Raw genomic sequence first — 57,671 nt, forward strand, 5'->3', positions numbered from 1 at the left:
ACGACCGAGCCGTCCATGTCGTCGGCGCCGTGCTGGAGCGCGAGCTGCGCGGTGTTCACCCCGTGCATCACCCAGAACACCTTGACGTGCGGCACGTTGTCGAACAGCAGCCGGGAGACCGCGAAGGTCTTCAGCGCCTCGGCACCGGTCGCCATCTGGGTGCGTGCCTGGAGGGTGTTGCGGACCTTGCCGTCCTTCATGTCGGTGAAGTCGTGCTGATAGCGCAGCGGGATGAAGACCTGGAAGCCGCCGGTCTCGTCCTGGAGCTCCCGCAGCCGCAGCACGTGGTCCACCCGGTGCCGGGGCTCCTCGATGTGCCCGTACAGCATCGTGCAGGGGGTCTTGAGCCCCTTTTGGTGCGCGAGGCGGTGGATGCGCGACCAGTCCTCCCAGTGGGTGTCGTGGTCGACGATGTGCTGACGGACATCCCAGTCGAAGATCTCCGCGCCGCCGCCGGTCAGCGACTCCAGGCCCGCGTCGATCAGCTCGTCCAGGATGTCGCTCGCGCTCATCCCGGAGATCTTCTCGAAGTGGTGGATCTCGGTCGCGGTGAACGCCTTGAGGGAGACCGACTCCGGCAGCGCCGCCTTCAGCTCGCGCAGCGAGCGCGGGTAGTAGCGCCAGGGCAGGTTGGGGTGGAGCCCGTTGACGATGTGCAGCTCGGTGAGGTTGTCCGCCTCCATCTCCTTCGCGAGCCGGACCGCCTCCTCGATGCGCATGGTGTACGCGTCCTTCTCGCCCGGCTTGCGCTGGAACGAGCAGTAGGCGCACGCGGCGGTGCACACGTTCGTCATGTTCAGATGGCGGTTGATGTTGAAGTGCGTGACGTCGCCGTTCTTGCGCGTCCGCACCTCGTGCGCGAGGCCGCCGAGCCAGGCGAGGTCGTCGCAGTCGTAGAGGTCGATGCCGTCCTGCCGGCTCAGCCGCTCACCGGAGCGGACCTTCGCCTCGATCTGGACGAGCCGCTCCCGCAATCCCGCGTCCATGCCTCGCGCCACCTGCCTCATCTGTCTGCTGCGTCTTCCCGGCGAGGGGCCCGATCCGACCGGCTCCGCGAGGTGGGAATCCGCGTTCCGAGTGCCGCGCACGAGCCTACGCCACCACTTTTCGCACCATTCGCCGGGCACGGGGCCTTCCAGCGCGGCGGCACGGCGCCCTCAGACCGGCGCCACGCCCTCAGCTCGGCGCCACGCCCTCAGACCGGCACCGCGCCCTCAAAGCGGCTCCTCGCCGGGGAGCTCCCCGACCCTGTTCTCCCACTTGGTGGACAGCACGATCGTGGTGCGGGTACGAGAGACGCCCTTGGTGCCCGAGAGGCGTCTGATGGTGCGCTCCAGGTCGTCCACGTCACCGGCCCGCACCTTGAGCATGTAGGAGTCGTCGCCGGCGATGAACCAGCAGTCCTCGACCTCGTGGAGGTCACGCAGCCTGGTGGCCACGTCCTCGTGGTCGGTGGCGTCCGAGAGCTGGATACCGATCAGCGCGGTCACCCCGAGGCCGAGGGAGGGGGCATCGACGGTGGCGCGGTATCCGGTGATCACCCCGGCCGCCTCCAGCCGGTTGATGCGGTCGGTGACGCTGGGGCCCGAGAGTCCGACGAGCCGGCCGAGTTCGGCGTAGGAGGCTCTCCCGTTCTCGCGCAGGGCCTGGATGAGCTGCCTGTCCACCGCGTCCATGGATGCCGCTGCCTCCCGTTCGTAGAAGTCCGGACCACGAATCTAAGGCATGGGGCCCGAACTCCCCCGACCAAGCTCCCCTTCCCAGCGGCGGTAGAGCTTGTGCGGCACCCCCACGGCGTCCAGCGCGCGGCCCGCCACGAAGTCCACGAGGTCCTGGATGTGCCGGGCGCCCGCGTAGAAGGCGGGCGAGGCCGGCAGCACCACGGCGCCCGCCTCGTCCAGGGTGACGAGGTGGCGCAGCGTCTGGCCGTTCAGCGGGGTCTCGCGCAGGGCCATCACCAGCGGGCGCCGTTCCTTGAGCGTCACGCTTGCCGCGCGCTGCAACAGGTCCTTCGACAGCCCCAGCGCCACCCCGGCCACGCACGCCGTGCTCGCCGGAACGACCAGCATCCCCTTGACCTGGTACGACCCGGACGACGGCCCGGCCGCCAGGTCCCCCGGCGGCCAGTGGCGCACCCGCGCGGGGTCGACGTCGAACGCGTCGGGCCGCCCGTCGGCACCGCGCGCCAGCCACCGGCGCAGGTCGCTCTCGGCGTGGGCGTCGCGGAAAGGGTGGCCGTTCTCGTCCAGGATCGTCAGCCGGGAGGCCCGGCTGACGACGAGGTCGATGTCCTCCCCCGCCTCCAGGAGCCCCCGGATGACCGCCGCCGCGTAGGGCGTCCCCGACGCCCCGGAAACCCCCACGACCCATGGCTGACGTCCGATACCGTTCACGCGCCGACCCTACTTCTTGCCCCCGCTCCACCCCTTCACCGTTTCCTTCGCGGGGGTCTCCCCGGCCGAACGCCGGGGGACGGGCGGGGGAAAGCCGCCGCCACGTACCCTCGACACATGCGTGTCACCCGAGTCCCCGCGCGCCTGACAGCCACGGCGGCAGCCGCCACCGCGCTGGCCGTCACCCTCGTCAGTTGCAGCACGGCGGAAAAGCTCACCACCGGCCTCAAGGTGAAGCACGCCTTCGAGAGGCTCGGCGAACAGCCGTCGGCCAGCGTGCTGGTCTCCGTGGACGGCACGGCGACCGACGCCGACGCCTTCTTGCGCGCGGCGGGCGCACCCCGGGGCGCGACGACGAAACAGGCGGCCAAGCTCCTCTCCCGCGGCGAGCTGACCTTCGCGGTGGGCTCGGACCGCGAGAGGACCCCGCTGAAGGACCTCAACCGCTCCGAGCGCCTCCGCTTCGCGACGGCCCTCAACTTCGGCACCACGGACGTCCTGTCCGCCAAGTCGGTCGAGGAGAAGCTCTACGTGCGGGTCCGCCTGCGCTCCTTGGTCGCGAGGCTGAGCGACTCGAAGTCCGACCGGGAGCGCGCCCGCAAGATCGTCGCGCTCGCCAAGGACCTCCCGACCACGCTCGGCTCGGCCAAGGACGCGCTCAGGGGCGAGTGGGTCGAGGCCGACCCCGAGTCCTTCGACGACTTCGCGCGCGCGGCGCAGGAGATCACGCGGGACGAGAAGAAGGGCGAGTTCGGCAAGAAGAGCAAGGCCGCCTCCAAGACGAACGACGAGACGAGCAAGCGCGTGGGCCGGGCCACCGCCGCGGGCCGTGCGCTGAACGGCGAATCGGAGCGGGAGTTCCTGGAGGGCCTGGAGAAGACCCTCGGCAGGCACGCGGAGTTCAAGAAGGCGGGCGAGTACGGCGGGGCCGAGCACGTCACCGTCTCGATGCCGGCGCGGAAGGCGGCGCCCGATCTGTCCCGCGCGCTGGCGGCGCTGGGCGCCCCGCTCGACCCGGCCACGGTGCCGGACCGGAAGGTCAACGCCGATCTTGAGATCCGGCGCGGCCAGCTCACCGGGCTGACGCTGGACCTGGAGCAGTTCCTGAGCGACGAGGCGCAGGCCAAGGGCGTGCACCTGCCGCTGCGGATGGCCTTCGGCGGCGGCGACGCCGTCCCCGTCCAGGCCCCCGACGGCGCGCGCGAGCTGAAGCCGCAGGACCTGCTGGCCGCCGTGATGTACGGAGCCCTGGGCACGGGCGGCATCTGAGGCCATCCTGGAGGACAACGGGGTTCGGCAGGACGGGAACCGACGGCACGCCGTGTGCCGTTGTACGTCCTGATGGTGGGAGCTCCTCACGAGGGAGGCGAGCATGGCGATCGGCTCGGGCGCCAAGGCCATGGCGGCGGGGAAGCTGATAGTGGGCTGGGTGGCACTGCTGTGGGTGCTGGAGGTGGTGGACCAGGCCTCGGGGAACGCGCTGGACACCTTCGGCGTCGAGCCGCGCCGTATGGGCGAGCTGGTGGATGTGGTCCCCAGCGCCTTCATGCACTTCGGATTCGGGCACCTCACGGCGAACACGCTGCCGCTGCTGGTCCTCGGCTTCCTGGCGGCCCTGCGCGGCACGGGACGCTTTCTGGCGACGTCGCTGATCATCATCGTGACCAGCGGCCTGGGAGTATGGCTCACCGCCCCCGAGAGCAGTAACACCGCGGGCGCCTCGGGCCTGATCTTCGGCCTCTTCGGCTATCTGCTCGCGCGCGGCTTCGTGGACCGCCGGATAACCGATCTCGCCGTCGGCTCGGTCGTGGCCGTCGTCTACGGCTCGACGTTCTTCTGGGGCGTGCTGCCCAGCAACTCCGGCGTCTCCTGGCAGGGCCATCTGTTCGGCCTGGTCGGCGGCATCCTGGCGGCCCGCCTGACGGCCGAGGCCCGCGCCGTCGGCGAGGACAAGCCCGCCTGGCACTGAGCCGCTCTACGGAGGCGAGCCCCGGAGGGCCCGAAGGGCCCCGAAGGGGCGCGGGGAACTGCGCGCCCAGCGCATAGGCACCCGCACTCTGCAAAGCACAGCCAGGGGCACCCCCTGCTCAGCACCCGCCGGCCGGCGCTAGTGCCCCTCCCGGCAAGCTTTGCCCCGTCGCGCCGCCCGGCACGCACGCTCGCGGCGTTGGCCAAAAGCCCTGGTAGCTCCGCTACAAGGGCTTCCGGCCGCCTTGCGATCGCACGCACCGGACGACGCTCCTTCCGGGCAAACATTGCCGGTCACGGCACTAGCCAACGAGGCCGCGTGCGAACAGATCGAGCAGCGCGCAGAGGAAGAACGCGATGCCGATGAAGCTGTTGACCTGGAAGAAGGCCCGGTTCAGCCGGGAAAGGTCGTGCGGGCGCACGATGGTGTGTTCGTAGCCGAAGGCGGCAGTGACGATCAGCAGCCCCAGCCAGTAGAAGACCCCCGCTTCCGTCAGCAGCCCGAAGGCCACCAGCAGCGCCACGGTGACCCCGTGCGCTGCCCGGGTGGCGTGGATGGCCGCCGCCGTGCCGAAGCGGGCGGGCACCGACTTCACGCCGTGGGCCCGGTCGGCCGCCACGTCCTGGCAGGCGTAGATCAGGTCGAAGCCGCCGATCCAGATGCCCACGGCCAGCCCGAGCACCGCGGCCTCCCACGACCAGCTGCCGGTGACCGCGAGCCAGGCGCCGACGGGCCCGATGGCCTGGGCCAGACCCAGGATGGCGTGCGGGAGATTGGTGAAGCGCTTCCCGTAGGGATAGACCACCATCGGGATCACGGCGACCGGCGCGAGCGCCAGGCACAGCGGGTTGAGCAGCGCACAGGCGCCCAGGAAGATCACCACGGCGACGGCGGCACCGGTCCAGGCCGTCCGCACGGACACCGCGCCGGTCACCAGCTCCCGGCCCGCGGTGCGCGGGTTACGGGCGTCGATCTCGCGGTCGATGATCCGGTTCGCGGCCATCGCGAAGGTCCGCATGCCGACCATGGCGACGGTCACCAGGAACAGCTCCCACCAGTGGACGCTGCGGCTGTCGCGGAACATCGCGGTGAGCGCCGCCGTGTAGGCGAACGGCAGCGCGAAGACCGAGTGCTCGATGACCACGAGCCGCAAGAACGCCCGCACCCGTCCGGCATCGGCCCCCGGTCCCGGCCCCGGTCCGACGACTCCTTCCGCCGTGCTGCTCACAGGCCGTACTCCGTCCACCGGCGGCTCACCAGATCGGCGACCCCGGGGTCGGACTCGACCATGTGCGGCCAGCCCCCGTCGCGGGTGTAGCCCTCCTCGGGCAGCTTGCGGGTCGCGTCGATGCCCGCCTTGCCACCCCAGAACTGCTGGTAGGAGGCGTGGTCGAGGTGGTCGACGGGACCCTCGACCACGGTGAGGTCCCGGGCGTAGTCGACGTTGCCGAGTGCCCGCCAGGACACCTCATGCATGTTCCGCACGTCGCAGTCCTTGTCCACGATCACGATCAGCTTGGTCAACGACATCATGTGCGCACCCCAGATGGCGTGCATCACCTTCTGCGCATGCTTGGGGTAACGCTTGTCGATGGCGACGATCGCGCAGTTGTGGAAGCCGCCGGACTCGGGCAGGTGGTAGTCCACGATGTCCGGGACGACGATCTTGAGCAGCGGCAGGAAGAAGCGCTCCGTGGCCCGCCCCAGCGGCCCGTCCTCGGTGGGCGGCCGGCCGACGACGATGGACTGGAGCAGCGGGCGCTTCCGCGTCGTCACACAGTCGATGCGCAGCGCGGGGAAGGGCTCTTGCGGGGTGTAGAACCCGGTGTGGTCGCCGAACGGGCCCTCCGGCAGCATCTCGCCGGGCTCCAGCCAGCCCTCCAGCACCACCTCGGCGGCGGCGGGCACCTGGAGCGGCACGGTCTTGCAGTCGACCATCTCGACGCGCTTGCCCTGGAGAAAGCCCGCGAGCAGGTACTCGTCGATGTCGCCGGGCAGCGGGGCCGTGGAGGCGTAGGTGACGGCGGGCGGTGCGCCGAACGCGATGGCGACGGGCAGCTTCTCGCCGCGCCGCGCCGCGACCTGGTAGTGGTTGCGGCTGTCCTTGTGGATCTGCCAGTGCATCCCGATGGTGCGCCGGTCGTGGCGCTGGAGCCGGTAGAGGCCCAGGTTGCGCACGCCGCTCTCGGGGTCCTTGGTGTGGGTGAGGCCGAGGTTGAAGAAGGAGCCGCCGTCCTCGGGCCAGGTGAACAGCGCGGGCAGCTTGTCGAGATCCACGCCGTCGGGGCCGTCGCCCTGGTACACGACTTCCTGGACGGGCGCGTCCTTGACCTTCCTGGGCGGCACGTGCGCCATCGCGCCGAGCTTCCCGAACGCCTCGCGGAATCCGACGAAGCCCTGCGGCAGCTCCGGCTTGAGCAGCCCGCCGATCTTGTCGGTGATCTCGTCGTACGAGGCCAGCCCCAGCGCCTTGAGGAGGCGGCGGTCGGTGCCGAAGACGTTCATCGCCAGCGGCATCGAGGAGCCCTTGACGTTCTCGAAGAGCAGCGCGGGCCCGCCGGCCTTGTTGACCCGGTCGACGATCTCCCCGACTTCCAGGTGCGGGTCCACCTCGGCCCTGACGCGCTTGAGGTCACGGTCTCGCTCCAGCGCCCGCAGGAACGAGCGGAGATCGTCGTATGCCATACGCCCCAGTATCCTCGCCGATGCCTGCGCCCTGAGCGCGGGGGCCATGGCGCGGCCCATTACGCTGGGCCTGTGGGCACCCGCGCACCGGGGGTCCGCACCGCACCGCACCAGTCCGGCGGCAACTCGCACCCAGGGGGCGTTCCGCGTGATCAGGTATCTGCCGTTCCTTCTGATCCTGGCCGTGTGGATCTACGCGTTCATCGACTGTCTCAACACGCCCGAGAACGAGGTGCGCAAGCTGCCCAAGGTGGTGTGGGTGATCGTCATCCTGCTGTTCGGGCAGGTGCTCCTCGGGCCCGTCGCCTGGTTCGCGGTCGGCCGCCCCCGCCGCAACGCGCCGTACGGCGCGACCCGTCCCCAGGAGCGGCGCTGGGTCGCCCCCGACGACAACCCCGACTTCCTGAAGTCGCTGGGCAAGGACGACCAGCCCCCGGCCTCCGGCGAGAGCGGCCCGCCGCCCGAGCCGGACCCGGCCCCCGAGAAGCCCGACACACCCGCTTCCGAGAACCCGGACGCCGCCCCCGAGCCCCCGCGCAGGGACCGCGACGAGGGCTGACGAGGGCCGCTGACGAGAGTCAGTGCCGCCGCTGACGAGGGTCAGTGCCAGGGCGCCTCGCGGCAGTGCTGTACGGATCGCGGCAGTGCTGTACGGACGGCAACCGGCCCATCCTGCGCGGCCCCCCGTGTCCGCCGCGCAGGATGAGCGAGTTGGCTGCCCCCCGCAGCCCCACGCTCATGGTGGTGGGCACCGCCCTCCCGGCGGTAGAACTTTCGGCGAGGCCCGAAGTGTCCCCTACTCGGTTTCCGGGCCGCGGTCGGCGTAGACCGCCCGGAGGGCCGTGACGCGAGCCGGGGCCCATGCCGTGCCGGAGGCCGGGGCGCCGTCGAGTTCTTCCCGGAGCAGTTCGAAGTGGTGGTGCCATCCGGCGAGGCGGTCCAGCAGGCGGGCGGCGTCGCCGGTGAAGTCGTTGCGGAAGCGGATCCGGGTACGGTCGTCGTCGGCCGCGCCCTTCAGGGTGAAGCCGAAGGAGCCGCGGGTCCCGACGGTGTACTCCGCGAGCCGCCGACGCGACCAGGCGGTGATCCGACCGGTGGCCGCCGGCCCGTCGGGCTCCGCGCCGTCTCCCCCGTCCAGCCAGCGCAGCGTCACCGCTCCGCCGGGGCCCGGCTCGAAGGGGTCGGCGGAGGCCAGCCAGCCCCGCAGGCCACCGGGGGTGGCGACCGCTTCCCACACGTTGTCCACCGGGCGTGGGAACGCCAGCTCGAAGCCGATCGTGTGCGCGTCGCCTCCAGGGCTGCTGCGTGCCGTGCCGTACGGGATGCCGTACGGCACCGTGGGGGCTGGGCTGTCGGTGTTCATAGCTCCACCTTCACCCCGCACGCACGGGTCTGCCGACTCAGATCCCCGCGTACGAGTGTTTGCCGTTGAAGAAGACGTTCACACCGTAGTAGTTGAAAAGGAAACAGGCGAAAGCGAGAAGTGCGAGATATGCCGCTTTCCGCCCCTTCCAGCCCGCCGTGGCACGCGCGTGCAGATAGCAGGCGTAGGCGACCCAGGTGATGAACGACCAGACCTCCTTGGGGTCCCAGCCCCAGTAGCGGCCCCAGGCGTCGCCCGCCCAGATGGCGCCCGCGACGATGGTGAAGGTCCAGAAGGGGAAGACCGCCGCGTTGATGCGGTAGGCGAACTTGTCGAGGGAGTCGGCGGAGGGCAGCCGCTCCATGATCGAGGTGCCCAGCTTTCCGGGCTTGCCGCCCCGCAGCAGCTTGGTCTCGTACGAATCCCGGAACAGGTAGAGCAGGGAGCCGACGAAGCCGAGGTAGAAGAGCGCGCCGCAGATGATGGCCAGCGAGACGTGGATCCACAGCCAGTAGGAGTGCAGCGCGGGCACGAGCTGGTCGCTGTCGGTGTAGAAGACCCTGACCGCCAGGCCCAGATCCAGCAGGACGGTGGTGACCAGCGGCAGCCCCATCCAGCGGATGTCCTTCTTGGCCAGCAGGAAGGCCAGGTACGCGCCGACGGCGACCATCGAGAAGGCCGTCGAGAACTCGTACATGTTGCCCCAGGGGGCGCGCTGCACCGACAGCGAGCGGGTCAGCACCCCGCCCGCGTGCAGCAGGAAGGACAGCACGGTGAGCGAGATCGCGATCCGCCCGTACATGTCGCCCTGCACGTCGCCGCCGGCGGCGCCGGGGCCGTCGGGCAGGTCGCCGCGCTTGCCCGCGCTGGAGCGGGTGACAATCTTGGGGCCGCCCGGCTTCGCCGCCGCCGACTTCTCCAGGACGGCCGTGCCGGCCTGCGACTTCACCTGGACGGAGACCCCGCTCTGTGCGGGGACGGCGGAGGCTTTCCCCTCGTCCTCGTCCCCCTCACCGGCGCGCGCGTCGCTGGTGAGCGCCGCCGCCGTGCGGGCGACCTTGCTGCGCCCGCCGAGCGTCCACTCGGCGATGTAGGCAAAGAAGGCCAGGACGTAGACGGCCATCGCCGAATAGATCAGATAGTTGCTGATCTGGGCGAGCTGCTCGTTGGGTTCGGCTGCGAGGAAGGTCACTTGCCTGCTCCTTCGGAGGCTTCAGCAGGATCGGCGGGTTCGTCGGGTTCGGCGGCGTCGTCAGGTTCCGCGGCGTCGTCGGTATCGACGGTGCCGGCGGAGTCGACGGCGGGTTCGTCGGCCGCGACGGGGGCCGCGCCTTGCATGTCGGTGGCGAGGGACGCGAGTTCCTCGGGCAGCTTGGCGGACTCGCTGCGTCCGAGCCCGGCCATCTCGACGACCGTACGCCCGTCCTCACCGGACGTCGCACGCACCCACACCCTGCGGCGCTGGATGAAGAGCGAGCCGGCCAGACCGGCGATGGCGGTGAGGGCGCCGCCGAGGGCCCAGCCGTTGCCGACCTGGTGGGTGACCTGGAAGTTGGCCCACTTCCTGACGCCCTCGAACTTGAGGCTGCCCGCGCCCTTCGGCAGCTTCATCGTCTGGCCGGGCATCAGCTTCTTGGCGAAGGGGCCGCCGTCCTTGTCCTTGAACTTCTTCATGTTCTTCGTGTCCAGCTGGTACACGTTCTGCGCCGGCCCGCCGTCGACGCCCAGGTTGCCGTGGTAGGCGGTCAGGAACATCGCCGGGTTCTTCAAGCTGGGCGACTGGGAGAACATCGTCCCGCTGCTGGGGGCGAAGTCGGGCACGAAGAAGCCCTGGAAGCCGAGCTGGTCCTTGCGGCCCTTGGCGTCGACGTAGTCGGTGACCTTCACCACGCCGCTGGAGGTCTGGTTGTTGTCCTGCTGGAGGAAGGGGACGGGGCCCTTGTAGGCGGTGCGGCCCTTGCCGTCCTTGACGCTGACGACCGGCGCGAAGCCGTTGGCCAGCAGGTAGACCTTCGAGTCCCCCAGCTCCAGGGGGTGGTTCACCTTGATGGTGGAGCTCTTCTCCTTGCCGTCCGCGCCCTGCCAGTAGCCGATGTCGGCGCGGAAGTCGGTCGCCGTGCCCTTGTTGGGGCCGCTCTCCTGGTAGGAGGCGTGGAAGTTCTTGAGCCGGAAGCCGAAGGGATCGAGCTGGTCGGACGTGAACAGCGAGCCCGACTTGAAGTCGTCGTACTGCGTAAGGGTGTTGGAGAAGCCGTCACCCTGCACGATCAGCTTGCCGCCCTCGGCCTTCCACAGCTGCCCGGCGGCGAAGGCCAGCAGCAGCACGATCAGCGCGATGTGGAAGAGCAGGTTGCCCGCCTCGCGCAGATAGCCCTTCTCGGAGGCGACCGCGTCGCCGTGCCGGTGCGTACGGAAGCGCCTGCCGCCCAGCAGCGACCCCGCGGCGTCCAGCACCTTCTCCGGCTCCGCCTCGGTGTGCCAGGTGGCGTAGACGGGCATCCGGTCCAGCCGGCGCGGGGCGCGCGGCGGACGGGCCCGCAGCTGGCCGACGAACTGCCAGGTGCGGGGCACGATGCAGCCGACGAGCGAGATGAACAGCAGGATGTAGATCGCCGAGAACCACACCGAGGTGTAGACGTCGAACAGCTGGAGCTTGTCGTAGAGCGGCGCCAAGGTGGTGTGCTGCTCGTGGAAGCGCTCGACCTTGGTGGCGTCCACGGGCGTCTGCGGGATCACCGAGCCGGGGACGGCGCCCATCGACAGCAGGAACAGCAAGATCAGCGCCACCCGCATCGAGGTGAGCTGCCGCCAGAACCAGCGCAGCCAGCCGAGCGGGCCCAGCGAGGGAACGTTCAGCCGCTCCTCGCTGGGGGCCGTGGACAGCTGGGCGGTGGCCGCCTGCTCGCGGGCCTCGCCCTCCGCGTCCGGCCCGCTGGTGTTCCCGGCATCCGTGCCGGGGGTCTTCCCGGCGTCCGTGCCGGTGCCGGTCGTGCTCATGGATCAGATCCCCACCGTGAAGTCGGACGACCAGACCGTGATCTCGTACACGATCCGGTCCCAGATGCCTGTGACGAGTAGGACGCCGACGGCGACGAGCATCCCGCCGCCGATCCGCATGACCCACACGTAATGCCGCTTCACCCAGCCGAAGGCCCCCAGCGCCCGGCGGAAGGCGAGGGCCGCCAGGACGAACGGCACGCCCAGGCCCAGGCAGTAGGCCACCGTCAGCAGCGCGCCGCGCTCCGCGCTCGCCTGGCTGGAGGAGAGCGTGAGCACGGCGGCGAGCGTCGGGCCGATGCAGGGCGTCCAGCCGATGCCGAAGAGGACCCCGAGCATCGGCGCGCCCGCCAGCCCTATGCCGGGGCGCTTGTGGATGCGGAACTCCCGCGAGGTGAAGCGCGAGAGCGGACCGAGCGCCCCCATGAACGCCAGCCCGAGCAGGATCGTCAGGCCGCCCATCACCTTGGAGATGACGGCCCGGTTGTCCTGGAGGACCGCGCCGAAGCCGCCGAACAGCGCCCCGCCGGAGACGAACACGGCGGTGAACCCGAGGACGAACAGCCCGGCCCCCGCGAACATCCGCCCGCGCCGCGCCTCGGCCAGATCGGTGCCGCTGACGCCTGTGACGTACGACAGATAACCGGGCACCAGCGGCAGCACGCAGGGCGAGAAGAAGGAGACCAGGCCGCCGAGCAGGGCGACGGGCAGGGCGAGCAGAAGAGCGCCGTTGAGTACGGTCTCGTTCATTCCTGCTGCCGCGAGAGAGGTCATGACGGGGTCACTTCGCCGCGAGCAGGGGGTCGAGGGCCGAGCGCAGTTCCTTCTCGCTCAGCTCCTTCAGCGCCCGCACGGCGACCTTCCCGTCCTTGTCGAGGATGAGGGTGGAGGGGATGGCCTGCGGGGAGAGCGTGTTGCGGGGGAACTTGAGGATGAGCTTGCCGCTGGGGTCGTAGAAGCTCGGGTAGTCGATCTCGTAGTTCCGCTCGAACGCCTTCGCGTTGGCCTTGTCCAGGTCGCGGGTGTTGATGCCGAGGAACTGGACGTCCTTGCCCTTGGTGGAGCGGGCGACCTTGGCCAGGTTGGGGGCCTCGGCACGGCAGGGGCTGCACCACGAGCCCCATACGTTCAGCACGACGACCTTGCCCTTGTAGTCGGACAGCTTCAGCTTCTTGCCGTCGACCGAGGGGCCCTTGAGGTCGGGAACGGAAGTGCGCTTGCCTCTGGCCACCTTGGTGATCTGGCCCGTACCCTGCACGAACTTGGTGTCACCCGAGGAGGATCCGGTCTCTTCACCGCCGCAGGCGGACAGCAGCAGCGCACCCACGGCGGCCCCTGCGGCCAGCAGCGTGAGGCGGCGGGAAGCGCGGATCTGGCTCATGTGAAAAGTTTCGCATGAGCATCTGTGGGATCTTCCGCACCCCCCTGCTCCCCCCTGCGGGCCGCCTTCGTCCCAGCTCAGGCGCCGAACCCCTTGCTCTGTCCCTTCTTGGGACGGCTGGCACCGGCACGCAGGTGCGGCGGCACCAGATCGCGGGCCGGCTCGCTGTACCCCACCGCGACGATCTTGTCGCCGAGGAAGGTGAAGCTGGTCAGCGAGGCGAGCGTGCACTGCCTGCGGCGCGGGTCGTGCCACAGCCTGCGGCGCTCGACGAAGCTGCGCAGCGTCCAGATCGGCAACTGGTGGCTGACGCACACGGCCTCGTGTCCGCGCGCCGCGTCCTTGGCGCTCTCCAGCGCCGCGCGCATCCGCACGACCTGGTCGATGTACGACTCGCCCCAGGAGGGCCGGAAGGGGTTGCGCAGATGGCGCCAGTTCTCCGGCCTGCGCAGCGCGCCGTCCCCGACGCCGAAGGTCTTGCCCTGGAAGACGTTGCCCGCCTCGATCAGCCGCTCGTCGGCGGCGACGTCCAGGCCGTGCGCCTTGGCGACGGGCGTGGCCGTCTCCTGCGCGCGCTCCAGCGGCGAGGCGACGACATGGGTGATGTCGCGCCCCTCCAGATGTTCGGCGGCGCAGTCGGCCATCCGGCGGCCGAGGTCGGACAGGTGGTAGCCGTCCAGCCGCCCGTAGAGGATGCCCTCCGGATTCTCGACCTCGCCGTGCCGCATCACATGGACGACGGTGACCGTCTTGTCGTGCTTGTCCCGTGCGCCCCTGCCCTCCACGCCTTCGGCGCTCACACCCTCGCCGCTCATGCAGCCACCGCCTCGGCGGCGGCGCGGGCGGCGGCGGGCAGCGCGTCGGCGATCCGCTGGAGCGCCGCGTCGTCGTGCGCCGCGGAGACGAACCAGGACTCGAATCCCGAGGGCGGCAGATACACGCCCTGAGCGAGCATCGAGTGGAAGAAGGCGGTGAAGCGGAACGACTCCTGCCGCCTGGCGTCCTCGTAGTTGGTGACCCCGGACTCGCCGAACTCGCCGAAGAAGACGGAGAACATGCTGCCCGCCGTCTGCACGGTGTGCGCGAGGCCCTCCTTGGTAAGCGCCTCGGCGGTGAGCTGCCGCACCTGGCGGGCCGCGGCGTCGACCTTGGCGTAGGCGGCGAAGTCGTCACGGGCCAGCACCCGCAGCTGGGCGAGGCCCGCGGCGGTGGCGACCGGGTTCCCCGACAGGGTGCCCGCCTGGTACACCGGCCCGGCCGGTGCGAGGCGCTCCATGACGTCCTTGCGCCCGCCGAACGCCGCGGCGGGGAAGCCGCCACCCATGACCTTGCCGAACGTCATCAGGTCGGGGACGACGCCGTCGATGCCGAACCAGCCGCGCTCGCCGACCCGGAAGCCGGTCATCACCTCGTCGGAGACGAACAGCGCGCCGTCCGCCGTACACAGGTCCTTCAGCGCCTGGTTGAAGCCGGGCAGCGGCGGGACGATGCCCATGTTGCCCGGCGACGCCTCGGTGATCACACAGGCGATCTCCCGGGGGTGCGCGGCGAACGCCTCCCGGACCGCGTCCAGATCGTTATACGGCAGCACGATCGTGTCGCCCGCCTGCGCCCCCGTCACGCCCGGGGTGTCCGGCAGGCCGAGCGTGGCGACCCCGGACCCGGCTGCGGCCAGCAGCGCGTCGACGTGCCCGTGGTAGCACCCGGCGAACTTGACGACCTTGGCCCGGCCGGTGAACCCGCGCGCCAGCCGGATCGCCGACATGGTCGCCTCGGTGCCGGAGGAGACGAGTCGTACCTGCTCAACGGGGTCGATCCGCTCGACGATCTCCTCGGCGAGCGCGACCTCGTCCTCGACAGGCGTACCGAAGGAGGTTCCGCGCGCCACGGCCTGCTGGACGGCCTCGGTCACCTCCGGGTGCGCGTGGCCGAGAATCATCGGCCCCCAGGAGCAGACGAGGTCGACATACTCCCTGCCGTCCGCGTCGGTGAGGTAGGGACCCTTGCCGGACACCATGAACCGGGGCGTACCACCCACACCACGGAAGGCGCGGACCGGAGAGTTCACGCCTCCCGGGGTCACGGCGGCGGCACGTTCGAAGAGCGACTGCGATACTGGGGCGCTGAACGAGTAAGTCACGAAAGCCATGGTGTCAGAGCCTTCCACGGCGGGGGCTGGGGGCGTTTCACAGTCCGTGAGACGGGGAGGTCTCTGACACGATGATCGGGTCGCACGATGTCGGCAGTGCGGCTCGAATGAGCAGTCGGGTGGTGACATGCATCGCGGTGGCGGACTGGGAGAGGGGACCGGCCCCTCGGAGACTGGCCCGGGGCGCGCCCCGGGGCGCCATCGGCGTGATGCGGCCGAGAGCGGGAGCACCGCGGAGCGCGACAGCCGCGCGGAGCGGATCAGCCCGGTCGAGCGGCTCAGCCCGGCGAGCAGCGGTGGCACGGCAGAGAGCACGAGCAGCAAGGGTGGCGGCCGGGTGGGGGTGACCTACAAGTACTTCGGGGCGCCGGACGGGGCCACGGCCGCACGCGTACCCATCTCGATGCGCCCGGAGGAGCTGGGCGGGGACGAGCTGGGACACGGCATGTTCACCAAGATCAAGCCGGAGACGATGGCGGCGATGGTACTGACGGGGATCGAGGGCATACCCCTCAACCGCGTCCCCCCGCTCGAACTCGTCGTACTGCACCCCGACTACGCCGTGGTGAAGCTGCCCATGACGGTCGTCGACCCGCTGCGCGGCATCGGCGAGGAGTCGGTGGGCGCGGCGGCCTTCATCTGGTCCACCGTCCCGGACCGCGCCGGTCCGCAGGACGCCTACAACGTCTACCAGCTCCTGCACCGCTGGCAGGACTTCTCCGACCGCCTCCACGAGGCCGGCCACCAGGCGTACTGCCTGGTGTGGCCGTGAGCCTTGGTGCTTTCCTGAGTTTGGCGCGGTTCTGAGCTTGGCGCGGTTCTGAGCTTGGCGCGGTCGTGAATTCCGATGTGGCCGGGAGCCTTGGTGCCTTTCTGAGTTCGGTGCGGCCGTGAATCCTGGTGTGGCCGTGAGCTTCCGCTGATTGCCGCTGTTCCCGTCCGGGGCCTCCCGGTGTCCCGCCCGCTACGCTGCCCGCCATGCTGCACCTGCGGATGATCAGCCCGCCCGACCGGACGCCGGAAGTCCTCGCCCTGCTGGAGTCGAACGTCGGCGCCACCCACCTCGCTGTACTGGAGGGCGCGGCGCGGGATCCGGCCGGCGATGTCCTCATGTGCGACGTGGCCCGGGAGGCCGGTGACGAACTGCTCGCCCGGCTGCGCGCGCTGGGCCTGGCCGAGCACGGTTCCATCTCCGTGGAGAACATCGACCTCTCGCTGTCCGAGCGCGCCGACCGTGCCGAGGACGAGGCACCGGGCGAGGGCGTCGACGCGGTGCTGTGGGAATCGCTGACCGAGGCCACGCACGAGGAATCGCGGCTGACGGTCACCTACCTCACCTTTCTGACCGTCGCCACGATGATCGCGGCCGGCGGTGTCATGACGGACAGCGCGATCCTGATCGTCGGCGCGATGGTCGTCGGCCCCGAGTTCGGGCCGCTGGCGGGCGTGTGCACCGGGCTGGTACGGCGCAGGGCGCGGCTGGTGGGCCGCTCGCTGGCGGCGCTGCTGGTGGGCTTCCCGTTCGCGATGCTGGCCACCGGGGCGTTCGGCCTGCTGATGGACGCGCTGGGGCTGTTCTCGCGGGCGGACTTCAACAAGCCGCATCCGATCAGCGAGTTCGTCTGGAAGCCCGACCCGCTCTCGTTCGTGGTGGCGCTGCTGGCGGGGGTGGCCGGAATCGTCTCGCTGACCTCGGCGAAGTCCGGTGCGCTGGTGGGCGTGGCGATCTCGGTGACCACGGTGCCGGCAGCCGCCAACGCGGCGCTGGCGCTGAGCTACGGCAGCATGTCGGAGACCTGGGGCTCCTTCGGCCAGCTGCTGGTGAACCTCGCGGGGATCATCCTGGCGGGGACGCTGACGCTGCTGGGCCAGAAGCTGTTCTGGGCGCGGAAGCGGCATGCGGGCGTCCCGTGACAGACGCACGGGCGTCCCGCCACCGTCTGAGCGGTGGCGGGACGCCCGTGCGGCACCCCGAGGGTGCCGGTGACATACCGGGCCGGTCCTGACCCCGGTCAGTCCCTACCCGGGGTCAGTCCTTACCCGAAACCCGGGGTCAGTCCTTACCCGAGTCGGTCGACGTGTTCTTCTCGCCGCCGTTGTTCCCGTTGCCGTCGTCCACGACCACGTCGGCCACGGCCTGGGCGACCTCCTGGTCCAGGACCTCGGCCTCCAGCTTCGGCGCGTCGGGGTCGACCGGGCCGATCTGGAACTCGAACTCACCGCCGTACTGCTCGTGGGCGGCGACGACCGCGCTGCCGACCGCCTCCTCGCCCCGCTCGGTGCGGATGATGAGCGGGTCGCGGCGCAGGTCCTTACTGAGCGCGATACACAGTCCGATCATCACGACAGTGAAGGGCACCGCCACCAGAATGGTGAGGTTCTTCAGCCCTTCCAGCGCCTCGTCACCACCGCCGCCGATCATCAGCATGATGGCGCCGACGGCACCGGTGAGCACACCCCAGATGATGACGACGCCCCGGCTGGGCTCCATCGTGCCCTTCTGCGAGAGCGTGCCCATCACGATCGAGGCCGCATCGGCGCCCGAGACGAAGAAGATGCCGACCAGGAGCATCACGATGAAGCCGGTGACGCTGGCGATCGGGTACTGGTCCAGCACGTTGAAGAGCTGCGCCTCTTGGGACGTCCCCAGCTTCGTGCCGTCGGACTGGAGCTTCATGGCGGTGCCGCCGAAGATCGAGAACCAGATGAGGCTCACGACGCTGGGGACCAGGATCACGCCGCCGACGAACTGGCGGATGGTACGGCCCCGGCTGATGCGGGCGATGAACATGCCCACGAACGGCGTCCAGGAGATCCACCACGCCCAGTAGAAGACCGTCCAGCCGGACAGCCAGTCCGCGACGCCCTTACCGCTGGAGGAGTCGGTGCGCCCGATCATCTGCGGTAGGTCACCGAGGAAGCTGCCGACCGAGGTCGGCACCATGTTGAGCATCAGGATCGTCGGACCAGCGACGAAGAGGAAGACCACCAGCAGCCCGGCCAGCACCATGTTGATGTTGGAGAGCCACTGGACACCCTTCTCGACGCCGGAGACGGCCGAGAAGACGAAGGCCACGGTCAGCACCGCGATGATGGTGACCAGCACGCCGGTGCCGACCTTGGTCGCCCAGCCCGCTTCCTCTATGCCGCTGCCGATCTGGAGCGCGCCCAGACCCAGCGAGGCCGCGGAGCCGAACAGCGTGGCGAAGATCGCCAGGATGTCGATGACCTTGCCGATGCCGCCGTTGGCCGCCTTCTCGCCGATGAGCGGGGTGAAGACCGCGCTGATCGTCTGCCGGCGCCCCCGCCGGAAGCAGCTGTAGGCGATGGCCAGACCCACGACCGCGTAGATCGCCCACGGGTGGAGCGTCCAGTGGAAGAGCGTGGTGGCCAGCGACGTCTCCATGCGGTCCGCGTCGTTGGCCGGGTTCGTGCCGGGCGGGGCGTCGGTGAAGTGGCTCAGCGGCTCGCTCACGCCGTAGAACATCAGTCCGATGCCCATGCCGGCGCTGAACATCATCGCGATCCACGACACCGTCTTGAACTCTGGCTCCTCACCCTCCTTGCCGAGGGTGATCTTGCCGTAGCGGCTGAACGCCAGCCACAGCGAGAAGATCACGAAGCCGGTGGCGGCGAGCACGAAGGCCCAGCCGCCGTTGTGCATCGTCCAGGTCAGCATCTCGGAGGACACGTCGCTCAGGGAGTCCGTCGCGACGGCGCCCCAGATGACGAAGATGAGCGTGAGCAGCGCTGTGACGCCGAACACGACGCGGTCCGTCTGCGGGCCCCGGGTCAGTCCCCCGCTGAAGGCCGGGGCCTCCTCTGTCTCAGGTTTCACGTTTGCCTATCGCCCTTCCTCCGGTGGACATTCCGGACCTTTCGCGCGTCGTGGCATTCCGTTGTGCATCGGACGCCGTCATGGATGCCAGTCATCGGTTCGGGGGGCCGCTACCCGGCTTTAATGAAAGTAATCCGGTCACATAGCGCGCCCAAAGCCAGACACTCGTCAGCCAACTTCCCTTGTCATCAGGGGCATTGACCTCCCATCAGATGTCATGGCCACGATCCTTGATCAGCAGAACTCGGTAAGCCTAGGGGCCTTGCCTGGCTGGGACGCCCATCCGGGCGTATACGGAAGGGGTCGTTGTAGATCCGGAACGTACGGGCGTTGCCACAGCCGGACAGTTCACGCGTTCCGGACCCTGTCCGGCGTATCTATCGACGGAATCACCCCGTCCGTAACTTCGGCACCATCGAACGGGCCGCAGCACCGGGAGCCGTCAAGGCCCCTGACGGTGCACTGATGGCGAACGGGCATGCCGTGAGGGCGAGGAAGAAACACACGAGAAACCGCACGAAGGGCCGCAAAACGCTCAGCTGGACCGCTGTCGCGCAGTGCTGGTGAGCGGGGTCGGCATGACGACGGCCGCCGGGGCGGCCGACCTGGACGGCCTGGGGACGGCGGGGGACAGCAGGGGGGTGCGGGGGTGTCGGCCGCCCCGCCGGACGGCACGTCGGGAGGGGCCTCGGCCGGGACGCCGGACGGGTGTGACGCGGCTGCCGGCTGACGGCTGACGAGGACAGCTGCCAGCCGCCGGACCGCCCCTACGTCGCGGGCGGCCGGAAGACCGTCGCCGAGTCGTCGCGGGCGGCCGGAAGAGCGTCGCCGAGTCGCTGAACGGCGGGCCCCTCGCCGGGCCCCTCGCGGACGGGGCGAACGGCGTCGCGGCGGGCCACCCGGCGCTGCCGTTCGACGAGCCGCTGATCACCAAGGGCAAGGAGGCCGCGGTCAAGGCCAGGTCGGCGTGCCTGGCGGGCACGCCGGCGCGCTTCCCGTTCGAGCGGATCGGGAACTTCCCCGATGAGGGCTACTCCCTGAAGGGGCCGCACAAGCCGCGCGGCACGGACGGCAGGACCTGGGGCGAGGTCCTGGACGCCCGGAAGCTCGGCGTGGGCGTCGGACCCGAGGGCTCCGGAGCCCGCCACGAGCTGGACTTCCCCGTCTTCCGGTACCGCGCCCTGCCGGGCGAGGTCCTCCCGACCGAGGCGGAGGACGCGCCCCGGAAGGCGTACCGCTCCGCGGGAATACCGACCGCGTGGAAGACCTACCCCGGCGACCATTCGACGACCGATCGGACGGCGGTGGGCGACACCGTCTCCCGGCTGCGCGACCGCTTCGCGGACAAGCCCGTAGCCGACAGCTGCTGAGCAGCGCCGCCCGGACCCCACGGATCCCGGGGCGCCATCCCGCTCAGCCATCTTCGGGTGGCGGAGGGGACGGCGCCTCGCCCGCGAGATAGGCCTGGACGGTGGGCGCGAGCCAGCGGACCACCTCCTCCGGGGGCAGCGCGACGACGGGCGGCAGCTCCAGCACATATCTGCACAGGGCCATCCCGAGGACCTGTGAGGCCACCAGCCCCGCCCGGGTCCTGGCCTCGTCGGGATCGGGACTCAGCGCCTCGGCCAGCGGCCCGAGCTGGTCGCGGAAGATGCCCCGCATCTTCTCGGCTCCCGCCGGGTTGGTCGCGCCCACGCGCAGCATGGCCTTCAGCGCCTCGTCCTCCTCCCACAGGCTCAGGAAGTGCCGCACCAGCACCGCGCCCGCGTGCTCGCGGGGGAGATAGGAGGCTTCGGGCAGGCGCAGATCGAACTCGACGGAGGCGGCGAAGAGCCCGGCCTTGTTGCCGTAGTAGCGCATCACCATCGCCGGATCGATGCCGGCCTCCCGGGCGATGAGGCGGATCGTGGCGCGCTCGTACCCTTCCGCGGCGAAGCTGTCGCGCGCGGCGCGGAGGATCGCGGCGCGGGTCGAGTCGGAGCGGCGGGCGGGCTCTGGAGCCTCGGTGCGGGTCTCGGTGCCATCCATGTCAACAACTGTAGGCCAACAAGTGTTGACGCGCCAGCCCGGCCTGGCTACGGTTGTGCCAACAGGTGTTGACCAGCGGGCGCCGAAGGGGCGCCCAGCCCGGGGAGGCAGTCATGGCACGCACCAGCACTACGCAGGAGACGCACGGAGCGGGGAAGCAGGAGGCGGAGGTCCTGGTCGTGGGGGCCGGCCCGACGGGCCTGCTGCTCGCGGGCGACCTCGCGGCCTCGGGCCGCCGGGTGACGCTGATCGAGCGCCGCGACGACACCGCCGGCAATCTCACGCGCGCCCTGGTCGTGCATGCCCGCACGCTGGAGCAGCTCGACGCCAGAGGACTGGCCGACGAGCTGGTCAAGGCCGGGCACCCGGTCGAGGGACTGCGCCTGTTCGGCACCGCCACCCTCGACCCCACCTCGCTGCCGACGCGCTTCCCCATCGTCCTCGTGGTGGGGCAGTACGAGGTGGAGAGGCTGCTGGAGCGCAGGGCCCGGGAGGCGGGCGTCGTCTTCCGGCACGGCGCGGAGCTGGCGGCGCTGCGCCAGGACGCCCACGGCGTGGAGGCCGACATCCGCGAGGGAGGCAAGGCGCGGACGCTGCGCGCCCGGTATCTCGTCGGCGCCGACGGGGTGCACAGCAAGGTCCGCGAGGAGCTGGGGCTGCCGTTCCCCGGCAAGTCGGTGCTCCGCTCGATAGTGCTGGCCGACGTGCGGCTGGCAGAGCCGCCGAAGGCCCCCTTCACGGTCAACGCCACGGAGCGCGCCTTCGCACTGGTCGCCACCTTCGGCGACGGCTGGTACCGCGTCATGGGATGGCGCCGGGGCCGCCAGCTCCCCGACAGCGCCCCGGCCGAGCTGGAGGAGGTGCGGGAGTTCACCCGTCTCGCGCTGGGCTCGGATTTCGGGATGCACGACGCCCGCTGGATCTCGCGGTTCCACAGCGACGAGCGGCAGGCGCCCGCCTACCGCGTCGGCCGGGTCTTCCTGGCGGGCGACGCCGCCCACGTCCACTCCCCCGCCGGCGGAATGGGGATGAACACCGGGCTCCAGGACGCCGCCAACTTGAGCTGGAAGCTCACCGCCGTCCTTGACGACACCTCGGCCTCCACCCTGCTGGATACCTACGAGGCGGAGCGGCACCCTGTCGGCAAGGTGGTGCTGCGGACAAGCGGGGCGATCATCCGGGTCGCACTGATGCACTTCCCCGGCAGCCACACGCTGCGCACTGTCGCGGGTTCCTTGGTCAACCGGATACGGCCGATGGCCAAGCGCGCGATCATGACGGTCTCCGGGATCGGCCTGTCCTATCCCGCGCGGCCCGGCTCTCACCGGCTGGCAGGCAGGCGCGCCCCTGACCTGGCTCTGGCCTCGGGCAGGTTGTACGAGACGCTGCGGGAGGGCCGGTTCGTGCTGGTGACCCCGCACGGGGCACCGAGCAGGGCGGAGGACCCGCGCTTTGTGCACGAGGAGTCGGCGGGCGCCGGGAGACACACCCTCCTGATCCGCCCGGACGGCTACATAGCCTGGGCCGGCGAGGGCCCGGCACCGGAAGGACTGGAGGCGGCGCTGACGGAGTGGACGGGCTGGCCCACATAGCCTGGCGCCCATGTTTGTCGCTCGCTCGACCCTGCTGTTCGTACTGGCCGCGCTCTTCGAGATCGGTGGGGCCTGGCTCGTCTGGCAGGGGGTGCGGGAGCACAAGGGCTGGGCATGGATCGGCGCCGGAGTCCTCGCGCTGGGGGTCTACGGCTTCGTGGCGACGCTCCAGCCCGACGCGCACTTCGGCCGGATCCTGGCGGCATACGGCGGGGTGTTCGTCGCCGGCTCGCTGGCCTGGGGAATGGTGATGGACGGCTTCCGTCCGGACCGCTGGGATGTGACAGGTGCGTTGGTCTGCCTGGCAGGCGTCGCGGTGATCATGTATGCGCCACGCGGCAGTTGAGCCGAGAATCCGCGCGTGCCCGGCTCGCTTCCGTGCCTACGATCGCCCGATGACAACCATTCGAACAGCACACCCGGAGGAACTCCCCGCCCTCGTCCAGCTCCAGGGCGGAGCGGGGGAGCGCGACAGCGGCACCCGGGCCTACCTCTCCGAGCTGCTGGAGCGCCGCTGCACTCGCCCCGAATGGTGCCTGGTGGCCTCGGAAGACGGTGCGGGGCCGGTCGGGAGCGCCGTGCTGTGGGCGCTCCCGGGGCACGAGGTCCCCGAGGCGGTCGTCCTGCTGGAGGCGCCCTGGGACGAGTCCGAACTCATCGTCGGAAGGAGGCTGCTGGAGGAGGCCGCCGCGCTCGCGCGGGGTGCGGGGGCCGAGGAGCTGCTGCATGTGGTGGACGGTCCGCCGCAGGCCCCGCAGTTCCAGGAACGGCCCGAGCGGCGCACGGAGTTGCTGGGATCCTGTGGGTTCGCGCGGGTGCGGGACGGGCGCCGATTCCGCCTGCCAGCCGGGAGCGCGCTGCCTACCGAGGATCCGCGGCTGGTCTTCCGGGATTTCACGGAGCTGGGCGGCCGGGAGCCGTTCGTCGGCCTGCTGGCCGAACTGCTGGGCGACACCGCCGACGCCTGGCTGGCAGCGGATGTCGAGCGGCTCGGGGCCAAGGGCGCGGCCGAGGAGCTGTTCGACGACGCGGCAGCTCTGGAGCACCGCCCGGAGTGGTTCGAGATCGGCTACACCCTCGACGGGGAGCCCGCAGTGGTGAGCCTCCCGGCGCTGTCTCCGTCGGCACCCGTGATCGGGTTCGTCGGGGTGGCTCCGGCCCACCGTGGGCACGGCTACGCCACCGCGGCGGTCGCCCGGGGCACGCACGTCCTGGCCAGGGGGACAGCGGGGTCTGAGGGGTCTGAGGGGCCTGACGAGTCTGGGGGGACAGCTGGGCTGGCGGGAGCAGGAAGAGACAGGGATGGGGACGGGGACGGGGGGCTCTTGGGAGTCGGAGCTGTCGAGATACGGGGAGACTGCGACGCGGGGAACGTCGCCATGATCAAGGGTTTCGAGAACTGCGGGTACGAGAGGTTCGCCTCACGCGAGGAGTACGTGCTGCGGCTCTGAGACGGGCGGGCGCCCGCCAGCCGGGCCCCGATCGGCCGCCGAGGACCAACCACCCTGGCGCGCAGCGCCGTTGGCAGGGTCTCGCGTGAGCCGGTCAGCAGTCCGCGCCCCTTGGACAGAGAGGACGCACAACACGAAACGGAAAAGACTGACTTTGCGCACCATAGACACCAGGTGACCGGACGGTTGGATGGCGCGTGCGATAGATATTGTGTTCCGTCGCCCCATCGGCGGAACGCGCTACCGTCCTGGACACCCCGGACGACGACCCGAGCGAGGAGGCCGACCGTGCCGCGGAGGGCAAGGACGTACGCCACATACAGGACGTACGCGACACATTCCGTGCTAGCCCTCGCACTGGCCGGAGCCCTCACCACGCTCACCGCCTGCACCGGTTCCTCCGGCTCCGACGGGGGGGACGACGCCAAGCCGGGCGACTCCTCCAGCTCCGCGTCGGCCGCACCGCCCGGGAAGTACCGCACGCTCCCCGAGCCCTGCGGCACCGTCAGCGTCAGCCAGCTCAAGGAGATGCTCCCCGGCGCCGCGGCCGAGAGCGACGAGAGCGGGGGCGACGACGAGTCGGGCAGCGTCGACCCCAGCCCCAGCCCCTTCAAGGGCGCGGCGACCGTGACGTACGACACCGACCGCCGCGTCGGCTGCCGCTGGAAGAACGCCACCACGCTCGGCACCCGCCATCTCAACGTCGACTTCGAGCGGGTCGTCTCCTACGACCCCGCGGTCAGCGACGACGAGCAGGCCGAGCGGCTCTACGACAAGAAGGCCAGCAAGGCCAAGATTCCCGTCGCCTCCTCGGGTTCCGGCGACGCCGCCGGCCAGAGCGAGGAGTCGGGCGAGAGCAAGAGCGACGCCAGTGGCCCGACGCCCGACGGCAAGACCTCCTCCCGCCGCAAGTCCTCCGGCGACGACGACCCCAAGGGCGACTCCCGCTCCGGCAGGAGCCCCGAGTCCTCGGAAACCGCCGGGGGCAGCGCCTCCTCCAGCCCGGACGGGAAGCTGGCCCCGCGCCCCCTGGACGGCATCGGCGACACCGCCTTCATCAACGACAAACTGGACACCGCGGATTCCGGTCTCCATCGCGACATCACCCTGGTCTTCCGCACGGCCAACGTGATCGCCACCGTCCGCTACGACCAGTGGGTCACGGACAAGCACCGGATCCCGGACAGTAAGGAACTCCAGGACAAAACACACGACCTCGCCCAGCAACTCTCCGAAACGTTCGAGGAGGAGTGAACCGACATCTGAACCGGAGCGGCGGCCCCCGCGCATACGCGCCCACCTGTGGTGCGTCACTCAGCGCGCACGACCCGTGCGGTAGCCCGGTCCTGGCTGTGGGCTGACACACGCTGTGGGCGGTGCCACGAAACGCCCACACCACCCCATGGGCCGCGTACCGTTCCGTCAGCACAGCCGCCAACGCGGCTCGGCTCAGACTGTGAAGAATCCCGGAAGCGAAGGAACCATGCACCGAAACGCCCCGCGCAACGCCCCTCGACGGAGCAAGACCGTCAGGAACTCGCTCGCCTGTGCGGCAGTGGCGCTCCCCGTCCTGCTGGTCGCCGGCTGCTCCTCGGACTCGGACCAGGGCAAAGAGTCCGACTCCCCCTCGGCTTCCGCGAGCAAGTCCGCGCCGAAAGCCGCACCCGCGAAGTTCAAGACGCTGCCCGACTCCTGCAAGAGCCTGTCCAAGGGCACCGTCAAGGACGTGGTGCCCAAGACGGGGAACACCTCCGGCAAGCGTGTGGGCTCCGGCGACACCAATGAGTCCAACAGCTGCCTGTGGAGCGGACTGAACAAGTACGACTACCGGCAGCTGACGGTCTCCCTCAAGCGCTTCGACTCCGACGCCTCCCTCGGCTCGGGCGACAAGCGCGCCGGGGAGTACGTGAAGCAGCAGGCGGGCGAGGTCGTCAACAACAAGGACAACAAGAAGCCCAAGAACTCGGCGGTCTCCGGGGTCGGCCAGCAGGGCGCGGCCGTCTCGTACGAGACCGAGAAGAAGGACTCCAAGGGCAAGGCGGAGGACTACCGCGCCGAACGCCTGGTGGCCCGTTCGGCCAACGCCGTGGTCACCGTCGACTACGAGGGCGCCGGCTTCGAGGACGGCAAGAAGCCCAGCGCCGAGGACCTGAAGAAGAAGGCCGTCAAGGCGGCGAAGGAAGCGCTCACACACCTCAAGTGAGCCCCGCGTACGCGTCCTGACGCGAGGGAGCCCGGCCCGCACCCGTCGCACGGGAGGGCCGGGCTTCGTGCGTGTCGCGCTTGACGGATGTGCCAGGCTGGGCGCGCCAGTTTCCGAGGGTGGGGACAACTCCTGTGCACGGCGTACAACTGACCCGAATACACCGCATACTCATCGCAGTTGTGGTCACCGGTGCTGTGGTGATCGCGGCGATCGGCTTCGCGGGCTCGTTCTCGGCAGTCCGCGACCTGGCGGAGAAGAAGGGCTTCGGGTCCTTCTCCCCCTTCTTCCCCATCGGTGTGGACGCGGGCATCGTCGTACTCCTCGCTCTCGACCTGCTGCTGACCTGGATCCGCATCCCCTTCCCCCTGCTGCGCCAGACGGCCTGGCTGCTGACGGCGGCCACCATCGCGTTCAACGGCGCCGCGGCCTGGCCGGACCCGCTGGGGGTGGGAATGCACGCGGTGATTCCCGTTCTCTTCGTCGTCACCGTCGAGGCGGCCCGGCACGCCGTCGGGCGCGTGGCGGACATCACGGCCGACAAGCACATGGAGGGCGTCCGCCTCTCCCGCTGGCTCCTGGCCTTCCCCTCCACCTTCCGCCTGTGGCGCCGGATGAAGCTGTGGGAGCTGCGCTCCTACGACGAGGTGATCCGGATGGAGCAGGACCGCCTCGTCTACGAGACCCGGCTGCGCGCACGGTACGGACGAGCCTGGCGCCGCAAGGCACCCGTCGAGGCGCTGATGCCGCTGCGGCTGGCCCGCTACGGCGTCCCGCTGACGGAGACGGCGCCCGGGTCGCTGATCGCCCGCTCCGACGCCCCCGCGGCGGCGCGCACGACGACATCCGCCCTCGCGCCCGCCGCCTCCACCCCCGCCTCCGCCGCGTCCGCGACCCCGTCCACCGCACCCGGCGGCGAGGCCCGGCCCGAGCTGACCCGGGACGGGGCCGAGCTGACCCGGGACGGGGCCGAGCTGCCTGCGGCTGAGCCCGGCGAGCGCGCGGCGCCTGCTCCCTCCTCGTCCGACTCATCCGAGCCGGGCCAGGCCGAGACCTCCCAGCCCGAGCAGCCTGTGCAGGCCCCCGCCCCGGAGCCCGAATCCATACCGGAGCCCCAACTCCAGCCCCAGCCTGAGCCCCAGCGCGCACCTGGGCCCGCCCCGGAGCCCGCGCCCGAGCCCACCGTCTCGGACTTCCCCGTTCCGGTGGCCCCCGGCCGCTACCGCACCCTCGCCACGCCCGCGGCCCCCCACAGCAACGGAAACGGCAACGGAAACGGCAACGGGTACACCACCGACAGCCTCTTCGTGGAGCCCCTCGGGCCCGTCGAGCCCATGGAGTCCGTCGAGCCGCAGCCCTCCCCCACACCGGCGCCCGCACCCACACCGGCGCCCGCACCTCCGCCGGCGCCCAGGATGGACGAGGTGGACGAGGGCCCCTACGGGGGCGACGAGCCCGTGGGGATACCGGACGGGGTGCCCAGGGAAGAGGTCTACTTCGAGTCGTACCGCCAGTTCGTCGCCTCGCACGGGGCCTTTCCCACGGCCCGTCAGCTCTCGCGTGCCCTCCACGAGAGCTTCGGCGTCACGACGTCCGACGGCAGCCTCCTGAGCGAGAACTATCTGCGCACCTACATGCGGGAGTTCAGGGAGCGCTACAACACCGAGATGGGCCTCGCGGGCTGACAGCCACCACCCCGCGCCCGCACCCCGCCCAGTTCCTCGCGCCCGCACCCCGCCCAGCTCCCCGCGCCCGCACCCCGCGCAGGTCCTCGCGCCCCAAGCCCTCGCGCCCCAGCGCCCCAGCGCACGGCCCGTACTCCGGCCCCAGGCCCTCACTCCGGCTCGGGCCAGGCGAACCCCAGTGCCTGTGCCGCCTCCCGGCTGCCGCCCGCCAGCCGCGCGAACGACGTCGGGTCCGAGCCCGCCAACGTCCGTGCCGCCGCCTCCGCCTGCTCGGCGGGCGGCGCGCCGTCCGCCTCGAAGCTCCAGATGAACTGGAGCCGGTGCGCCCCCGAAGCCACCTTGTCCGCGTCGCGCCTCGGGTACATGAACGACACCAGGACGCGGTCGCGCTCGGTGTGGTGCGTGCCGATCCAGCCGGGCGCGCAGTCCCACCGTCCCAGCAGCTCCGGCTCGTCCCGGAGCCGTTCCGCCACCATCCGGGCGACGCTGCGCGCGGGCCACTCCCACGAGTGGTCCGCCTCGGCGCGCGCGACCTCCGCGTCGTAGAGCGCGGCGCCGAACCGCAGTGCGGACAGGGCGCGTTGGGGCTCGTGGGAGGCGGGTGTGCCTGGCAGGCGCCAGCCGTCCCACACCACCACGTCCCCCTCGCGCCGGATGGTGACGTAAAGCGCGCCGCAGCAGCCCTCGGTGCAGTGCGCCTCGGCGAGCCGCACCTCGTGCGGCTCTTCCCGGGCGCGCAACTCCCCGCGCCCCAGCAGCTTTTCGGGCATATGCGGCGGCCCGTACGGGAACAGCTCCGCGATCAGCGGCCTGCCGTCCACCAGCACCCGGGTCTCGACCCCGATCGTCCGGCCGGGGTCGTGTACGGCCACCTCCACGCGGAAGGCGCTCCGGCCCTCGCCCGCCTCCCCCAGCGCCGCCACCCCCTGCCCAGGCCCAGGCCCAGGACCCCAGTCCGAGCCCGACCCCATTCCAGAGCCCGGCCCCGGCCCAGGCCCCGAGCCCCGCACCACCCCGCGCAGCCACTCGGCCCGCCACGCGGCGGACTTCGGGTGCCCCTCGGGCAGGGGCGCGGGCGCCGAACGGAGCGCTTCGCGCAGCCGGGCGCACACCTCTTCGCGCTCGCCCGGCGCCCAGTCGAGCAGATGGCTGGGCCCGCTGTGGACGTCGAGCAGGAGCGAGGCCAGCGGGGCCTGGTGTGCCACGGTGCCGGTCAGCGACGTCGCACACCGGGACAGCGCGAGGCACACCTCGCGCGCCGGGGCGTACTCGGGAATCTGGGCGCGGTAGTCGTTGAGCGCCGTTATGGCGATCAGCAGCTGTGCGGCCGTCGCCCGGACCCGTACGTCCTCCGTCTCCCGCAGCGCGCCGGGCAGATCGAGCGCCTCGGCGATCTCCCGGGCACGCGAGGCGACGGTCCAGCCCGCGTCGAACTCACCGCACAGCAGCCCCCACCGGTCCGCGGTCGCGCCGCTCTCCGTCAGCGCCCGTACGGCGGCGATGCGCTGCCGCCCCTCAAGCCGGCCCGCCATCCAGACGAGGTCGGCACCGGGGTCGTCGAGGGAGGCCAGCGCCGCGACGGCGCTCAGCCCACAGGGCCGCAGCAGTCCCACGGTCCTGATCAGCGGGGCGTCCTCGGCACGCGCCGTATCCGTGAGCAGGGCCAGCCCGAGGTTCACGGTGCGCCGGTCGGTGCCGTACCGCACGAGGCCGAGGCCGATCTGCCGGGAGCGCCCGGCGTCCGGCCGGGGGACGAGGTCCGCCGCCGTCCGGGTCACCTGGCGCGGGGTGACATCGAGGGGGCCGAACAGCGCGTCCACCGTCGCGGCCGAGGCATCGGAGCCGGGCTCGAACAGGCCCTCCAGCACGCTGTGGAGGCCGACGGCCGCGGTGCGCTCCTCGACGGGCCGGGGTTTCACATTCCCTTGCCCGTCGCCCTGCTGCTCGCGCCGCCCGTCACCCTGCTCTTCGCGCCGCCCGTCGCTCCGCTCTCCGCGCCGCCCGCTCTTCCGTCGGCGTCGGGTCGCGCCGTCCGGATACGGGGCTCCGCCGTCCGGCAGGGGCTCCTCGGGCGTGGCTGCGGCCAGCCGGAGGGCGTGGTCGTAGTAGGAGATCCGGGAGAGCCCGGAGGGCGGTTCGCCGGGTGTCAGGCGCCCGTTGTGCGCGCTCACCGGCGCGTGGGGTTCTCGCTTTCGAAGGTCACGCGCCGATGCTCACACGCCGCGTCCCAAGGGGGCAACGGATTACCCGCCGCCCCCGAGGAACGCACCTGAGAAACGGGCCCCGGGAACGAGCCCCAGGAACGAACCCGAGTTCGACCCGCGGCCTCAGCCGCCCAGCCGCCCAGCCGCCCAGCCGCCCAGCAGCTCAACCGCCCAGCCGCCCAGCCGCTCAACCACCCAGCCGCTCACCCACCCAGCCGCTCAGCCACCCAGCAGCTTGCGCACCCGCTCCGCTCCCACCGCCAGCAGCAGCGTCGGCAGCCGCGGGCCGGTGTCGCGGCCGACCAGCAGTCGGTACAGCAGTGCGAAGAAGCCGCGCTGGGCGACCTTCAGCTCCGGTGTCGGCTTGGCGTCCGGGGCGAGCCCGGCCTGGATCTTCGGTACGCCGTAGACGAGCTGGGTCAGCCCGTCCAGCGACCAGTGCTCATCCAGTCCGTCGAGCAGCATCCGGAGCGAGGTGCGCTGCTCGTCCTCCAGCGAGGCCAGCAGCTCGGCATCCGGCTCGTCGCGTACGCGGGTGCGCTGCTCGGCCGGAACCTGCGTCGTGATCCAGCGCTGGGCGCGGTCGAGCCGGGGCCGGACCTCGTCCAAGGCGTGCACCGGATGCTCGGGATCCAGCTCGCTGAGGATGCGCAGCGTCTGTTCCTCCTGGCCGCCGGTGATGTCGGTGACGGAGGCCAGCGTGCGGTAGGGCAGCGGCCTGGGCGTCATCGGCAGGGGGCCCAGCGCGGTGGACGAGGCGCGGGTGTGCGCCGCGACGTCGGCGGGCTGGGCGCTGCCGTCCGTGATCTTGCGGCCGAGCGCGTCCCACTCGTCGTAGGTGCGCTGGATCTCCTGGTCGAAGGCGACCTTGAACGACTGGTTGGGCTTGCGGCGGGCGTACATCCAGCGCAGCAGCGGCGCCTCCATGATCTGGAGCGCGTCGGCCGGGGTGGGCACGCCGCCCTTGGAGGAGGACATCTTCGCCATGCCGCTGATGCCCACGAAGGCGTACATGGGGCCGATGGGCTGCTCGGCGCCGAAGATCTCCTTCACCAGCCGGCCGCCCACCACGAACGAGGAGCCGGGCGACTGGTGGTCGACGCCGGAGGGCTCGAACACCACGCCCTCGTACGCCCAGCGCATCGGCCAGTCGACCTTCCACACCAGCTTGCCGTGGTCGAACTCGCGCAGCAGCACCGTCTCGCCGTGCCCGCACGCGCAGGTGTAGGACAGTTCGGTGGTCTCGTCGTCGTAGCCGGTGACGGTCGTCAGGTCGCGACCGCAGGCGGTGCAGTACGGCTTGTAGGGGAAGTACTCCCCGCCGCCCGCACCCGAGCCGTCGTCCTCGGCCGCGGCGCCCGAGCCCTCGACCGCCTCGACCTCGGCGGCGTCCGGAGCGGCATCCTGCTTCTGCTGCTTCTGCTTCTGCTGCGCGTTCTTCTGCGGGCTCTTGCCCTCCGTCGCTTCGCCGCCCTTCGCGCCCTTCTCCAGGGTGCGGTAGCGGTCCAGGACGGCGTCGATCCGGGCGCGCTCGCGCATCGCGAACAGGATCTGCTCGCGGTAGGCGCCCGAGGTGTACATCTGCGTCTGGCTGATGCCGCGGTACTGCACCCCCAGCTCCAGCAGGGAGGCTTCCATCGCGGCCTTGAAGTGCTCGCCCCAGCTCGCGTACGGGCTGCCGGGCGGGGCCGGGACGGCGGTCAGGGGGCGCCCGATGTGCTCGTTCCAGGACTCGTCGACGCCCTCGACCCCGGCCGGGACCTTGCGGAACCTGTCGTAGTCGTCCCAGGAGATGAGGTGCTCGCACTCCACGCCGCGCCGCTTGATCTCGTCGGCGACCAGGTGCGGCACCATCACCTCGCGCAGGTTGCCCAGGTGGATGGGGCCCGAGGGGCTCAGCCCGGAGGCGCAGACGATCGCTTTGCCGGGCGCGCTGAGACCTCGGCGTTCCGCTTCGGCGATGACCTCATCGGCGATACGGGAGACCCAGTCGGCCTCGTGAGTGGTCTGAGCCACGTCCGGCACTTCCTTCTCTCTACGCTCAGGGATCCTGTCGCGCCATTGTCCCACCCCACAAACAGGGCGGCGGCCCCGTACCCGTACATGGGATACTGGCCGACGATCCCGACACACCAACGGAACGGTCAGCACTCCATGGCTACGGTCCCCTCTCTTGCCGCTACGGTCCGCCGGCGCGTCTCGGACGCCCTCTCGGCAGCTCTGCCGGAGGCCACCTCCGCCGACCCGCTGCTGCGACGAAGCGACAGGGCGGACTTCCAGGCCAACGGGATGCTGGCGCTCGCCAAGAAGCTCAAGGGCAACCCGCGGGAGCTGGCCGCCAAGGTCACCGAGACCCTGCCGGACAACGACGAGATCAAGGACATCGAGGTCTCCGGGCCCGGTTTCCTCAACATCACCGTCGCCGACCAGGCGATCGTGCGGAACCTCGCGGCCCGCTGGGCGGACGAGCGCCTGGGTGTGCCGTACGCGGAGAACCCGGGCACGACGGTGATCGACTACTCGCAGCCGAACGTCGCCAAGGAGATGCACGTCGGGCACCTGCGCTCGACGGTGATCGGCGACGCGGTGATGCGGATCCTGGAGCACCAGGGCGAGACGGTGATCCGGCGCCACCACATCGGCGACTGGGGCACCAACTTCGGCATGCTCATCCAGTACCTGATCGAGCACCCGCACGAGCTGGACCACGAGTCGGACACGGCGGGCGCCAAGGACGCGGGCGAGGCCGCGATGGCCCGGCTGAACCGGCTCTACAAGGCGTCGCGCACGGTCTTCGACTCCGACGAGGAGTTCAAGTCCCGCGCCCGCGACCGCGTCGTCCAGCTCCAGGCCGGCGACGAGCAGACGCTCGCGCTCTGGCACAAGATCGTGGACGAGTCGAAGACGTACTTCCAGGCCGTCTACGAGCAGCTGGACGTCGAGGTCCGGGACGAGGACATCGTCGGCGAGAGCGCCTACAACGACGACCTCCAGCGGGTTGTCCAGGAGTTGGAGGAATCCGGCGTCGCGGTGCGCTCCGAAGGCGCGCTGTGCGTCTTCTTCGACGACGTCAAGGGCCCCGACGGCTCCCCGACCCCGCTGATCGTCCAGAAGTCCAACGGCGGCTTCGGCTACGCGGCCACCGACCTGGCCGCCATCCGCGACCGGGTCGGCAAGCTGAAGGCCGACACGCTGCTGTACGTGGTGGACGCCCGGCAGGCGCTGCACTTCCGGATGGTCTTCGAGACCGCGCGCCGGGCCGGCTGGCTGCCCGAGGACACCGCGCGGCAGCTGCCCTTCGGCACGGTCCTGGGCAAGGACGGCAAGCCGTTCAAGACCCGTGAGGGCGAGACGGTGCGGCTGGTGGATCTGCTGGACGAGGCGGTGGAGCGGGCGGCGGTCGTCGTACGCGAGAAGGCCGAGTCCGGGAACCTGGGCCTGAGCGAGGACGAGATCCAGGAGCGCGCGGCCGAGGTCGGCATCGGCGCGGTCAAGTACGCGGACCTGTCCAACTCCATGACCCGCGACTACGTCTTCGACCTCGACCGGATGGTCTCGCTCACCGGCGACACCAGCGTCTACATCCAGTACGCGTACGCCCGGATCCGCTCGATCTTCCGGAAGGCGGGCGACCACAAGCCCCTCGCGCACCCGGAGCTGGAGCTGGCCCCCGCCGAGCGCGTACTCGCCCTGCACCTGGACGAGTTCGGCGACACCCTGGCTTCGGTGGCCGAGGAGTACGAGCCGCACAAGCTGGCCGGATACCTCTACGAACTGGCCTCGCTCTTCGGCCCGTTCTACGAGCACTGCTCGGTGCTGGACGCCGACACGGAGGAGCAGACGGAAAACCGCCTCTTCCTCTGCGACCTCGCCGCCCGCACCCTCAGCCAGGGCCTGTCCCTGCTGGGCATCCGGACGCCCGAACGCCTCTGAGCCCGAGCGCTTGGCCGAACGCCTGGGGCCGGGCGCTTGGGGCCGAATGCCTGGGGCCTGGCGCCGCGAGCCGGCCTGGCCGTGGCTGACCGGCCCGTCCGTGGCTAGCCGGCCCGGCCGCGCCGCTGGATCTCCTCCTGGAGCTGGGCGGCCATCGTCTTGATGGTCCGCAGGCCCTGGCGGCCCCAGGGGCGCGGCCGTTGGTCGACGACGCAGATCGTGCCGAGGGCGATCCCCGAGGGGTCGAGCAGCGGGGCGCCCAGGTAGGAGTGGATGCCCACCTCGTCCACCACGGGGTTGACGGCGAACCGGGGGAAGTCGCGCACGTCCTCCAGCACCAGCGCCGTACGGCGTACGACGACGTGCGGGCAGTACCCGTGGTCGCGCGCCATCACCCGGCCCACGCCGCCGGCCGGGTCGACCGGCCCGTTCGCGGGGTCCATGGTCGTGTCGTAGAGCCCTGAGAAGTACTGGCGGTGCTCGTCGATGAAGTTGACCATCGCGAACGGGGCCCCGGTCACCCGGGCCAGCTCGCGGGCGAATTCGTCGAACTCGGGTACGGGGGCCTCCCCTATGCCCAGCTCCTGGAGCCGGCCCACGCGCGCCGGCGCGTCCGCGTCCTCGGGCGTGAGGAGCAGCCGGGCCGTGTGGTCAGACGTGGTGAACGACATGCGTGCTCCTCGGGTCGATCAGATGCTGGACGAGACGGATGAGGGCCTCGGTGGCGGAGGACCGCTGCCGGGCGTCGCAGAGCACCACGGGCACCTCGTCTCTGAGGTCGAGCGCCGCGCGCACCTCGTCGGGCGCGTAGCGGAACGAGCCGTCGAACTCGTTGACGGCCACGACGAACCGGATGCCCCGCCGCTCGAAGTAGTCCACGGCGGGGAAGCAGTGCTCCAGCCGCCGGGTGTCGGCGAGGACGACCGCGCCCAGCGCTCCCTCCGACAGCTCGTCCCACATGAACCAGAAGCGCTCCTGGCCAGGGGTGCCGAACAGGTAGAGCACATAGGCGGTGTCGAAGGTGATGCGGCCGAAGTCCATGGCGACGGTCGTGGTCGCCTTGTCCTCGACACCCTCCAGGCTGTCCGTCGCCGCGCTCACCTGCGTCAGCAGCTCCTCCGTACTGAGCGGCTCGATCTCGCTGACGGCCCCCACGAAGGTGGTCTTCCCCACCCCGAAGCCCCCCGCGACGAGGACCTTCAGCGCCGTGGGGAACGGATCGGACGGGAGAGGATCAGAGTCGTTTACGGAGCCCATCCAGCACCGCCTCCAGCATTTCTCGGTCGGTCGGGTCGGGGCCGTCCTGAAGATGCACGGGCCCCCGGGTGGTGACGGCGCCGCAGTCCACCAGGTCGGACAGCACGACCTTGGTCACGGTGGCGGGCTGGCGGATGCTCGCGGCGATCTCGGCGACGGAGACGGGCCCGCCGCACAGCTGGAGCACCTGGCTGTGCTCCGGACTCAGATAGCTGTCGGGACGCACGCCGGTCGCCAGCACCATCGTCAGCAGGTCCAGCGAAGCTGACGGCTTGGTGCGGCCCTCGCTCACGGTGTAGGGGCGGACCAGCCGGCCCGCTTCCTCGTCGAGCCACGACTCGTCGTGCGGTCCTGACATACGGTCAATCGCCTGCCGACTGCCGCGCGGGGGTGGCCAGATACGGGCGGACGCTCTTCACCAGCATCGCCATCTCGTACCCGAGGACAGCGGCGTCCGCCTCGCTCCCGGCGAAGACCGCCAGGCAGGCACCGTGCCCCGCGGTCGTGACGAACAGCAGCGAGGTGTCCAGCTCGACCACCACCTGCCGCACGTTGTCCCCGTCCGCGAAGCGCACGCCCGCGCTGCGGCCGAGCGAGTAGAGACCGGAGGCGAGCGCCGCCATATGGTCGGCGGTGTCCGTCTCCAGCCCGTGGAAGGCCTTCACCAGGCCGTCCGACGAGAGCAGCAGGGCGCTGCGGGCGTGCGGTACACGCTCGACGAGGCCGGTCAACAGCCAGGACAGGTCTGCCGTCTGACGAATAGGTGCTTCACTCACCATGATCGCGGCTTTCTTCTGGTTGGGGCGAGTCTTCTAGTAGGGCGAGCTGTCGTCGTAGGACGGGCGGCGCTGCGGGAGGCCGGAGCCAGGACCGGGGCCAGGGCCGGGATCGGGGCGGGGCTCAGGTGCCTGGCTGCCCTCGTCGGCGAGGCTGGTGCCCCGCCGGAACGCGGCCATGAGCCCGGGATCGTGCACGGCGGGCTCCTGCCCCCGCGTCTCCGCCTCCGCCCGCGGCGTCGGAGCGTCCCGCAGCTCGGGGACGAGATGCTCCTGCCGACGGCGCCGGGGAAGCTGGGGCCGGCCGTCGGCGACAGGTGCGGACGCGGGCGGAGGCGCGGAACCGCGCACGGCTGCGGGGACCTGAGCGGGAACCTGCGGCTGAGCAGGAGCCTGCGGCTGAGCGGGAGCCGGGGCCGGGACCTGCGGCTGGGCGGGGGCCTGGGCCGGGGGCTGCGCCGGACCGCCGTCCCACACCGGGGAAGCGGGCGGCTGCTGGCCGAACGCCGCGGCCGGAGCGGACGCGGGAACAGCCGGGACGCCCGCCGGAACGGCCGCCGGAACGCCCGCCGGAGCAGCAGCGACGGTCGGGGCAGCACCGGTCGGGGCAGCCCCAGTCAGGGAAGCCCCCACGGGGGTGGCGCCCGCCGGAGTGGCGGCGCCTCCGCCCTCCTCCCGCGCCGGGTCACCGAGCACCGAGTGCGGCAGCACCAGCACCGCCTGGATGCCCCCGTAGATGTTGCCGCGCAGCTCGACGACGATGCCGTGCCGCCGGGCCAGCATGCCGACCACGTACAGGCCGATCCGGCCGTCCGACAGCAGCGAGCCCACATCGACCCCGCCCGGATCCGCGAGCAGCGCGTTCATCCGCTCCTGCGCCGATGAGGTCATCCCCAGGCCGCGGTCCTCAACCTCCAGCGCCAGCCCGGCCGTCACATGGGTGGCACGCAGCAGCACCTGGGTCTGCGGCGCGGAGTAGAGCGTCGCGTTCTCCACGAGTTCGGACAGCACATGGATGACGTCGGCCACCGCCTGGCCCCGCACGGTGCCCTCGATCGGGGGCACCAGCTTGACGCGCTGGTAGTGCTCCACCTCGGCGGCGGCGGAGCGCAGGATCTCGCTGAGCGGGACGGGGCGCGTCCACTGGCGCCGGGATACCGCGCCCCCGAGCACCGCGAGGTTCTCCGCGTAGCGGCGGGTGCGGGTGGCCAGATGGTCGACCTGGAAGACGCCCCGGAGGATGTCCGGGTCCTCGACCTGGTTCTCCAGTTCGTCCAGCACCTTGATCTCGCGGTGGAGGAGCGACTGGAGGCGCCGGGCGAGGTTGACGAAGACGGCGACGCGGTCGTCCGCACGGCTCCCCTGGCCCCTGTCCTCCTCCCAGCCCTCCGGCCCGAGGCGGTCTCCGGCCTTGCGCACCAGCACCACCGCTTCCGGTACCGCGCTCTCGGCCGTGCGCTGGACGAGGGCCAGTTCGTGCGCGAGTCCTCCCAGCGCGCCCGCGGACCGGGACCGCTCGGGCAGCGGCGCGGGCGACGGCGCGCGCAGCGGCTCGCCCTCCTCCAGCCTGCGCAGCTGCGTGCGGATCTCGTACTGGCTGCGCTCGCACGCGCGCCGCATCGCCGCGTACTGCCCCGCGGTCGCGCGCGCCCGTGCGGAGGCGGCCAGCCCGGCCCCGGCGAGCGCCCCGCACGTGAGCAGCAGCGCTCCGGCGAGTACGGCGGCGGAGGCGGGGTCTTCCAGGGAGGGGCCGGTGGTCCCGCTCCACTCCCGCGCGTTCCACAGGTACGTGACGGCGGCGGCGGCCGTGAGCGCCACGACGAGCGCGGGCACCATGGCCAGCCGTACCGCCTGACGGCGCGCCGCCACGTCCCCGGCCCTGGCCCGCGCGGGTGTCTCCCGCACGGTCTGCGTCGCGGAGCTGGGAGGTACAGACATCGATTCCCCCGAATGAGTCTGATCGTTGACGAAAGCTGATCCGGCCGGCGCGCCGCCCGCGTTGCACGTGCCGCACGCTCCGGACCACCACCGGGCCCGATCCGGACCCGGCCGGAAGCCGTCGGCTCAGCGCTCCGGGAACATCACGTACAGAAGGCAGCCGGTTTCGCTGCGCGGCGTGTGGGTGGAGCCGCGCGCGCCGTGGACCCTGCTGCCCACGGGATAGGTGCCGCCCTCGTCCTGGAGTTCTCCCTCGACCACGACGACGATCTCGCTGCTGTCGCCGTGATGGTCGGGTTCGGTGTAGCCGTGGCCGGGCGCGAAGCGGACGTATGCCTCGCGCGGCAGCGGGTCGGCCCCGTCGGCCGGGCTGGTCCAGTTGATGACCTGCGCCGTCACTCCGGGATACAGCTCAAGCGGCGTTATCTTCGCGAGCGCCTCGGCATCGACGATGTGAAAGTCCGGGCGGTCGACGGTCGTCATGATGTGCTCCTCTTACTGTGCGGTGGCGCTGCGACAAAGGGGACTCCGCGAACGGAATCCACGGCCGTCGAAGTCGGACGGGACGGAACCGGCCGACCCGGCCGGACCGGCGCGATGACCCGTCCTCAACTGGAGCGGAGCACAGGCACGTTCCACCGCCTCGCTCTCCTATTCGAACAAGCTCGAAGAGCGTAAGTGATCCTTCCGGCTCTCACAACGGGAACGCCGTTAATTCCCCGGACAACCGGAATGCGGTCGCGCATCGAACCCCGCACAAATCCGCACACCAAACCCACACACAAATCCGCACACCACAAAGGGCGGCACCCCCAGATGGGGATACCGCCCCTTTCACTCGCTGAAAAGATGAGGTCTTTATGGAAAACCGGTGAATCCGCTGGACGCGGTCCGGTCGGGTCCGGGCCGGTCGGGTCCGGGCCCGACCGCGACACCGGACTCCCGCTCAGCGCCGCTCGTGCAGCAGCCGCCCCGCGGCCTCGGCCGCCCAGTAGGTGAGCACCATCCCGGCGCCCGCCCGCTTGAAGCCCGTCAGGGTCTCCACGATGGCGGCGTCCCGGTCGATGAGCCCGGCAGCGGCGGCGCCCTCGATCATCGCGTACTCCCCCGAGATCTGGTACGCGCCCACCGGCACCCGCACGCTCTCCGCGACGTCCCGCAGCACGTCCAGGTACGGCATTCCGGGCTTGACCATCACCATGTCGGCGCCCTCCGCCAGGTCCAGCTCCAGCTCCCGCAGCGCCTCGCGCGCATTGGCCGGATCCTGCTGGTAGGTCTTCCGGTCGCCCTTGAGGGAGGAGGCCACCGCCTCGCGGAAGGGACCGTAGAAGGCGGAGGAGTACTTCGCGGTGTAGGCGAAGACCGCCACATCCGTGAACCCGGCCTCGTCCAGCGCGCGCCGGACGTGGGCCACCTGCCCGTCCATCATCCCGCTGGGCCCCACCACATGGGCCCCGGCATCCGCCTGCGCGCGCGCCATCTCGGCGTACCGCTCCAGCGTCGCGTCGTTGTCGACCCGGCCCTGGGCGTCCAGGACCCCGCAGTGCCCGTGGTCGGTGAACTCGTCCAGGCACAGGTCGGACATGAGCACCAGCTCGTCGCCGACCTCGGAGCGCACGTCCCGCAGCGCGGCCTGGAGGATGCCCTCCGGGTCGGTGCCGGCCGTCCCGTACGCGTCCTTCTTCGCCTCCTCCGGTACGCCGAAGAGCATCAGCCCGCCCAGGCCCAGCGAAACGGCCTCGGCCGCCGCCTTCTTCAGCGACTCGCGCGAGTGCTGCACCACTCCGGGCATCGAGGAGATCGGCACCGGCTCGCTGACGCCCTCGCGCACGAAGGCGGGCAGGATCAGGTCCGCGGGATGCACCCGGTTCTCGGCCACCAGGCGCCGCATCGCCGGCGTCGTACGCAGCCGCCGGGGCCGCACCGCCGGGAATCCGGTGTTTGTGCTCTCGTTCACGAGCGTGCCCTCCTCCGCGCCGGGCGCTTCTCACTCGGCCGCTTCACGGTCTCTCCCGCCTCGACGGCCTCGGCCCTGCGCTGGGCCCCGAAGTCCGCGAGGGCCTCGGCCAGCTTGTGCACGGACGGCTCGGGCGACATGACGTCCACCCGCAGCCCGTGCTCCTCGGCCGTCTTGGCGGTGGCCGGGCCGATGCAGGCGATGACCGTGACGTTGTGCGGCTTGCCCGCGATGCCCACCAGATTGCGGACCGTACTGGACGAGGTGAACAGCACCGCGTCGAATCCGCCGCCCTTGATGGCCTCCCGGGTCTCGACGGGCGGCGGCGAGGCGCGCACCGTGCGGTAGGCGGTCACATCGTCCACCTCCCAGCCCAGCTCGATGAGGCCCGCCACCAGCGTCTCGGTGGCGATGTCGGCGCGCGGCAGGAAGACCCGGTCGATCGGGTCGAACACCGGATCGTAGGGCGGCCAGTCCTCCAGCAGCCCCGCGGCCGACTGCTCGCCGCTGGGCACCAGGTCCGGCTTGACACCGAACTCGACCAGCGAGCGAGCGGTCTGCTCGCCGACAGCGGCGACCTTGATCCCCGCGAAGGCGCGCGCGTCGAGCCCGTACTCCTCGAACTTCTCCCGCACCGCCTTGACGGCGTTGAGGGAGGTGAAGGCGATCCACTCGTAGCGGCCCGTCACCAGGCCCTTGACCGCGCGCTCCATCTGCTGCGGGGTGCGCGGCGGCTCGACGGCGATGGTGGGCACCTCGGCCGGCACGGCACCGTAGGAACGGAGCTGGTCGGAGAGGGACGCCGCCTGCTCCTTGGTGCGCGGCACCAGGACCTGCCAGCCGAACAGCGGCTTGGACTCGAACCAGGCCAGCTGGTCGCGCTGCGCGGCGGCACTGCGCTCCCCGACCACGGCTATGACGGGCTGCCCGCCGTCCGGCGAGGGCAGCACCTTGGCCTGCTTGAGGGTCTGCGCGATGCTGCCGAGCGTGGCGGTGAAGGTGCGCTGCCGGGTGGTCGTCCCGGCGAGCGTGACGGTCAGCGGGGTGTCGGGCTTGCGCCCGGCGGCCACCAGCTCACCGGCGGCGCCGCCGACCGTCTCCAGCGTGGTGGACACGACGACGGTCGCGTCGCTGGCACCCAGCTCGGTCCAGCATCTGTCGTCGGCGGTGCGCGCGTCCACGAAGCGCACATCGGTGCCCTGCGCGTCCCGCAGCGGCACCCCGGCGTAGGCGGGCACACCGACGACGGCGGCGACACCGGGCACGATCTCGAAGGGGATGCCCTCGGCGACCAGCGCGAGCATCTCGCGCGCGGCGTCCGAGTCCAGCCCCGGGTCTCCCGCGACCGCACGGACGACCCGCCTGCCGGAGCGTGCGGCGGCTATGGCAGACTCGCCCGGGTCGATGCCTGCATCGCCCGCCGAAGCAGGGGCAGTTGATGCCTTGTCAGCCTGCGGCCGGAGCGGTGTGTCCACCCCTGCGCGCGCGTGGGGACGGACGACGTCATGCACACGCGGGTCGGCCACAAGCACCTCGGCCTGCGCCAGCGCCTCCACGGCGCGCAAGGTCAGCAGACCCGGGTCTCCGGGCCCGGCACCCAGGAAGGTGACGTGCCCGTGCGCACCGTGCAGATGCTGCCTCGCGGCTGCCGTGTGCTGTGCGGTGATCGACTGGTCGGCGTGCGACCTGTCGGCGGCGGTGGGGCTCAAAGTGCTCGCTCCCCCATCAGACCGGCCGCACCCTTGGCGAGCATCTCGTCGGCGAGTTCACGGCCCATGCGCTGGGATACCGAGAGATCGCCGTCGGACGCCGGTACGGGACCGGTGGTGGACAACTGCACCAGCGTCTCGCCGTCGGTGGTTCCGACGACACCGCGCAGGCGCATTTCGGTGGCTACCTGCCCCTCGACAAGCAGGTCGGCCAGCGCGCCCACAGGTGCGCTACAGCCGGCCTCCAAGGCGGCGAGCAGGGTTCGCTCGGCGGTGACGGCGGCCCGGGTGTACGGGTCGTCGAGCTCCGCGAGCTGTGCGGCCAGGTGCGCGTTGGACGTCGCGCACTCGACGGCCAGTGCCCCCTGGCCAGGGGCGGGCAGAACAGCGTCCGGGGCGATCAGCTCGGCGGCCTCCTCCTCGAGGCGGCCGATGCGCTGGAGCCCGGCGGCGGCGAGCACGACTGCGTCGAGGTCGCCTGAGCGCACGTACCCGATACGCGTGTCGATATTCCCCCGGATCGGGACCGTCTCGATCTCGGCTCCGAGCGACCGGGCCCAGGCGTGCAGCTGGGCCATGCGCCGGGGCGAGCCGGTGCCGATGCGCGCCACGCCGGACCCGGCGGCGGCGATCAGCGCCTCGAAGCCCAGCCCGTCGCGCCCCACCACCACATCCCGGGGATCCGCGCGGGGCGGCACCGCCGCCAGCGTGAAGCCCGGGGGCTGCGTGGTGGGCAGGTCCTTCAGCGAGTGCACAGCGAAGTCGATCTCACCGCTGGTGAGCGCGTCCCGCAGGGCGTTGACGAACACCCCGGTGCCGCCGATCTTGGCGAGCTGCTCCTTGCTGGTGTCACCGTATGTGGTGATCTCCACCAGCTCGACGGGCCTGCCCGTGAGCCGGCGTACCTCCTCGGCGACCAGCCCTGACTGGGCCATCGCGAGCTTGCTGCGGCGGGTGCCCAGCCTGAGAGACGGGCCTTTGGCCCTGGCTGTGGCTTGGGAGTTCATTGCCGCTCCTGTTCCGGATTGCTGACAGCGGCGACCGCCTGCGGGTCGAGGTCGAAGAGTTCACGCAGCGCGTCCGCGTACCCGGCGCCGCCGGGCTCGCCCGCGAGCTGCTTGACGCGCACTGTCGGCGCGTGCAGCAGCTTGTCCACAACACGGCGCACGGTCTGCGTGACCTCCGCGCGCTGTTTGTCGTCCATCCCGTGCAGCCGCCCCTCCAGGCGGGCCATTTCGTTGGCGACGACGTCGGCGGCCATGGTGCGCAGCGCGACCACGGTCGGCGTGATGGTCGCGGCCCGCTGCGCGGCACCGAACGCGGCGACTTCCTGCGCCACGATCCCCCGCACAGCGTCCACGTCCCCGGCCATGGGAGCGTCGGCCTCAGCCTCGGCCAACGACTCGATGTCCACCAGCCGCACCCGGTCGAGCCGGTGCACGGCGATGTCGATGTCCCGGGGCATGGCGAGGTCGAGCGCGGCGAGCGCGCTCCCCCGGCCGCGCAAGGCGTCCTCGACGGCGTCGGTCGTCAGCACGAGCCCGGTCGCACCGGTGCAGGACACGACGACATCGGCGGCGGCCAACTCCGCGCCGACCCGCTCGATGGGCAGGGCGCGGGCCACAACCCCGTCCTCCCCCTCATCGGCGAGCGCCGCGGCCAACCGTTCCGCCCTGCCCACGGTCCGGTTAACGATCACCAGTTCGGCCACACCGGCCCGCGCGAGCGTGGTGGCGGCGAGTGACGACATGGAACCGGCGCCGATCACCAAAGCCCGCTTCCCGCGCGCCCATTCGTTCACGGGCGATCCGGCGGCAAGCTGTTCCAGACCGAAGGTGACCAGCGACTGACCGGCCTTGTCGATCCCGGTCTCCGAATGTGCCCGCTTCCCCACCCGGAGCGCCTGCTGGAACAGATCGTTCAGCAGCCGTCCCGCGGTGTGCTGCTCCTGGGCGACCGCGAGCGCGTCCTTGATCTGGCCGAGGATCTGGCCCTCGCCCACGACCATCGAGTCCAGCCCGCACGCCACCGAGAACAGGTGGTGCACGGCCCGGTCCTCGTAGTGCACGTACAGGTACGGGGTCAGCTCCTCCAGGTCCACTCCGCTGTGCTGTGCCAGCAGCGTGGACAGCTCGGCGACACCCGCGTGGAACTTGTCGACGTCCGCGTACAGTTCGACCCGGTTGCAGGTGGACAGCACAGCGGCCTCCGCCGCCGGCTCCGCGCTCACCGCGTCCTGCAACAGCTTGCCTCGCGCCTGCGGCTCCAGCGCCGCGCGCTCCAGCACGCTCACCGGCGCGCTTCGGTGGCTCAGACCCACTACGAGCAGACTCATGCCGGCATCACGGCGGGCAGATCCCCGTCAGGTCCGGCCTCGGGCCGCTTGGTGACGGCGACAGCGGGCGGCGCGGCCGGCGGCGCGGTCTCCGTGTCGCCCTGCGGCTCCTCCCCCGCCTTGCGCTGCTCGTGGAAGGCGAGGATCTGCAGTTCTATCGACAGGTCGACCTTGCGTACGTCGACCCCTTCGGGGACGGACAGCACGGTCGGCGCGAAGTTGAGGATGGAGGTGATCCCGGCGGCGACCAGCCGGTCGCACACCTGCTGGGCGGCACCGGCGGGGGTGGCGATCACGCCGATGGACACCCCGTTGTCCGAGATGATCTTCTCCAGCTCATCGGTGTGCTGGACGGGAATCCCCGCGACGGGCCGTCCGGCCAGCACCGGGTCCGCGTCGATCAGCGCGGCGACCCGGAACCCGCGCGAGGCGAAGCCGCCGTAATTCGCGAGTGCGGCGCCGAGGTTACCGATACCGACGATCACCACGGGCCAGTCCTGGGTGAGCCCCAGCTCGCGGGAGATCTGGTAGACGAGGTACTCGACGTCGTAGCCGACGCCGCGGGTGCCGTAGGAGCCGAGGTAGGAGAAATCCTTGCGCAGCTTGGCCGAATTGACCCCCGCCGCAGCGGCCAGCTCTTCCGAGGAGACCGTGGGCACGGAGCGCTCGGAAAGAGCGGTGAGCGCCCGCAGATACAGGGGAAGACGGGCGACGGTAGCCTCGGGAATTCCTCGGCTGCGACTTGTCGCCGGTCGGTGATTTCGGCCAGTTGCCACGGTGCTCCTGCCGTATGCGCGAAGCGGTGAGCGGTCATACGTGAGACACCCTCCCGGACCGCTCCGTCCCATCCAGGCTATGCCTTTGTGAACGCGTGCACAAAGATAGTGTCCGCTTTGTCCGGGCAACGTGACCGGCGCCACACGTACCAACGCGGACACGCGGCCACACTCCTCACGTATACGCCCCCGGACGGCAAAACGCCCTCGATGGTAATCGAAACGAACTCGAATCCCGACCACCGTCCCACTTGAGGACCCCCCGCCCAGCGCCCCGATCAGCGCCGTTTCACCTCGTGAGCGCGGCCCGCAGCCGGTCGGGGTCCACCCGCCAGAAGTCGTGCTGCTCGCCGTCGACCAGCACGACCGGGATCTGCTCCCAGTACAGCCGGTACAGCTCCGGATCCTGATTGATGTCCTTCTCCTCCCAGGTGGCCCCCGCCTCGTCACACACCCGGACCACCACGTCCCGGGCCACCTCGCACAGATGGCACCCGGGCTTCCCGATAAGAGTCACAGTCTTCATGACCCCATTCTCCAAGCCCGAGCCCGGCAGCAAGCCCACCCCGTCATCCCGGCACGGCAGCGATCCCACACCCCAGCCCAACGTTCACCCCCACCACACCACCAGCCATCCGCCCGTAACGGCCCTGCCGAACAAACTGGCTATGCTCGCAACATGGCCCTTCCCGCATGGCTCACCTCACGCAAGCGCTCCGCCACCGCGCGCAGCGTGCTCGCCGGCGAGGCCGCCGCGGAGGCGGCGCGCAAGCAGGAGCAGGAGCAGGCGGCGGAGGCCCGAGCGGAGGGTGCGGACGCGGAGGAACACGAGTTCCCCGTCGTCGGCGACGCGCACGCCGCCGCCTTCTTCGACCTGGACAACACGGTCATGCAGGGCGCGGCCCTCTTCCACTTCGGCAAGGGCCTGTACAAGCGCAAGTTCTTCCGCAAGCGCGAGCTGACCCGCTTCGCCTGGCAGCAGGCGTACTTCCGGCTCGCGGGCGCCGAGAACGCCGAGCACATGCAGGACGCCCGCGACAGCGCCCTGTCCATCGTGAAGGGCCACCGCGTCCACGAGCTGATGGCGATCGGCGAGGAGATCTACGACGAGTACATGGCCGGCCGCATCTGGCCGGGCACCCGCGCCCTCGCACAGGCGCACCTGGACGCGGGCCAGAAGGTCTGGCTGGTGACGGCGGCCCCCGTGGAGACCGCGACGATCATCGCCCGCCGCCTCGGCCTCACCGGCGCGCTCGGCACGGTCGCCGAGTCGGTCGGCGGGGTCTACACCGGCCGCCTGGTCGGTGAGCCGCTGCACGGCCCGGCCAAGGCGGAGGCCGTGCGCGCGCTCGCCGCCGCGGAGGGGCTCGAACTGGACCGCTGCGCGGCGTACAGCGATTCGGCGAACGACATCCCGATGCTGTCCCTGGTCGGCTATCCGTATGCGATCAATCCTGACAGCAGGCTTCGCGCACACGCTCGCGAAATGGGCTGGCGCCTGCGCGACTACCGCACGGGCCGCAAGGCGGCCAAGGTGGGCATTCCGGCCGCCGCCGGTGTCGGTGCGCTGGCGGGCGGCGCGGCAGCCGCGATGGCGGTGCAGCGCCGCCGCCGATAGGCCGCTCACAAGGGCTGCCGCCGCTCGCAGGGGGCGCGCCGCATCCCGTAAGCGCGCCCTGCCCGGCGGCCAATTCAGCACTATTACCCGGCCCCCTCGCCGGGCAGTCCCCGCTTCCCTGCTCGGCCACAACACGTCACCCGGCTGACAAATCCTGTCGCTGAAGCGATCAGACTCCGCTGCCAGATCCCTACCAGGTAGGGCTCCATTCCGTAACAGACCAAACCGAATCGACGATTTTGGCAACTAGGCGTAGTGTTGCCTGTACGAAGCGTTATTCTCCTCAGACGCAATTCGGTGCCCACACACCCTTACATCGGGTGAACGGTCCCGCACTGCACGTGATGGAAGCTCTGCCTCTGGGAGTCCCGTGTACCCACACGTCGGGGTTGACGCCTCGGGCCTGGCTACGCTGCGCACGACAGTCATCGACCAACTGCGTGCATTCGTCCCCACCGCGTACGCCGTCCCTGCCCTCGCCGCACCAGCACCTGTCCCCGCAGGGGTCTCACCTGTCCCCGCAGGCCCCTGCTACGCCTTCGCCAGCCGAGCCGCCGGCGCCACAACCGCTTCATCCCCCACATCCACCTCGTCCCCCTCCACCAGCTCCTCCGCCACAACGACCTCCCGCACCTCCACAACGAGCGGCAGGCGCACCCGTGGCTCCGCCACGACCGCCCGGCGTCCCGCCGCCTCGGACACCGACAGCTGCCGCATGATGGACCTCGTCGAACGGGCCCAGGACGGCGAAGCCGAGGCATTCGGCCGCCTGTACGACCAGTACAGCGACACGGTCTACCGCTACATCTACTACCGCGTCGGCGGCCGGGCGACCGCCGAGGACCTGACCAGCGAGACCTTTCTCCGCGCCCTGCGCCGCATCGGCACCTTCACCTGGCAGGGCCGCGACTTCGGGGCCTGGCTCGTGACCATCGCCCGAAACCTCGTCGCCGACCACTTCAAGTCGAGCCGCTTCCGCCTCGAAGTGACCACCGGCGAGATGCTCGACGCCAATGAGGTCGAGCGCAGTCCGGAGGACTCGGTTCTCGAATCCCTTTCCAACGCCGCCCTGCTGGAGGCCGTACGTAAGCTCAACCCCCAACAGCAGGAGTGCGTAACGCTCCGATTTCTCCAGGGGCTCTCCGTGGCCGAAACGGCGCGGATCATGGGCAAGAACGAGGGCGCCATCAAGACCCTCCAGTACCGCGCCGTCCGCACCCTGGCCAGGCTCCTTCCGGACGACGCCCGCTGAATCCCGGGCTGCCGCGGGGCGACGCCCCATCGAGCACCCCAGTCACATCATCGTGCCTCCGTAACCCGACTGGCTTGCCGCTCGTTGTGGGGATTGCAGACTCCCCGCAGCCGTGGCAGGCCGGGCTCACTCCCTCTCCGAGTGGACACGGACGACGCCACAACCTTCCATATGTGGTGGGGAGTCGACCGTCTGACGAGAGGAGGTGCCGCCGGTGATCGGATCCGTACCGACGAGCCGACGGGCAATCGCCTTCGCCCAGGCCCTGGATGAGCAGGAGCGCGACGAGGGCGCGGCGGCCGACGATGCTCCACCAGGGCCCCCTGGAGACAACAAGGCACCACCGGGCCCCCCGCCCCCGCACCGTCACAGCGCCGACAGCGTGGCCAGCCCCGACCGGTCGCTGCTGGCCCTGGCGGACGAGCTGGAGGCCCTGCCCAGACCCGAGTTGGACCCAGAGGTCAAGGTCGTTCAGCGTGCCCAGCTGATCGCCGCCATGGAGGCGGCGTTCGCGGAGGGCGAGACCGCGGCGGAGGGCGCGCACTTCCCCGAGCAGCGCGACGCCCGCACGGGGTCCCGCGGCTCCGGCAGGGGTGCGCACCGGGCGCCGGGCCTCGGGCCGCTGGGCAAGCTGCGTCCCAAGTCCCGGCTGGGCAAAGGTCTGGCAGCCGGCGGCCTGAGCGTCGGCGTCGCGGCCAGCGCTCTCGGCGGCGCGGCGGCGGCAAGCACGGACGCTCTGCCCGGAGATTCCCTCTACGGCCTCAAGCGCGGCATGGAGGACCTCCAACTCGACCTGGCGGGGGACGACGCCGACCGCGGCTCCCTCTTTCTGGACCACGCCTCGACCCGTATGCAGGAGGCCCGCCGCCTCATGGAGCGGGACCGCGCCGGGGTGCTGGACCACGAATCGCTGGGCGAGGTCCGCAGGGCACTGGCCGGGGTACAGCACGACGCCTCGGAAGGCCACCGGCTGCTGAGCGAGGCATACCACCAGGACGGCGACATCGGCAGGATGCAGTCGCTGTCCACGTTCTCCAAGAGCCACCGCACGGGATGGGCACACCTGCGCGACCGGCTGCCGGTGCAACTGACGGATGTCGGCAACGAGGTCAGCTCGGTCTTCGACGCCATAGACAGTGATGTCAGCCCGCTCAGGGCGCTCTTCCCGCGCGAGCCCGAGGCGGCACCGCGCGAGCGCGGGCAGGACACCAGCGACCGCACCGGCGAGGAGCAGCCCTCGACGGAGCCCAGCCCGCCCTCCTCGGACGGGATGGACGGGCGGCGCGACGGCGGCGAGGAAGAGCCTGCGCCGTCCGACTCGCAGCACGAGGGCGAGGGCCTCCTGGGCGGCGACCTGCTCAAGCCGTCCAAGGAGCCACGGCACGAGGACAAGCCGTCCGAGTCCGGTTCGGACTCCAGCCCCGGCAAGTCCACCTCCCCCGGCGGCAAGCCCGAGGTGACCCTGCCGCCGATCATCCCGGAGGTCCTTCCGGGCCTCGGCCTGGATGACGGCTAGCAAGTAGACGCCGGAGACGGTGCACGGCAACGGTGCGGTGGTGCGGCTTCGAGGGAGCCGCACCACCGCACCGGTTTTCTCCGAGCTCCTGGATCGCTTCCGTTCAGCTCCGCTCAGCTCAGACATCGCTTCCGCTCAGCTCAGCCCGGAAATTGCTCCCACCGGCTCAGAAGAAGACCGACTGCCTGCGCACCAGCAGCTTGTAGAGCGTGTGCTGAATCGTTTCGCGTACCTGGTCGGTCAGATTGAACATCAGCATCGGGTCCTCGGCCGCCTCCGGCGGATAGCCGTCGGTGGGGATCGGCTCGCCGAACTGGATGGTCCACTTCGTCGGCAGCGGTACGGCGCCCAGCGCGCCGAGCCACGGAAAGGTCGGCGTGATCGGGAAGTACGGGAATCCGAACAGCCGGGCCAGCGTCCGGGAGTTGCCGATCATGGGATAGATCTCCTCGGCCCCCACGATGGAGCACGGCACGATCGGTGCCCCGGCCCGCATAGCGGTGGAGACGAAGCCGCCCCGTCCGAACCGCTGGAGCTTGTAGCGGTCGGCGAAGGGCTTGCCCAGCCCCTTGAAGCCCTCGGGCATCACCCCCACCACCTCGCCCCGCTCCAGCAGCGCCTGGGCGTCCTCCGCACAGGCGAGGGTGTGCCCCGCCTTGCGCGCCAGCTCGTTCACGAGCGGCAGCATGAACACCAAGTCCGCGCCCAGCAGCCGCAGATGACGGCCGTCCGGATGGTGGTCGTGCACGGCGACCTGGAGCATCAGCCCGTCCAGGGGCAGCGTCCCGGAGTGGTTGGAGACCACGAGCGCCGCGCCCTCGGAGGGGATGTTCTCCATCCCCTTCACCTCGACGCGGAAGTATTTTTCGTGGAGCGGGCGCAGCACGGACATCAGGACCTGGTCGGTCAACTCCTGGTCGTAGCCGAAGTCGTCGACCTCGTAGTCCCCGGTGATCCTGCGCCGCAGAAAGGAGAGCCCGCGCGAGGCGCGTGCCTCCCAGTCCTTTCCGAGCATCCGGTCGAGCAGTCCCTCGGCGGCCCCCTCCGGACCGTCCGCGCGCTGCCCCTCCGTGGCCTGCCCAGAGGCGCCCGTCTGCGGGGCGCCGTCTTGGGAGGCGTTCTCTCGCGAGGCACCCGGTCCTGGGGCGTCCGGTCCCGGGGCATCCGATTGCCCGGCGCCCGTTCCGGGGGAGCCCTCCTGCGCGACGTCCGCCGCGGGGCCCTCCTCCGACGGATCGCCGGGCACGGACGCCAGCGGCGAGTGCTGCGCGGACCGCTCGCCCTTACGGCGGCGGCTCTGCGCGCCGTCGGCACCGGAGCCCGGCTGTCCCGAGGGCCTGGGGCGGCCGGAGCGCCCGCCCGCGGCCCCTGTGCCGCGCGAACGGTCCCTGTCGTCGTCGAAGGGTATGACCTTCGCGTCAGCCATGCTGACCCACTTCCTCCTGCGATCCGGCCCCGTCGGTGGCCCGGACCCCCGCGTTCTCCGGCAGCAGCGCCGCTACCCGGTCGACAGCCGAGGCGAGCGTCCCGGGAGGCAGCAGCCCGGCGCCCCTCGCCTGTACGAAAGCCTCCAGCGTCTCCTCGGTGGTGCGGCGGGGAGTGAAGCCGAGGACCTCACGGGCGCGCGTGGTGCACACGACCCTCCCGTGCGTGAGCAATCTGATCTGCTCGGGCGAGAAGTCCGTCGCGCCCACCGCCCGCAGCGCGCTTCTGCTCCAGCGGATGGCGGGCAGCAGCATCGGCACCGTCGGCCGGCCCAGCCGCCGCGCGCACTGCGAGAGGTGGAGGACCCCGGCACCGGCGATGTTGAACGTGCCCGCGGTCAGCGCCCCCTTCACGGGCTCGCCCGCCGCAAGGCACAGCACCTCGATCACATCGTCGTCGTGCACGAACTGGACCCTGGGGTCGTAGCCCAGCACGGTCGGCAGCACGGGCAGCGAGAAATAGGCGGCGAGCGGCGACTCGGCGGCCGGGCCCAGGATGTGGGCGAAGCGCAGCACGGTGACGGCCACATCGGGACGGCGCCGCGCGAAGCCCCGCACATATCCCTCGACTTCGACGGCGTCCTTGGCGAAGCCCCCGCTGGGCAGAGCCTTGGGCGGGGTCGTCTCGTCGAAGACGGCCGGATCGCGCGGCGCCGAACCGTACACGCTGGTCGTGGACTTGATCACCAGACGGCTCACGGACGGCGCCTTCTGACAGGCGCCGAGGAGCTGCATGGCGCCGATGACGTTGGTCTCCTTGACGGAGGCCCGGCTTCCGCCGCCCGGCGCCAGCGGGGTGCCGTGCACGTCCATGTGCACAACGGTGTCGACGGCGTGCTCGGCCAGCACCTTGCCGATGGCGGGCTGGCGGATGTCGGCCTGTACGAAGTCGGCACCGCCCAGTTCGTGCGCCGGCGGCACCGCGTCCACCGCGATCACCCGGTCGACGTCGGGGTCGCGCTGAATACGGCGGACGAGTCGGCCGCCGAGCGGCCTGGCCACACCGGTGACGAGCACGACCTTGCCCAAGATCCCTCCCCAGGCGCCCGCACGGGGCGCGAAGACGCTCGAACGCGCGGTTCCGCTCCCACCGTATCGGCTGCGCCCCCGCACCCCGATCCCGGGCCGAGCCCCGGGCGGACCGGTGCGTCCTGTGTGGCAGAACCACCGCCCACAGCAGAACCGCCGCCCCTCTCTCCGCTGGGGCGGAGAGAAAGACGGCGGTCAGTGGCGTGCGCTGTGCTCGCTCACTTCTTGTTGCGACGCTGCACACGCGTCCGCTTCAGCAGCTTGCGGTGCTTCTTCTTGGCCATCCGCTTACGCCGCTTTTTGATGACAGAGCCCACGACTACCCTCGCTCACGGATCATCCCCACTGACGTGGGGAGAACTCATTTCGAATCACTCGGTGCGGGGCGTCCGAGCCCACACGACCTACATGAGGCCAGCCTACCCGCCACTGAGTAATGCTCGGAAACGAGGGCCGGGCTCCCATCTGCGGAGCCGGTCACACTCAATGCCGGCTAAGCGCTCTCCACCCCCACATAAGATTCCTGGAGGTACTCATGGACAGCCTTCTCCGGCACTCGGAAGGACCTGCCTACCCTGATCGCCGGCAGATGACCACTGTGCACCAAGCGGTACACGGTCATCTTGGAGACTCGCATCACCGCGGCGACTTCCGCCACGGTCAGGAATACGACCTCATTCAGAGGCCTCTCACTAGCAGCCATGTCACACCTGAACCTTCCGCACATGTCGGGCACCGGCTTCCCCTCCGGTGACTCCAGCTCGCATGTGCGCTCCTCCCCAGATTAGGGGCGTGTGATGCAAGTGAGGAAGAGGAGTAGCGACCGGCCGCCTACCGTGACAGACACGCTCGATTGAGTACATAGCGAGTATGCGGGCGGTAGTAATCAGACCGCACAGCGTCATCAAGCGGAACCGTCGGGCGCCCTCCCCGCTCCTTGCTCCCACCCTGAACCCCGCCCCGCGGCTCCTTGCCTCGCGGCGACCCCGATGGCGAGCTGACCTGGCACGCAGACTCTTTCCCGCCCCGGCAACCACCCGTGGACACAGGGGCTTTACCCTCGCCCCCGCACCCCCGCCGCCTCTGAAATGACGGTGGAGAGCGCGTGTCCGCGCCGGGCGTGCAGCCCGGTAGACGGGCGCCGGTTCTGTAGGTCAACGCGACCGCCCGTACGTAGGAGAAGCCGTACTGACGTACCCCGAAGGGGGTCGCTATGTCGACAGGTCTCCCCTGCGGCGATGCTAGGGAGAGACCCCCTCCCGCCGACAGGAGTGGGGCCAATGTGACGTAGAAGACCAGGAGTCAGCCAGGGGGGCCTGTTCCCGGAACCGGCCGAACCCGACGCACGGCAGTCCAGCACAGGTGTTCGGCGTAGGTGACTGTGGGCGGCATCCGCCCGGCCGGAATCGGTGAAGTTGTCTCCGGAAACGCTCTTCGGAACTGCCGATACCCCGCACATGGCTACCACCAACCCGGGCAAATCCGGAAGGTCTCCTTCATCTTCGGGCCCAGAAGCCTTCGGACTCAGCCACTTTCGGACTTGGCGGAAGCGACCGTCGCGCCGCAGCGCCCTATGGCAGCAGGCCGTGTGCCGGGAACACCGAGCGACGGGTGGCGCGCACGGCTTGGTCGAGCCGGTCGGCCGGGTCGTACCCGGCCTCCTCCCAACCCCTCCAGCGCGGCTCCCGCCCATCGGTCATCCGCCACGGCGCCGTCGTTCCGCCCGTGCGCGCGTACACCTCCTGCCGCCACTCCTCGGGGAGCGTGGTCTCCTTCGGCACCGGCGCCCCCGCGGCGATGGCCACCAGATGCGTCCAGGTACGCGGCACGACATCCACGACGGCATAGCCACCGCCACCCAGCGCCAGCCATCGGCCCTCGGCGTGCTCGTGCGCCCACGCGTGCGCGGACTCGGCGGCCAACCGCTGTGCGTCGACGCTCACCGCCAGGTGCGCCAGCGGGTCCTCGAAGTGTGTATCGGCCCCGTGCTGGGAGACGATCACCTGCGGCCGGAACGCGCCCAGCAGTTCGGGCACCACCGCGTGAAGTGCCCGCAGCCAGCCCTCGTCCCCTGTGCCCGGCGGCACCGCGACGTTCACCGCGGTTCCCTCGGCGGCCTCACCCCCGCGCTCCTCGGGCCATCCGGTGCCAGGGAAGAGCGCGCTCGGATGCTCGTGCACGGAGATGGTCAGCACCCTGGGGTCGTCCCAGAACGCCGTTTGCACACCGTCCCCGTGGTGCACATCCAGATCGACGTACGCGACGCGCTCCGCGCCCAGCTCCAGCAGCCTGGCGATGGCGAGCGCGGGATCGTTGTAGACGCAGAAGCCGGAGGCCGAGCCCGGCATCGCGTGGTGCAGCCCGCCGGCGAAGTTGACCGCGTGCAGCGCCCTGCCGTGCCACAGCGCCTCGGCGCCGCCCACCGACTGGCCCGCGATCAGCGCCGACACCTCGTGCATGCCCGCGAACGCCGGATCGTCGGCCGTCCCCAGCCCGTAGCGCTCCTGCGCCGACGACGGGTCGAGCGAGGCCGCGCGCACGGCCTCGATGTAGTCGGGACGGTGCACCAGGCGCAGCGTCGAGTCCCCCAGCGACTTCGCGGCGACGACCTCCAGCCCGGGCGCACGGTCCACCTCCAGCGCCGCCACCAGGCGCCGCGTCAGTGTCAGCCGTACCGGGTCCATCGGATGGTCGGGGCCGAAGTCGTAGCCCGTGACGTCCTCATCCCACATCAACTGCGCGCGGCCACTCATGCCCGCCACCGTATCGGCCCCGCCCCTCGAACGAAGAAGCGTAGGCAAGTGTCACCAGCACCAGAACCATCGGCACCAGCATCGCGCCCCGGTAGCTCCAGGCGTCCCCCAGCGCCCCCACAAGGGGCGAACCGACCAGGAATCCCACGTAGTTGAAGATGTTCAGCCGGGCGACAGCCGTGTCGGAAGCATGCGGAAACAGCCGCCCAGCGGCGGCGAACGTCTGCGGGACGATCACACACAACCCGAGCCCGAGCAGCGTGAAACCGGCGATCCCGCTCCACGCCCCGGGCGCGAGCGCGACAGCGGCGAACCCGAGCGCCGCCCCCACCGTCCCCACCCGCACGACGGCAGCCGCCCCGAACCGCCGCACCCCCACGTCACCGACGATCCGGCCGAGGAGGGTGGTGACCATATAGACGTTGTACGGCACGGTCGCCAGCTGCTCCGAGCTGCCGAGCACGTCCTGGAGATACTTCGCGCTCCAGTTGGAAACCGTCGAGTCCCCGATGTACGCGAACGCCATCACCAGACAGAGCGGCAGCAGCAGCTTCCCCGACACCGGCTTCGCACCCGCTGGAGCCTCCACCGGCTGCGGACCGGCAGCGGGCCGGTCCTCGTTCACATACCAGCGGCTCGCCACGAGGGACAGCGGCAGCAACACCGCCACCACCGGCCCGTACAGCACCACCAGCGACAGATCCCAGTGCGCACCCGCCCAGGCCAAAGAGGCGCCGACGATACCCCCGAGGCTGTAGGCCGCGTGAAAGCTCAACATGATGCTGCGGCCGTACGCCCGCTGGAGGCTGACGCCGAGCATGTTCATCGACGCGTCCAGCATGCCGACGGCGAGCCCGAATGCGGCCAGCGCGATACCGACCCCGACGAAGCCCCGCCCACTGCCCACCCCGACGAGCGCCAGACAGACAGCCACCTGCGACCACCGCAACACCCCGCTCGGGAACACCCGCTTCACCAGATGCTCGGCCGCCACACTCCCCACGCCGGCAACCACGGGCACAGCGGCAAGGAAGGCCGGAAGCAGGGCGTCGGATATCCCGTAGCGGTCCTGGATCGCCGGGATACGCGTCACCAACAGCGCGAAGACCACGCCCTGGACGAAGAAGCCGATGGCCAACGCCACCCGGCCGTGGGACAGCCGACCCTGAGTCATGGATGCTGAGCGTAGAACTCATTGCTACGCGTGGGTAGATATACGACGCAAAGAGGGCCGCCGCCGTCCGTTTTTGGGCATAAAAAAATAGCCCTGCCGGCCGGAGCCAACAGGGCTATTCCTAAAGAAAGTTCGGCGGTGTCCTACTCTCCCACACGCTCCCGCATGCAGTACCATCGGCGCTGTAAGGCTTAGCTTCCGGGTTCGGAATGAGACCGGGCGTTTCCCTCACGCTATGACCACCGAAACACAATGAAACACACAACCGGCACAACCAACCCCCACAAAGTGGGGGCGGGTGCCCGTGGTTGCTGTCTCAGAAACCACACAGTGGACGCGAGCCTCTATGGACAAGCCCTCGGCCTATTAGTACCGGTCACCTCCACCCATTACTGGGCTTCCAGATCCGGCCTATCAACCCCGTCATCTCCAGGGAGCCTTAACCAATCAAGTTGGTGGGAGTCCTCATCTCGAAGCAGGCTTCCCGCTTAGATGCTTTCAGCGGTTATCCTTCCCGAACGTAGCCAACCAGCCATGCCCTTGGCAGAACAACTGGCACACCAGAGGTCCGTCCGTCCCGGTCCTCTCGTACTAGGGACAGCCCTTCTCAAGACTCCTACGCGCGCAGCGGATAGGGACCGAACTGTCTCACGACGTTCTAAACCCAGCTCGCGTACCGCTTTAATGGGCGAACAGCCCAACCCTTGGGACCGACTCCAGCCCCAGGATGCGACGAGCCGACATCGAGGTGCCAAACCATCCCGTCGATATGGACTCTTGGGGAAGATCAGCCTGTTATCCCCGGGGTACCTTTTATCCGTTGAGCGACGGCGCTTCCACAAGCCACCGCCGGATCACTAGTCCCGACTTTCGTCCCTGCTCGACCCGTCAGTCTCACAGTCAAGCTCCCTTGTGCACTTACACTCACCACCTGATTACCAACCAGGCTGAGGGAACCTTTGGGCGCCTCCGTTACCATTTAGGAGGCAACCGCCCCAGTTAAACTACCCACCAGACACTGTCCCCGATCCGGATCACGGACCCGGGTTAGACATCCAGCACGACCAGAGTGGTATTTCAACAACGACTCCACGAACACTGGCGTGTCCGCTTCACAGTCTCCCACCTATCCTACACAAGCCGAACCGAACACCAATATCAAGCTATAGTAAAGGTCCCGGGGTCTTTCCGTCCTGCTGCGCGAAACGAGCATCTTTACTCGTAATGCAATTTCACCGGGCCTATGGTTGAGACAGTCAAGAAGTCGTTACGCCATTCGTGCAGGTCGGAACTTACCCGACAAGGAATTTCGCTACCTTAGGATGGTTATAGTTACCACCGCCGTTTACTGGCGCTTAAGTTCTCAGCTTCACCACACCGAAATGTGACTAACCGGTCCCCTTAACGTTCCAGCACCGGGCAGGCGTCAGTCCGTATACCTCGCCTTACGGCTTCGCACGGACCTGTGTTTTTAGTAAACAGTCGCTTCTCGCTGGTCTCTGCGGCCACCCCCAGCTCAAGGAGTAAATCCCATCACCAGGCGTGGCCCCCCTTCTCCCGAAGTTACGGGGGCATTTTGCCGAGTTCCTTAACCATAGTTCACCCGAACGCCTCGGTATTCTCTACCAGACCACCTGAGTCGGTTTAGGGTACGGGCCGCCATGAAACTCGCTAGAGGCTTTTCTCGACAGCACAGGATCATCCACTTCACCACAATCGGCTCGGCATCAGGTCTCACCCCAAAAGTTGCGCGGATTTACCTGCACAACGGGCTACACCCTTACCCCGGGACAACCACCGCCCGGGCTGGACTACCTCACTGCGTCACCCCATCACTCACCTACTACAAGCTTGGACCGTCGGCTCCACCACTCCCCTACACTCCGAAGAGCTCAGGGCGGCTTCACGGACTTAGCATCACCTGATTCAATGTTTGACGCTTCAAAGCGGGTACCGGAATATCAACCGGTTCTCCATCGACTACGCCTGTCGGCCTCGCCTTAGGTCCCGACTTACCCTGGGCAGATCAGCTTGACCCAGGAACCCTTAGTCAATCGGCGCACACGTTTCTCACGCATGTATCGCTACTCATGCCTGCATTCTCACTCGTGAACCGTCCACAACTCGTTTCCACGGCTGCTTCACCCGGCACACGACGCTCCCCTACCCATCACAACACCCGTTAAGGCTTCATGCTGCAATGACACGACGTCGGCGGTGTGCTTG

Annotated in this window: 50 protein-coding genes, 2 rRNA genes and 1 pseudogene (2 of these 53 cut by a window edge); 16 read left to right on the forward strand and 37 right to left on the reverse strand. The window is 70.3% G+C overall.

All coding sequences use genetic code 11. From position 1 onward, the window contains the following. The 3 genes from mqnE to OHB04_RS17970 all read right to left on the reverse strand — a co-directional run. A protein-coding gene (gene mqnE, locus OHB04_RS17960) for an aminofutalosine synthase MqnE (protein WP_326688707.1) crosses the window boundary here: on the reverse strand, positions 1-986 show its 5' portion. Its footprint begins 190 nt before the window's first position; only the first 986 of its 1,176 coding nucleotides appear in the window; its start codon is at positions 984-986; its stop codon lies off the left edge, out of view. A gap of 228 nt (positions 987-1,214) precedes the next feature. Beyond that, entirely contained in the window at positions 1,215-1,676 is a 462-nt protein-coding gene (locus OHB04_RS17965; protein ID WP_326688708.1) for an Lrp/AsnC family transcriptional regulator, read from the reverse strand. A 42-nt stretch (positions 1,677-1,718) separates the two neighbouring features. After that, complete coding sequence (locus OHB04_RS17970; RefSeq protein WP_326692793.1) at positions 1,719-2,384, reverse strand: UbiX family flavin prenyltransferase; 666 nt, start codon at positions 2,382-2,384, stop codon at positions 1,719-1,721. Between the two features lie 126 nt (positions 2,385-2,510). On the opposite strand from OHB04_RS17970, the gene OHB04_RS17975 reads away from it, so the two are divergent. Both OHB04_RS17975 and OHB04_RS17980 read left to right on the forward strand, forming a co-directional pair. Beyond that, positions 2,511-3,662, forward strand: a complete 1,152-nt coding sequence (locus OHB04_RS17975) for a hypothetical protein (RefSeq protein ID WP_326688709.1) — start codon at positions 2,511-2,513, stop codon at positions 3,660-3,662. Between the two features lie 103 nt (positions 3,663-3,765). Then, positions 3,766-4,362 carry a rhomboid family intramembrane serine protease gene (locus OHB04_RS17980; RefSeq protein WP_326688710.1) on the forward strand — a complete coding sequence of 199 codons (597 nt, stop codon included), beginning with the start codon at positions 3,766-3,768 and terminating at the stop codon, positions 4,360-4,362. A 301-nt stretch (positions 4,363-4,663) separates the two neighbouring features. Here the strand turns inward: OHB04_RS17980 and mqnP are convergent, their stop codons facing one another. Further along, positions 4,664-5,590 (reverse strand): menaquinone biosynthesis prenyltransferase MqnP, encoded by a 927-nt coding sequence (mqnP, locus tag OHB04_RS17985; protein WP_326688711.1) that lies wholly within the window; start codon positions 5,588-5,590, stop codon positions 4,664-4,666. Beyond that, complete coding sequence (locus tag OHB04_RS17990) at positions 5,587-7,047, reverse strand: menaquinone biosynthesis decarboxylase (RefSeq protein WP_326688712.1); 1,461 nt, start codon at positions 7,045-7,047, stop codon at positions 5,587-5,589. The genes mqnP and OHB04_RS17990 overlap by 4 nt, the downstream gene beginning before the upstream one ends. 46 nt (positions 7,048-7,093) lie before the next feature. Between OHB04_RS17990 and OHB04_RS17995 the strand changes: the two genes are divergently transcribed. Beyond that, complete coding sequence (locus tag OHB04_RS17995) at positions 7,094-7,606, forward strand: PLD nuclease N-terminal domain-containing protein (protein WP_405804974.1); 513 nt, start codon at positions 7,094-7,096, stop codon at positions 7,604-7,606. Positions 7,607-7,843: 237 nt separating this feature from the next. On the opposite strand, the gene OHB04_RS18000 is transcribed toward OHB04_RS17995, so the two are convergent. From OHB04_RS18000 to hemL, 7 genes are all read right to left on the reverse strand, one after another. Next, the gene (locus tag OHB04_RS18000; protein WP_326688713.1) at positions 7,844-8,410 is read right to left on the reverse strand and encodes a hypothetical protein; all 567 of its coding nucleotides are present in this window, start codon (positions 8,408-8,410) and stop codon (positions 7,844-7,846) included. Between the two features lie 37 nt (positions 8,411-8,447). Then, positions 8,448-9,602, reverse strand: a complete 1,155-nt coding sequence (gene ccsB, locus OHB04_RS18005) for a c-type cytochrome biogenesis protein CcsB (RefSeq protein WP_326688714.1) — start codon at positions 9,600-9,602, stop codon at positions 8,448-8,450. Continuing rightward, positions 9,599-11,407 (reverse strand): cytochrome c biogenesis protein ResB, encoded by a 1,809-nt coding sequence (gene resB, locus OHB04_RS18010; RefSeq protein ID WP_326688715.1) that lies wholly within the window; start codon positions 11,405-11,407, stop codon positions 9,599-9,601. The genes ccsB and resB overlap by 4 nt, the downstream gene beginning before the upstream one ends. Before the next feature lie 3 nt (positions 11,408-11,410). Beyond that, complete coding sequence (locus OHB04_RS18015; RefSeq protein ID WP_326688716.1) at positions 11,411-12,181, reverse strand: cytochrome c biogenesis CcdA family protein; 771 nt, start codon at positions 12,179-12,181, stop codon at positions 11,411-11,413. A gap of 7 nt (positions 12,182-12,188) precedes the next feature. Continuing rightward, complete coding sequence (locus OHB04_RS18020) at positions 12,189-12,788, reverse strand: TlpA family protein disulfide reductase (protein WP_326688717.1); 600 nt, start codon at positions 12,786-12,788, stop codon at positions 12,189-12,191. A 77-nt stretch (positions 12,789-12,865) separates the two neighbouring features. Beyond that, positions 12,866-13,603 (reverse strand): histidine phosphatase family protein, encoded by a 738-nt coding sequence (locus OHB04_RS18025; RefSeq protein WP_326807799.1) that lies wholly within the window; start codon positions 13,601-13,603, stop codon positions 12,866-12,868. Beyond that, a complete protein-coding gene (gene hemL, locus OHB04_RS18030) occupies positions 13,600-14,937 on the reverse strand; it encodes a glutamate-1-semialdehyde 2,1-aminomutase (RefSeq protein WP_326807800.1) in 1,338 nt (445 codons plus the stop codon). The genes OHB04_RS18025 and hemL overlap by 4 nt, the downstream gene beginning before the upstream one ends. A 259-nt stretch (positions 14,938-15,196) precedes the next feature. Between hemL and OHB04_RS18035 the strand changes: the two genes are divergently transcribed. Then, positions 15,197-15,709 (forward strand): hypothetical protein, encoded by a 513-nt coding sequence (locus tag OHB04_RS18035; RefSeq protein ID WP_405807465.1) that lies wholly within the window; start codon positions 15,197-15,199, stop codon positions 15,707-15,709. A 206-nt stretch (positions 15,710-15,915) separates the two neighbouring features. After that, on the forward strand, positions 15,916-16,851 hold the full coding sequence (locus OHB04_RS18040) for a DUF389 domain-containing protein (protein WP_326807801.1): 936 nt from the start codon (positions 15,916-15,918) through the stop codon (positions 16,849-16,851). Positions 16,852-16,990: 139 nt separating this feature from the next. On the opposite strand, the gene OHB04_RS18045 is transcribed toward OHB04_RS18040, so the two are convergent. Next, the gene (locus OHB04_RS18045; protein ID WP_326688722.1) at positions 16,991-18,775 is read right to left on the reverse strand and encodes a BCCT family transporter; all 1,785 of its coding nucleotides are present in this window, start codon (positions 18,773-18,775) and stop codon (positions 16,991-16,993) included. 1,112 nt (positions 18,776-19,887) lie between these two features. On the opposite strand from OHB04_RS18045, the gene OHB04_RS18050 reads away from it, so the two are divergent. Continuing rightward, on the forward strand, positions 19,888-20,145 hold the full coding sequence (locus OHB04_RS18050) for a hypothetical protein (RefSeq protein ID WP_326688723.1): 258 nt from the start codon (positions 19,888-19,890) through the stop codon (positions 20,143-20,145). Between the two features lie 43 nt (positions 20,146-20,188). Here the strand turns inward: OHB04_RS18050 and OHB04_RS18055 are convergent, their stop codons facing one another. Then, on the reverse strand, positions 20,189-20,803 hold the full coding sequence (locus OHB04_RS18055; RefSeq protein WP_326688724.1) for a TetR/AcrR family transcriptional regulator: 615 nt from the start codon (positions 20,801-20,803) through the stop codon (positions 20,189-20,191). 113 nt (positions 20,804-20,916) lie between these two features. On the opposite strand from OHB04_RS18055, the gene OHB04_RS18060 reads away from it, so the two are divergent. From OHB04_RS18060 to OHB04_RS18085, 6 genes are all read left to right on the forward strand, one after another. After that, positions 20,917-22,395, forward strand: a complete 1,479-nt coding sequence (locus tag OHB04_RS18060) for an FAD-dependent monooxygenase (protein WP_326807802.1) — start codon at positions 20,917-20,919, stop codon at positions 22,393-22,395. A gap of 10 nt (positions 22,396-22,405) precedes the next feature. Continuing rightward, complete coding sequence (locus OHB04_RS18065; protein ID WP_326688726.1) at positions 22,406-22,741, forward strand: YnfA family protein; 336 nt, start codon at positions 22,406-22,408, stop codon at positions 22,739-22,741. Positions 22,742-22,790: 49 nt separating this feature from the next. Next, on the forward strand, positions 22,791-23,846 hold the full coding sequence (locus OHB04_RS18070) for a GNAT family N-acetyltransferase (RefSeq protein ID WP_326807803.1): 1,056 nt from the start codon (positions 22,791-22,793) through the stop codon (positions 23,844-23,846). 342 nt (positions 23,847-24,188) lie between these two features. Continuing rightward, the gene (locus OHB04_RS18075) at positions 24,189-25,100 is read left to right on the forward strand and encodes a hypothetical protein (RefSeq protein ID WP_326688728.1); all 912 of its coding nucleotides are present in this window, start codon (positions 24,189-24,191) and stop codon (positions 25,098-25,100) included. Positions 25,101-25,329: 229 nt separating this feature from the next. After that, positions 25,330-26,049 (forward strand): DUF3558 domain-containing protein, encoded by a 720-nt coding sequence (locus OHB04_RS18080; protein WP_326688729.1) that lies wholly within the window; start codon positions 25,330-25,332, stop codon positions 26,047-26,049. Between the two features lie 134 nt (positions 26,050-26,183). After that, complete coding sequence (locus tag OHB04_RS18085; RefSeq protein ID WP_326688730.1) at positions 26,184-27,734, forward strand: DUF2637 domain-containing protein; 1,551 nt, start codon at positions 26,184-26,186, stop codon at positions 27,732-27,734. A gap of 149 nt (positions 27,735-27,883) precedes the next feature. Here OHB04_RS18085 and OHB04_RS18090 read toward each other — a convergent pair whose 3' ends face one another. Then, positions 27,884-29,905: a hypothetical protein gene (locus OHB04_RS18090; RefSeq protein ID WP_326807804.1), complete on the reverse strand. Its 2,022-nt coding sequence runs from the start codon at positions 29,903-29,905 to the stop codon at positions 27,884-27,886. Positions 29,906-30,157: 252 nt separating this feature from the next. Continuing rightward, positions 30,158-31,954, reverse strand: coding sequence for a lysine--tRNA ligase (gene lysS / locus OHB04_RS18095; RefSeq protein ID WP_326688732.1), 1,797 nt, complete (start codon positions 31,952-31,954; stop codon positions 30,158-30,160). 138 nt (positions 31,955-32,092) lie between these two features. On the opposite strand from lysS, the gene argS reads away from it, so the two are divergent. After that, complete coding sequence (argS, locus tag OHB04_RS18100) at positions 32,093-33,871, forward strand: arginine--tRNA ligase (protein WP_326807805.1); 1,779 nt, start codon at positions 32,093-32,095, stop codon at positions 33,869-33,871. A gap of 104 nt (positions 33,872-33,975) precedes the next feature. Here the strand turns inward: argS and OHB04_RS18105 are convergent, their stop codons facing one another. From OHB04_RS18105 to OHB04_RS18160, 12 genes are all read right to left on the reverse strand, one after another. After that, on the reverse strand, positions 33,976-34,542 hold the full coding sequence (locus OHB04_RS18105) for a GAF domain-containing protein (RefSeq protein ID WP_326688734.1): 567 nt from the start codon (positions 34,540-34,542) through the stop codon (positions 33,976-33,978). Continuing rightward, on the reverse strand, positions 34,523-35,128 hold the full coding sequence (locus OHB04_RS18110) for a GTP-binding protein (RefSeq protein ID WP_326688735.1): 606 nt from the start codon (positions 35,126-35,128) through the stop codon (positions 34,523-34,525). Before OHB04_RS18110 ends, OHB04_RS18105 begins: the two co-directional genes overlap by 20 nt. Beyond that, on the reverse strand, positions 35,106-35,486 hold the full coding sequence (locus tag OHB04_RS18115; RefSeq protein ID WP_326688736.1) for a DUF742 domain-containing protein: 381 nt from the start codon (positions 35,484-35,486) through the stop codon (positions 35,106-35,108). The genes OHB04_RS18110 and OHB04_RS18115 overlap by 23 nt, the downstream gene beginning before the upstream one ends. 4 nt (positions 35,487-35,490) lie before the next feature. Further along, the gene (locus tag OHB04_RS18120; RefSeq protein ID WP_326688737.1) at positions 35,491-35,907 is read right to left on the reverse strand and encodes a roadblock/LC7 domain-containing protein; all 417 of its coding nucleotides are present in this window, start codon (positions 35,905-35,907) and stop codon (positions 35,491-35,493) included. A 33-nt stretch (positions 35,908-35,940) separates the two neighbouring features. Further along, on the reverse strand, positions 35,941-37,842 hold the full coding sequence (locus tag OHB04_RS18125) for a sensor histidine kinase (protein WP_326807806.1): 1,902 nt from the start codon (positions 37,840-37,842) through the stop codon (positions 35,941-35,943). A 126-nt stretch (positions 37,843-37,968) separates the two neighbouring features. After that, positions 37,969-38,325, reverse strand: a complete 357-nt coding sequence (locus OHB04_RS18130; RefSeq protein ID WP_326688739.1) for a cupin domain-containing protein — start codon at positions 38,323-38,325, stop codon at positions 37,969-37,971. 463 nt (positions 38,326-38,788) lie between these two features. Continuing rightward, positions 38,789-39,799, reverse strand: a complete 1,011-nt coding sequence (hemB, locus tag OHB04_RS18135; RefSeq protein WP_326688740.1) for a porphobilinogen synthase — start codon at positions 39,797-39,799, stop codon at positions 38,789-38,791. Beyond that, on the reverse strand, positions 39,796-41,466 hold the full coding sequence (locus OHB04_RS18140; RefSeq protein WP_326692795.1) for a uroporphyrinogen-III synthase: 1,671 nt from the start codon (positions 41,464-41,466) through the stop codon (positions 39,796-39,798). The genes hemB and OHB04_RS18140 overlap by 4 nt, the downstream gene beginning before the upstream one ends. A 38-nt stretch (positions 41,467-41,504) precedes the next feature. Then, complete coding sequence (hemC, locus tag OHB04_RS18145; protein ID WP_326688741.1) at positions 41,505-42,515, reverse strand: hydroxymethylbilane synthase; 1,011 nt, start codon at positions 42,513-42,515, stop codon at positions 41,505-41,507. After that, a complete protein-coding gene (locus tag OHB04_RS18150; protein ID WP_326807807.1) occupies positions 42,512-43,843 on the reverse strand; it encodes a glutamyl-tRNA reductase in 1,332 nt (443 codons plus the stop codon). The genes hemC and OHB04_RS18150 overlap by 4 nt, the downstream gene beginning before the upstream one ends. Then, complete coding sequence (locus OHB04_RS18155; protein WP_326688743.1) at positions 43,840-44,619, reverse strand: redox-sensing transcriptional repressor Rex; 780 nt, start codon at positions 44,617-44,619, stop codon at positions 43,840-43,842. Before OHB04_RS18155 ends, OHB04_RS18150 begins: the two co-directional genes overlap by 4 nt. Before the next feature lie 289 nt (positions 44,620-44,908). Further along, positions 44,909-45,145 carry a glutaredoxin family protein gene (locus OHB04_RS18160; protein WP_326688744.1) on the reverse strand — a complete coding sequence of 79 codons (237 nt, stop codon included), beginning with the start codon at positions 45,143-45,145 and terminating at the stop codon, positions 44,909-44,911. A 153-nt stretch (positions 45,146-45,298) separates the two neighbouring features. Here OHB04_RS18160 and OHB04_RS18165 point away from each other — a divergent pair, with 153 nt between their 5' ends. The 3 genes from OHB04_RS18165 to OHB04_RS18175 all read left to right on the forward strand — a co-directional run bounded on the left by OHB04_RS18165 (position 45,299) and on the right by OHB04_RS18175 (position 49,005). Next, positions 45,299-46,237 (forward strand): HAD family hydrolase, encoded by a 939-nt coding sequence (locus OHB04_RS18165; protein ID WP_326688745.1) that lies wholly within the window; start codon positions 45,299-45,301, stop codon positions 46,235-46,237. A 370-nt stretch (positions 46,238-46,607) separates the two neighbouring features. After that, on the forward strand, positions 46,608-47,489 hold the full coding sequence (locus tag OHB04_RS18170; RefSeq protein ID WP_326688746.1) for an ECF subfamily RNA polymerase sigma factor, BldN family: 882 nt from the start codon (positions 46,608-46,610) through the stop codon (positions 47,487-47,489). Positions 47,490-47,703: 214 nt separating this feature from the next. Next, positions 47,704-49,005, forward strand: coding sequence for a DUF5667 domain-containing protein (locus OHB04_RS18175; protein ID WP_326688747.1), 1,302 nt, complete (start codon positions 47,704-47,706; stop codon positions 49,003-49,005). A gap of 166 nt (positions 49,006-49,171) precedes the next feature. On the opposite strand, the gene OHB04_RS18180 is transcribed toward OHB04_RS18175, so the two are convergent. From OHB04_RS18180 to OHB04_RS18215, 9 genes and pseudogenes are all read right to left on the reverse strand, one after another. Next, positions 49,172-50,431, reverse strand: coding sequence for a 1-acyl-sn-glycerol-3-phosphate acyltransferase (locus OHB04_RS18180; RefSeq protein WP_326807808.1), 1,260 nt, complete (start codon positions 50,429-50,431; stop codon positions 49,172-49,174). After that, a complete protein-coding gene (locus tag OHB04_RS18185) occupies positions 50,424-51,518 on the reverse strand; it encodes an NAD-dependent epimerase/dehydratase family protein (RefSeq protein ID WP_326807809.1) in 1,095 nt (364 codons plus the stop codon). Before OHB04_RS18185 ends, OHB04_RS18180 begins: the two co-directional genes overlap by 8 nt. A gap of 218 nt (positions 51,519-51,736) precedes the next feature. Then, a complete protein-coding gene (locus OHB04_RS18190; RefSeq protein ID WP_003948845.1) occupies positions 51,737-51,835 on the reverse strand; it encodes a 30S ribosomal protein bS22 in 99 nt (32 codons plus the stop codon). 176 nt (positions 51,836-52,011) lie between these two features. Next, positions 52,012-52,221, reverse strand: a complete 210-nt coding sequence (locus OHB04_RS18195) for a helix-turn-helix domain-containing protein (protein ID WP_326688750.1) — start codon at positions 52,219-52,221, stop codon at positions 52,012-52,014. 128 nt (positions 52,222-52,349) lie between these two features. Further along, positions 52,350-52,436 (reverse strand): annotated as a pseudogene (locus OHB04_RS41840) (phosphatase); the annotation flags it as partial. A gap of 653 nt (positions 52,437-53,089) precedes the next feature. Next, complete coding sequence (locus OHB04_RS18200) at positions 53,090-54,271, reverse strand: acetoin utilization protein AcuC (RefSeq protein ID WP_326807810.1); 1,182 nt, start codon at positions 54,269-54,271, stop codon at positions 53,090-53,092. Further along, positions 54,240-55,445 (reverse strand): MFS transporter, encoded by a 1,206-nt coding sequence (locus OHB04_RS18205; RefSeq protein WP_326688752.1) that lies wholly within the window; start codon positions 55,443-55,445, stop codon positions 54,240-54,242. The genes OHB04_RS18200 and OHB04_RS18205 overlap by 32 nt, the downstream gene beginning before the upstream one ends. Positions 55,446-55,575: 130 nt before the next feature. After that, positions 55,576-55,692: ribosomal RNA gene (gene rrf / locus OHB04_RS18210) — 5S ribosomal RNA — on the reverse strand. Between the two features lie 99 nt (positions 55,693-55,791). Beyond that, positions 55,792-57,671 (reverse strand): 23S ribosomal RNA (locus tag OHB04_RS18215); it runs 1,244 nt beyond the window's last position.

Source organism: Streptomyces sp. NBC_01775 (assembly GCF_035917675.1).
Lineage (GTDB): Bacteria > Actinomycetota > Actinomycetes > Streptomycetales > Streptomycetaceae > Streptomyces.

Coding starts and splice junctions, on each gene's coding strand:
- OHB04_RS18125 (WP_326807806.1), bottom strand. CDS start 37,842: ATGTCTGTACCTCCCAGCTCCGCGACGCAGACCGTGCGGGAGACACCC.
- OHB04_RS18150 (WP_326807807.1), bottom strand. CDS start 43,843: ATGAGTCTGCTCGTAGTGGGTCTGAGCCACCGAAGCGCGCCGGTGAGC.
- OHB04_RS18115 (WP_326688736.1), bottom strand. CDS start 35,486: ATGTCAGGACCGCACGACGAGTCGTGGCTCGACGAGGAAGCGGGCCGG.
- hemL (WP_326807800.1), bottom strand. CDS start 14,937: ATGGCTTTCGTGACTTACTCGTTCAGCGCCCCAGTATCGCAGTCGCTC.
- OHB04_RS18025 (WP_326807799.1), bottom strand. CDS start 13,603: ATGAGCGGCGAGGGTGTGAGCGCCGAAGGCGTGGAGGGCAGGGGCGCA.
- OHB04_RS18065 (WP_326688726.1), top strand. CDS start 22,406: ATGTTTGTCGCTCGCTCGACCCTGCTGTTCGTACTGGCCGCGCTCTTC.
- OHB04_RS17990 (WP_326688712.1), bottom strand. CDS start 7,047: ATGGCATACGACGATCTCCGCTCGTTCCTGCGGGCGCTGGAGCGAGAC.
- OHB04_RS18160 (WP_326688744.1), bottom strand. CDS start 45,145: ATGAAGACTGTGACTCTTATCGGGAAGCCCGGGTGCCATCTGTGCGAG.
- argS (WP_326807805.1), top strand. CDS start 32,093: ATGGCTACGGTCCCCTCTCTTGCCGCTACGGTCCGCCGGCGCGTCTCG.
- OHB04_RS18055 (WP_326688724.1), bottom strand. CDS start 20,803: ATGGATGGCACCGAGACCCGCACCGAGGCTCCAGAGCCCGCCCGCCGC.
- OHB04_RS17975 (WP_326688709.1), top strand. CDS start 2,511: ATGCGTGTCACCCGAGTCCCCGCGCGCCTGACAGCCACGGCGGCAGCC.
- OHB04_RS17965 (WP_326688708.1), bottom strand. CDS start 1,676: ATGGACGCGGTGGACAGGCAGCTCATCCAGGCCCTGCGCGAGAACGGG.
- OHB04_RS17980 (WP_326688710.1), top strand. CDS start 3,766: ATGGCGATCGGCTCGGGCGCCAAGGCCATGGCGGCGGGGAAGCTGATA.
- OHB04_RS18180 (WP_326807808.1), bottom strand. CDS start 50,431: ATGGCTGACGCGAAGGTCATACCCTTCGACGACGACAGGGACCGTTCG.
- OHB04_RS18205 (WP_326688752.1), bottom strand. CDS start 55,445: ATGACTCAGGGTCGGCTGTCCCACGGCCGGGTGGCGTTGGCCATCGGC.
- OHB04_RS18195 (WP_326688750.1), bottom strand. CDS start 52,221: ATGGCTGCTAGTGAGAGGCCTCTGAATGAGGTCGTATTCCTGACCGTG.
- OHB04_RS18000 (WP_326688713.1), bottom strand. CDS start 8,410: ATGAACACCGACAGCCCAGCCCCCACGGTGCCGTACGGCATCCCGTAC.
- OHB04_RS18015 (WP_326688716.1), bottom strand. CDS start 12,181: ATGACCTCTCTCGCGGCAGCAGGAATGAACGAGACCGTACTCAACGGC.
- OHB04_RS18120 (WP_326688737.1), bottom strand. CDS start 35,907: ATGGTGAGTGAAGCACCTATTCGTCAGACGGCAGACCTGTCCTGGCTG.
- OHB04_RS18070 (WP_326807803.1), top strand. CDS start 22,791: ATGACAACCATTCGAACAGCACACCCGGAGGAACTCCCCGCCCTCGTC.
- OHB04_RS18110 (WP_326688735.1), bottom strand. CDS start 35,128: ATGGGCTCCGTAAACGACTCTGATCCTCTCCCGTCCGATCCGTTCCCC.
- OHB04_RS18040 (WP_326807801.1), top strand. CDS start 15,916: ATGCTGCACCTGCGGATGATCAGCCCGCCCGACCGGACGCCGGAAGTC.
- OHB04_RS18130 (WP_326688739.1), bottom strand. CDS start 38,325: ATGACGACCGTCGACCGCCCGGACTTTCACATCGTCGATGCCGAGGCG.
- OHB04_RS18200 (WP_326807810.1), bottom strand. CDS start 54,271: ATGAGTGGCCGCGCGCAGTTGATGTGGGATGAGGACGTCACGGGCTAC.
- OHB04_RS18105 (WP_326688734.1), bottom strand. CDS start 34,542: ATGTCGTTCACCACGTCTGACCACACGGCCCGGCTGCTCCTCACGCCC.
- OHB04_RS18080 (WP_326688729.1), top strand. CDS start 25,330: ATGCACCGAAACGCCCCGCGCAACGCCCCTCGACGGAGCAAGACCGTC.
- resB (WP_326688715.1), bottom strand. CDS start 11,407: ATGAGCACGACCGGCACCGGCACGGACGCCGGGAAGACCCCCGGCACG.
- OHB04_RS18020 (WP_326688717.1), bottom strand. CDS start 12,788: ATGAGCCAGATCCGCGCTTCCCGCCGCCTCACGCTGCTGGCCGCAGGG.
- OHB04_RS18165 (WP_326688745.1), top strand. CDS start 45,299: ATGGCCCTTCCCGCATGGCTCACCTCACGCAAGCGCTCCGCCACCGCG.
- hemC (WP_326688741.1), bottom strand. CDS start 42,515: ATGAACTCCCAAGCCACAGCCAGGGCCAAAGGCCCGTCTCTCAGGCTG.
- OHB04_RS17995 (WP_405804974.1), top strand. CDS start 7,094: ATGGCGCGGCCCATTACGCTGGGCCTGTGGGCACCCGCGCACCGGGGG.
- OHB04_RS18060 (WP_326807802.1), top strand. CDS start 20,917: ATGGCACGCACCAGCACTACGCAGGAGACGCACGGAGCGGGGAAGCAG.